This window comes from Streptomyces sp. NPDC051105, from assembly GCF_040682795.1.
Classification (GTDB): Bacteria; Actinomycetota; Actinomycetes; order Streptomycetales; family Streptomycetaceae; genus Streptomyces.
The window spans coordinates 452,576-508,902 of sequence record NZ_JBFBBR010000001.1 but is presented as its reverse complement, the minus strand read 5'-3'; the positions used below and the strand labels follow the sequence as shown (position 1 = coordinate 508,902).

50 protein-coding genes and 2 pseudogenes (2 of these 52 running past the window's edge) are annotated in these 56,327 nt (G+C 71.5%); 26 read left to right on the top strand and 26 right to left on the bottom strand.

The window, feature by feature from the left end; genetic code table 11:
- From AB0N16_RS02360 to AB0N16_RS02345, 4 genes are all read left to right on the top strand, one after another.
- Positions 1-213, top strand: partial view of a hypothetical protein gene (locus AB0N16_RS02360; protein ID WP_365792157.1) — the 3' end only. Its footprint begins 888 nt before the window's first position; only the last 213 of its 1,101 coding nucleotides appear in the window; its start codon lies beyond the left edge, outside the window; it ends in the stop codon at positions 211-213.
- A 37-nt stretch (positions 214-250) separates the two neighbouring features.
- A complete protein-coding gene (locus AB0N16_RS02355) occupies positions 251-1,816 on the top strand; it encodes a hypothetical protein (RefSeq protein WP_365792155.1) in 1,566 nt (521 codons plus the stop codon).
- Positions 1,817-2,150: 334 nt separating this feature from the next.
- Entirely contained in the window at positions 2,151-3,362 is a 1,212-nt protein-coding gene (locus AB0N16_RS02350; RefSeq protein WP_365792153.1) for a CDP-alcohol phosphatidyltransferase family protein, read from the top strand.
- The gene (locus tag AB0N16_RS02345) at positions 3,359-7,861 is read left to right on the top strand and encodes a glycosyltransferase (RefSeq protein WP_365792151.1); all 4,503 of its coding nucleotides are present in this window, start codon (positions 3,359-3,361) and stop codon (positions 7,859-7,861) included. Before AB0N16_RS02350 ends, AB0N16_RS02345 begins: the two co-directional genes overlap by 4 nt.
- Before the next feature lie 65 nt (positions 7,862-7,926).
- Here AB0N16_RS02345 and AB0N16_RS02340 read toward each other — a convergent pair whose 3' ends face one another.
- Positions 7,927-10,056, bottom strand: a complete 2,130-nt coding sequence (locus AB0N16_RS02340) for a 3-hydroxyacyl-CoA dehydrogenase NAD-binding domain-containing protein (RefSeq protein ID WP_365792149.1) — start codon at positions 10,054-10,056, stop codon at positions 7,927-7,929.
- Positions 10,053-11,270, bottom strand: a complete 1,218-nt coding sequence (locus tag AB0N16_RS02335) for an acetyl-CoA C-acyltransferase (RefSeq protein ID WP_365792147.1) — start codon at positions 11,268-11,270, stop codon at positions 10,053-10,055. Before AB0N16_RS02335 ends, AB0N16_RS02340 begins: the two co-directional genes overlap by 4 nt.
- A 147-nt stretch (positions 11,271-11,417) precedes the next feature.
- Here AB0N16_RS02335 and AB0N16_RS02330 point away from each other — a divergent pair.
- A pseudogene (locus AB0N16_RS02330) lies at positions 11,418-11,624 on the top strand (carbohydrate ABC transporter permease); the annotation flags it as partial.
- 231 nt (positions 11,625-11,855) lie between these two features.
- Here the strand turns inward: AB0N16_RS02330 and AB0N16_RS02325 are convergent.
- Positions 11,856-13,094 (bottom strand): hypothetical protein, encoded by a 1,239-nt coding sequence (locus AB0N16_RS02325; protein ID WP_365792145.1) that lies wholly within the window; start codon positions 13,092-13,094, stop codon positions 11,856-11,858.
- 919 nt (positions 13,095-14,013) lie between these two features.
- On the opposite strand from AB0N16_RS02325, the gene AB0N16_RS02320 reads away from it, so the two are divergent.
- Entirely contained in the window at positions 14,014-14,811 is a 798-nt protein-coding gene (locus AB0N16_RS02320) for a TetR/AcrR family transcriptional regulator (RefSeq protein WP_365792143.1), read from the top strand.
- 399 nt (positions 14,812-15,210) lie between these two features.
- Here AB0N16_RS02320 and AB0N16_RS02315 read toward each other — a convergent pair whose 3' ends face one another.
- From AB0N16_RS02315 to AB0N16_RS02305, 3 genes are all read right to left on the bottom strand, one after another.
- Complete coding sequence (locus AB0N16_RS02315) at positions 15,211-16,491, bottom strand: ribonuclease D (protein WP_365792141.1); 1,281 nt, start codon at positions 16,489-16,491, stop codon at positions 15,211-15,213.
- 311 nt (positions 16,492-16,802) lie between these two features.
- Positions 16,803-17,465 carry a response regulator transcription factor gene (locus AB0N16_RS02310; protein WP_123973178.1) on the bottom strand — a complete coding sequence of 221 codons (663 nt, stop codon included), beginning with the start codon at positions 17,463-17,465 and terminating at the stop codon, positions 16,803-16,805.
- A 371-nt stretch (positions 17,466-17,836) separates the two neighbouring features.
- Positions 17,837-18,514, bottom strand: coding sequence for a DUF3000 domain-containing protein (locus AB0N16_RS02305; RefSeq protein ID WP_365792138.1), 678 nt, complete (start codon positions 18,512-18,514; stop codon positions 17,837-17,839).
- 120 nt (positions 18,515-18,634) lie between these two features.
- On the opposite strand from AB0N16_RS02305, the gene hemE reads away from it, so the two are divergent.
- The gene (gene hemE / locus AB0N16_RS02300) at positions 18,635-19,702 is read left to right on the top strand and encodes a uroporphyrinogen decarboxylase (protein ID WP_365792136.1); all 1,068 of its coding nucleotides are present in this window, start codon (positions 18,635-18,637) and stop codon (positions 19,700-19,702) included.
- Between the two features lie 9 nt (positions 19,703-19,711).
- On the opposite strand, the gene AB0N16_RS02295 is transcribed toward hemE, so the two are convergent.
- Positions 19,712-20,536, bottom strand: coding sequence for a rhomboid family intramembrane serine protease (locus AB0N16_RS02295; RefSeq protein WP_365792134.1), 825 nt, complete (start codon positions 20,534-20,536; stop codon positions 19,712-19,714).
- 131 nt (positions 20,537-20,667) lie between these two features.
- Here AB0N16_RS02295 and AB0N16_RS02290 point away from each other — a divergent pair, with 131 nt between their 5' ends.
- Positions 20,668-20,970: a hypothetical protein gene (locus tag AB0N16_RS02290; protein WP_351729017.1), complete on the top strand. Its 303-nt coding sequence runs from the start codon at positions 20,668-20,670 to the stop codon at positions 20,968-20,970.
- Positions 20,971-21,059: 89 nt separating this feature from the next.
- Here AB0N16_RS02290 and AB0N16_RS02285 read toward each other — a convergent pair whose 3' ends face one another.
- Both AB0N16_RS02285 and AB0N16_RS02280 read right to left on the bottom strand, forming a co-directional pair.
- Positions 21,060-22,448 (bottom strand): FAD-dependent oxidoreductase, encoded by a 1,389-nt coding sequence (locus AB0N16_RS02285; protein WP_365792132.1) that lies wholly within the window; start codon positions 22,446-22,448, stop codon positions 21,060-21,062.
- 37 nt (positions 22,449-22,485) lie between these two features.
- On the bottom strand, positions 22,486-23,364 hold the full coding sequence (locus AB0N16_RS02280; protein WP_365792130.1) for a DUF4349 domain-containing protein: 879 nt from the start codon (positions 23,362-23,364) through the stop codon (positions 22,486-22,488).
- Between the two features lie 156 nt (positions 23,365-23,520).
- Between AB0N16_RS02280 and hemG the strand changes: the two genes are divergently transcribed.
- Together hemG and hemQ are read left to right on the top strand one after the other, a co-directional pair.
- Positions 23,521-25,095, top strand: a complete 1,575-nt coding sequence (gene hemG, locus AB0N16_RS02275) for a protoporphyrinogen oxidase (RefSeq protein WP_365792128.1) — start codon at positions 23,521-23,523, stop codon at positions 25,093-25,095.
- A gap of 5 nt (positions 25,096-25,100) precedes the next feature.
- Complete coding sequence (gene hemQ / locus AB0N16_RS02270; RefSeq protein ID WP_351710369.1) at positions 25,101-25,832, top strand: hydrogen peroxide-dependent heme synthase; 732 nt, start codon at positions 25,101-25,103, stop codon at positions 25,830-25,832.
- 6 nt (positions 25,833-25,838) lie between these two features.
- On the opposite strand, the gene AB0N16_RS02265 is transcribed toward hemQ, so the two are convergent.
- From AB0N16_RS02265 to AB0N16_RS02240, 6 genes are all read right to left on the bottom strand, one after another.
- Complete coding sequence (locus AB0N16_RS02265; RefSeq protein ID WP_365792125.1) at positions 25,839-27,476, bottom strand: alpha/beta hydrolase; 1,638 nt, start codon at positions 27,474-27,476, stop codon at positions 25,839-25,841.
- Between the two features lie 153 nt (positions 27,477-27,629).
- Positions 27,630-28,409, bottom strand: a complete 780-nt coding sequence (locus AB0N16_RS02260) for a TIGR04222 domain-containing membrane protein (protein ID WP_365792123.1) — start codon at positions 28,407-28,409, stop codon at positions 27,630-27,632.
- 96 nt (positions 28,410-28,505) lie between these two features.
- Positions 28,506-29,300 (bottom strand): DUF4142 domain-containing protein, encoded by a 795-nt coding sequence (locus tag AB0N16_RS02255; protein WP_365792121.1) that lies wholly within the window; start codon positions 29,298-29,300, stop codon positions 28,506-28,508.
- 337 nt (positions 29,301-29,637) lie between these two features.
- Positions 29,638-30,921 carry a DUF692 domain-containing protein gene (locus AB0N16_RS02250; protein ID WP_365792119.1) on the bottom strand — a complete coding sequence of 428 codons (1,284 nt, stop codon included), beginning with the start codon at positions 30,919-30,921 and terminating at the stop codon, positions 29,638-29,640.
- 124 nt (positions 30,922-31,045) lie between these two features.
- Entirely contained in the window at positions 31,046-31,837 is a 792-nt protein-coding gene (locus tag AB0N16_RS02245) for a DUF4142 domain-containing protein (RefSeq protein ID WP_365792117.1), read from the bottom strand.
- 185 nt (positions 31,838-32,022) lie between these two features.
- Entirely contained in the window at positions 32,023-32,571 is a 549-nt protein-coding gene (locus tag AB0N16_RS02240; RefSeq protein WP_365792115.1) for a flavoprotein, read from the bottom strand.
- A gap of 90 nt (positions 32,572-32,661) precedes the next feature.
- Between AB0N16_RS02240 and AB0N16_RS02235 the strand changes: the two genes are divergently transcribed.
- The 5 genes from AB0N16_RS02235 (at position 32,662) to AB0N16_RS02215 (ending at position 37,228) form a co-directional block, all read left to right on the top strand.
- Entirely contained in the window at positions 32,662-33,846 is a 1,185-nt protein-coding gene (locus AB0N16_RS02235) for a helix-turn-helix transcriptional regulator (protein WP_365792113.1), read from the top strand.
- A gap of 244 nt (positions 33,847-34,090) precedes the next feature.
- The gene (locus AB0N16_RS02230) at positions 34,091-34,375 is read left to right on the top strand and encodes a hypothetical protein (protein ID WP_365792112.1); all 285 of its coding nucleotides are present in this window, start codon (positions 34,091-34,093) and stop codon (positions 34,373-34,375) included.
- Between the two features lie 411 nt (positions 34,376-34,786).
- Positions 34,787-35,083 carry a putative ATP-grasp-modified RiPP gene (gene tgmA, locus AB0N16_RS02225; protein ID WP_365792110.1) on the top strand — a complete coding sequence of 99 codons (297 nt, stop codon included), beginning with the start codon at positions 34,787-34,789 and terminating at the stop codon, positions 35,081-35,083.
- A 7-nt stretch (positions 35,084-35,090) separates the two neighbouring features.
- Positions 35,091-36,056 (top strand): ATP-grasp ribosomal peptide maturase, encoded by a 966-nt coding sequence (tgmB, locus tag AB0N16_RS02220; protein WP_365792108.1) that lies wholly within the window; start codon positions 35,091-35,093, stop codon positions 36,054-36,056.
- Positions 36,053-37,228 carry a methyltransferase domain-containing protein gene (locus AB0N16_RS02215; RefSeq protein ID WP_365792106.1) on the top strand — a complete coding sequence of 392 codons (1,176 nt, stop codon included), beginning with the start codon at positions 36,053-36,055 and terminating at the stop codon, positions 37,226-37,228. Before tgmB ends, AB0N16_RS02215 begins: the two co-directional genes overlap by 4 nt.
- 189 nt (positions 37,229-37,417) lie before the next feature.
- Here AB0N16_RS02215 and AB0N16_RS02210 read toward each other — a convergent pair whose 3' ends face one another.
- Positions 37,418-38,122: a peptidyl-tRNA hydrolase gene (locus tag AB0N16_RS02210; protein ID WP_365792104.1), complete on the bottom strand. Its 705-nt coding sequence runs from the start codon at positions 38,120-38,122 to the stop codon at positions 37,418-37,420.
- A 133-nt stretch (positions 38,123-38,255) separates the two neighbouring features.
- On the opposite strand from AB0N16_RS02210, the gene AB0N16_RS02205 reads away from it, so the two are divergent.
- Both AB0N16_RS02205 and AB0N16_RS02200 read left to right on the top strand, forming a co-directional pair.
- A complete protein-coding gene (locus AB0N16_RS02205) occupies positions 38,256-39,128 on the top strand; it encodes an ATP-binding cassette domain-containing protein (protein ID WP_365792102.1) in 873 nt (290 codons plus the stop codon).
- Entirely contained in the window at positions 39,125-39,796 is a 672-nt protein-coding gene (locus AB0N16_RS02200) for an ABC transporter (protein WP_365792100.1), read from the top strand. The genes AB0N16_RS02205 and AB0N16_RS02200 overlap by 4 nt, the downstream gene beginning before the upstream one ends.
- Here AB0N16_RS02200 and AB0N16_RS02195 read toward each other — a convergent pair.
- From AB0N16_RS02195 to zapE, 8 genes and pseudogenes are all read right to left on the bottom strand, one after another.
- Positions 39,788-39,970, bottom strand: coding sequence for a hypothetical protein (locus AB0N16_RS02195; RefSeq protein ID WP_365792098.1), 183 nt, complete (start codon positions 39,968-39,970; stop codon positions 39,788-39,790). The two genes, AB0N16_RS02200 and AB0N16_RS02195, sit on opposite strands and share 9 nt — an antisense overlap.
- Positions 39,971-39,988: 18 nt before the next feature.
- Positions 39,989-40,810 (bottom strand): polysaccharide deacetylase family protein, encoded by an 822-nt coding sequence (locus tag AB0N16_RS02190; RefSeq protein ID WP_365792762.1) that lies wholly within the window; start codon positions 40,808-40,810, stop codon positions 39,989-39,991.
- Between the two features lie 115 nt (positions 40,811-40,925).
- Positions 40,926-41,063: pseudogene (locus AB0N16_RS02185) on the bottom strand (polyphosphate kinase 2 family protein); the annotation flags it as partial.
- Between the two features lie 46 nt (positions 41,064-41,109).
- Entirely contained in the window at positions 41,110-42,030 is a 921-nt protein-coding gene (locus tag AB0N16_RS02180; protein WP_365792096.1) for a slipin family protein, read from the bottom strand.
- Between the two features lie 146 nt (positions 42,031-42,176).
- Positions 42,177-43,661: a SulP family inorganic anion transporter gene (locus tag AB0N16_RS02175; RefSeq protein ID WP_365792094.1), complete on the bottom strand. Its 1,485-nt coding sequence runs from the start codon at positions 43,659-43,661 to the stop codon at positions 42,177-42,179.
- 8 nt (positions 43,662-43,669) lie between these two features.
- Positions 43,670-44,248, bottom strand: a complete 579-nt coding sequence (locus tag AB0N16_RS02170) for a carbonic anhydrase (protein WP_365792092.1) — start codon at positions 44,246-44,248, stop codon at positions 43,670-43,672.
- Between the two features lie 87 nt (positions 44,249-44,335).
- Complete coding sequence (locus AB0N16_RS02165; RefSeq protein WP_365792090.1) at positions 44,336-44,731, bottom strand: hypothetical protein; 396 nt, start codon at positions 44,729-44,731, stop codon at positions 44,336-44,338.
- Positions 44,732-44,924: 193 nt separating this feature from the next.
- Positions 44,925-46,031, bottom strand: coding sequence for a cell division protein ZapE (gene zapE, locus AB0N16_RS02160; protein WP_365792088.1), 1,107 nt, complete (start codon positions 46,029-46,031; stop codon positions 44,925-44,927).
- 37 nt (positions 46,032-46,068) lie between these two features.
- Here zapE and AB0N16_RS02155 point away from each other — a divergent pair, with 37 nt between their 5' ends.
- The 5 genes from AB0N16_RS02155 to AB0N16_RS02135 all read left to right on the top strand — a co-directional run bounded on the left by AB0N16_RS02155 (position 46,069) and on the right by AB0N16_RS02135 (position 51,103).
- A complete protein-coding gene (locus AB0N16_RS02155) occupies positions 46,069-46,848 on the top strand; it encodes a pyrimidine reductase family protein (RefSeq protein ID WP_365792087.1) in 780 nt (259 codons plus the stop codon).
- Between the two features lie 172 nt (positions 46,849-47,020).
- The gene (locus AB0N16_RS02150) at positions 47,021-47,476 is read left to right on the top strand and encodes an indole-3-glycerol phosphate synthase (protein WP_351710449.1); all 456 of its coding nucleotides are present in this window, start codon (positions 47,021-47,023) and stop codon (positions 47,474-47,476) included.
- A 210-nt stretch (positions 47,477-47,686) separates the two neighbouring features.
- Positions 47,687-49,075, top strand: coding sequence for a UDP-N-acetylmuramate--L-alanine ligase (gene murC / locus AB0N16_RS02145; protein WP_365792085.1), 1,389 nt, complete (start codon positions 47,687-47,689; stop codon positions 49,073-49,075).
- 13 nt (positions 49,076-49,088) lie between these two features.
- A complete protein-coding gene (msrB, locus tag AB0N16_RS02140; protein WP_365792083.1) occupies positions 49,089-49,496 on the top strand; it encodes a peptide-methionine (R)-S-oxide reductase MsrB in 408 nt (135 codons plus the stop codon).
- Between the two features lie 305 nt (positions 49,497-49,801).
- Positions 49,802-51,103: a PP2C family protein-serine/threonine phosphatase gene (locus tag AB0N16_RS02135; RefSeq protein WP_365792081.1), complete on the top strand. Its 1,302-nt coding sequence runs from the start codon at positions 49,802-49,804 to the stop codon at positions 51,101-51,103.
- Positions 51,104-51,340: 237 nt separating this feature from the next.
- Here AB0N16_RS02135 and AB0N16_RS02130 read toward each other — a convergent pair whose 3' ends face one another.
- The gene (locus AB0N16_RS02130; RefSeq protein ID WP_365792079.1) at positions 51,341-52,777 is read right to left on the bottom strand and encodes a HAMP domain-containing sensor histidine kinase; all 1,437 of its coding nucleotides are present in this window, start codon (positions 52,775-52,777) and stop codon (positions 51,341-51,343) included.
- A complete protein-coding gene (locus tag AB0N16_RS02125) occupies positions 52,774-53,529 on the bottom strand; it encodes a response regulator transcription factor (RefSeq protein ID WP_365792077.1) in 756 nt (251 codons plus the stop codon). The genes AB0N16_RS02130 and AB0N16_RS02125 overlap by 4 nt, the downstream gene beginning before the upstream one ends.
- A 91-nt stretch (positions 53,530-53,620) precedes the next feature.
- Here AB0N16_RS02125 and AB0N16_RS02120 point away from each other — a divergent pair, with 91 nt between their 5' ends.
- The 4 genes in view from AB0N16_RS02120 to AB0N16_RS02105 are tightly spaced (at most 60 nt apart) and all read left to right on the top strand, a layout consistent with a single transcriptional unit that may run on beyond the window.
- Complete coding sequence (locus AB0N16_RS02120; protein ID WP_365792075.1) at positions 53,621-54,958, top strand: ferredoxin reductase family protein; 1,338 nt, start codon at positions 53,621-53,623, stop codon at positions 54,956-54,958.
- A 10-nt stretch (positions 54,959-54,968) separates the two neighbouring features.
- A complete protein-coding gene (locus AB0N16_RS02115) occupies positions 54,969-55,370 on the top strand; it encodes an FMN-binding protein (RefSeq protein WP_365792073.1) in 402 nt (133 codons plus the stop codon).
- Positions 55,371-55,372: 2 nt separating this feature from the next.
- A complete protein-coding gene (locus tag AB0N16_RS02110) occupies positions 55,373-56,113 on the top strand; it encodes an FAD:protein FMN transferase (protein ID WP_365792071.1) in 741 nt (246 codons plus the stop codon).
- Positions 56,114-56,173: 60 nt separating this feature from the next.
- Positions 56,174-56,327, top strand: the start of a protein-coding gene (locus AB0N16_RS02105; RefSeq protein WP_365792069.1) for a hypothetical protein. Its footprint extends 371 nt past the window's final position; only the first 154 of its 525 coding nucleotides appear in the window; it begins with the start codon at positions 56,174-56,176; its stop codon lies off the right edge, out of view.

The following is a 56,327-nucleotide window of genomic DNA, read 5'->3' as shown; positions in this document are numbered from 1 at the left end:
GGCCGGATCGTGCTGGGCGCGTGCGGTGCCGAGGAGGAGCACCACGGCGTCTGGTGGACCGACACCGGCACCGTCTGCCAGGGCGATCCCGTACTGGCCCGCGACGGCCTCGGACGGGTCGTGCTGCTGGCGCTGACCGAGGACGGCGGGCTCGCGCTGGCCCGCCAGGACGATGGCCCGGGGCTGAGCCTGGGCGACTGGAGCCCGCTGTGAGCGCGCGAGGCGACGGACATGAGAAGGACGTGAAGGCATGACGCGCAGGTCCGGCCCGACCGGATCCGCGGGCCGTACACCGGACGGCCGCGGGCACCGGGTCGCCGTCGTCGTACCGGAACCCCGGGACGCGGTGGCCGTGGTCGAACGGGAGGCGCCCGGCCTCGAGATCGCCGTGGTCTGCCTGCGGCCCGGCGGCAAGGACGGCCGGGCGGCCCTCGACCGGGCGCTCGCCGCCGCCGAGAGCCGGGGCTGCCGGGTGCGCGGCGGCCCCCGGGTGCTGGACACCGACCCGCGGCAGGCACTGCCGGCCCTGCGGGAGGAACTGCGCGCACTCGATCCGGAACGGCTGCACACCCTCGACCCCGACCCCGTGCACACCGGCCTGGACGAGGCGAGCGGGATGCCCTCCTACGGGGTGCCGGACGCGCACGCCGAGACCGCGGCCGTGGCGCTCGCCGCGGCCCGGGCCCATCAGGCCGGGACGGGACGGCCGTTGTACGTCGACTGCCTGCGCGCCGAGCAGGGCCCGGGCGGCGACGGCACCCCGCGCCACCCGGCGCCGGTGAACTGGCTCTCGGCCGGCTTCGACGGCCGGCTCACCGCCTTCTGGCCGACGGCCGCAGGGGTGGTGCGCTGGTACGAGGAGCTGCCCGGCGGCCGGTGGCGCGGCCCGGAGCTGCTGGAGGGACCGGGCCTGTTGCCCGGTCTGCTCGTGGTCCGTGATCCGCACGGGCTGCCCCATCTGCTCGGGCTGCGCAGGACCGCGCGCGGTGACGGCGGGGTGGACGTCGAGGTGGTGCACGCCGCCCAGTACCGCACCGGGCGACTGCTCACCCCCTGGCACTCGCTCGGCGGCCCGAACGCCGCCGCCTGGCGCAAGGGACGCGAAGTGGGCTTCCCCGCGGCCGCTTTCGACGCCGCCGGGGATCTCGTGGTCTTCGTCCGCAACTTCGGGCACAGCGTCAGTCACCGCCGCCGGTCGGCCGACGGCACGTGGACGCCGTGGCGGCACCTGAGCGGGCTGCGGGTCGCCGACGACCTGGTCGCGGTGACCGCCGAGCACGGCGGGGTCGAGCTGTTCGCACGGGCCAGGGACACCTCGGCCGTGCTCCGCTGGTGCCCGGGACCGGACGGCACCTGGAGCGAGGACCGCACGCTGCCGTTCGCCGCCCGCCCGGGCAGCCTGGCCCCGGCGGCCGAGCCGGGCGCGGTCCTCTTCCGCGACGCCCGCACCGGCCGCACCTGCTTCTGGCGGCCGGGTGCCCCCGGCCCCTACCCGCTCGACGGCCCGGAGAGCGGCTCCGGCGCGCCGTCCGCGGCCGGGGGCGCCGAACTCGCGGGCTGGGGCTACTCGGTGCTGGTCGGCCGGGGCGCCGACGGGACCTGCTCGCTCGGCGCGCATCCCGCGGGCCGGCCGGACACGGGGGTGTGGTGGCAGGACGCCGGCGCGCCCTCGTACGGCGCTCCGGCCGCGGCCGTCAGCCGTGCCGGGCAGCTCGCCGTGGCGACCCGGATGCCCGGCGGGCGGCTGCTGGTGGCCCGCCGGGACGAGAGCCGGGACGGGCTGGTGCTGGCCGGCTGGCGCCCGGCGGGGGACTGAGCCCGGCCTGTCGAACTGCCAAGCGGATGGCTGGATTCCCATCCTGTCCGAGGGCAGGCGGATGGCTTGATTCCGGCCGGAAAACCCTTGCCGGGGCAGCGATCCCTCCCGTCCGTAAGGCCTGAGTCAAGCCTGCCCCAAGAGCGCCCCACGGTTCTCCGATGTGAAGATCGCAAATAGTTGTACGGGTTGCCTGTGATCAACGTCGCGGTCAATCCCAGGTCAATGCGCGTCGACACGTAAGTGAAGGATTGTTAAAGTTCGGGTCGCTTATGTGATTGGCCTGTGAAATCAACAGGCCGATGTGTCCTGTTTGAGGGGTGACTGGGGGGTTATGGCCAGGCTTTCGCTGCGGGCTGTCCAAAAACTGACCTGCAAGAAACGAGACGCCTGGTGGACGGTCTTCCTCGTCGACCCCGTCGCCACCCGACTGCTGCTCGTCGTCGCCCGCTTCCGGTTCATCACCCCGAACCGGGTCACCTGGGCGGCGCTGTTCATCGGCCTGGCCGCGGGCGGTTTCTTCCTGGAGGGCGACCGGAAGTCCCTGATCATCGGGGCGCTGCTCTACCACCTGAGCTTCATCCTCGACTGCATCGACGGCAAGCTGGCCCGCCTCAAGGGCAACGGCACCGTCTTCGGCGGCTGGCTCGACTACGTCTTCGACCGCATCCGGGTGCTGTTCTGCGCCCTCGCCCTGATGGGCGGCCAGTTCCTGCCGCACGACGACGAGCGCTACCTGGTGGCCGCCCTCGTCGTGGTCTTCCTCGACATGCTCCGCTACGTCGACGCGCTCCAGATCTACAAGATGCGCATGTCGATGCGGACCAGGATCGAGAAGGTCACCCGGACCCGCGCCGAGGCCGAGGCCGAGGCCGAGGCCACGGCTGTGCAGGAACGTTCCGTCAAGGGGCGGGAGACCGCCGACGGCGCGCCGGTCGTCTTCATGGAGGACCTGCTCCGCGACAACCCCCACACCCCCGCCGAGACCCTGCGCGCCGAGGCCGGCACCGGCAACGTCGTCGACCTGCACGAGCAGTTCCGCGGCCAGTTCCCCTGGTACACCCGGATCCGCCGGGCCATGCTGCGCACCCGGATCCGCCCGCACCTCATCAGCGGCATCGAGTTCCAGATGTTCGTCTTCATCGTCGGTCCGCTGATCGGCCGGATCCTGTGGACCACCGCTGTCTCGGCGGCCCTGCTGCTGCTCTTCGAACTCGTCATCATGTACAAGTTCTGGCTCTCCACCCGCGACTACACCAGGGTCATGGAGGAGCTCAGCCCCGCCTCCGGCACCACCGGCACCATCGCCCCGCAGCTGCACCGGGGCCGCCACCGCCGCGCCGCGGCCGACGCCCTGCTCGCCGACGAGCGTTACCAGGCCCCGGCGCCGGAGGACGACCCGTTCTTCCAGCCGTACCCGAAGCCCAACACCGTGCTCGAGGGGCTCTCGCACATCCCCGCACCGCACGGCGACACGATGCCCCTCACCCAGATCGCAGGGGGCGCGGCCCGCCGGATCCCGGCGGGCCGGGAGGACTACCGATGAGACCCGGAGCAGAGACCCCCCACGCCGAGTACGACGGCGGCAACTCCCGGGTCACCGTCGTCATCCCCGCCCACAACGCGGCCACCACGATCGGCAAGGCGCTCCAGTCGGCCCTGAACCAGACCTACGAACCGGTCGAGGTGATCGTCGTCGACGACGCCTCCACCGACGGCACCATCGAGGTCGTCGCCAGCTTCGCGGGCACCGACCCCCGGGTCCGGGTGCTGCGCCGCAAGGAGAACAGCGGCGGGGTCGGCGCCCCGCGCAACTGGGGCATCGCCCAGGCCGAGGGCCGCTGGGTGACGTTCCTCGACGCGGACGACGAACTCCCGCCGCGCGCCTGCGAACGGCTGGTCGCCAGCGCCCTGGAGTCCGGCAGCGACATCACCGCCGGCCAGGCCGTCCGGGTCAACCGGGCCACCGGCGACACCGAGCCCTGGGCACCCGAGGTCTACGCGATGGGCCGTACCGTCTCCGGCCTGGAGGAGTTCCCGCTCCTGCTCTCCGACCCGATCGCCGCCGCCAAGCTCTACAGCGTGGAGTTCCTGCGCTCGTACGGCGTCTGGTTCCCCGAGGGGGTGTTCTACGAGGACACCTACTTCTCCACCGTCGCCGGCTGCCTCGCCCGGGGCATCACGGTGATCACCGAGCCCGTCTACCGCTGGATGTGGGAGCCGGACGGCGCCTCCATCACCGGCCGCACCGGCGAACTGCGCAGCATCACCGACCGGATCGCGGTGCACCGGGCCACCGACCGGTTCCTGCTGGAGCGCGGGCTGTGGCAGTTGAAGGTGCGCAAGGACGCCAAGTTCCTCACCCACGACCTCAGGCTGTACATGCGCGCCCTCGCCGAGGGCGACGCCGGGTTCCAGCAGCGGTTCGCCGACATCGTCAGCTCCTACCTGTTCTCGCTGAGCGAGGAGGCCTTCGGGCTGTGCGGGCCGGTCGACCGGGTGCGCGCGTACTTCCTGATGTACGAGGAGATCGAGGCCGCCCTCACCACGCTGGACTACACCCAGCGCAAGAGCGTCTTCTCCTCCCACCTCGTCGAGGAGGACGGCCGGGTCTACTGGTCCGCCGACCATCTGCACCTGCCCGACGCCCGCCGCATGCTCGACGTCACCGAACTGGGCCTGGCCGCCGCCCCGGTCACCCAGCTCCCGCTGTTCGCCCAGCTCACCGACTGGCGGGTGACGCGCACCGAACTGTCGTACGCCGGGGAACTGGTCAACCGCTTCGGGCGGATCGCCCCCGGCGACCCGGTCTCCCTCTCCCTGGCGGTCCGCAACCGGCACACCAAGAAGGACGTGGTAGTCCCGGTCCGCGAGGTCTCCGTCGGCGAACGCCTGCTGACCTTCGAGGGCAGCGCCGACCTGGTGAAGCTGCTCGGCGACGACCTCGCCGACAGCACGGTGTGGAACGTCTCGGTGATCGTGGAGTGGAAGCGCAGCCGCTCCCGCTCCGCGCTCAACGTCCGCGACCTCACACTGGAGGGCCTCACCTTCGACCGGGACGGCGAGGAGTACGAGGGCTACCGCACCGTCAGCGGCAACCTCGCCCTGCGCTCCGCCACCGCGGGCCGGCGCACCTTCGAGACCGAGCAGAACGACCCCGACGCCCCCTGGATGTGGTGGCGCGACCGCGTCCACCCGCCGATCCGGCAGCTCACCGGCCCCTTCCAGCTCGCCGTCGTCGTCCCCTGCTACAACGTGGCCAAGTACCTCGACGACTGCCTCGGCTCCCTGGCCGCCCAGCGCGGCTTCGCCGAGACCCAGGTGATCCTGGTCGACGACGGCGCCACCGACGAGACGCCCCGGATGCTGGAACGGTTCGCCGCCCACTACGCCAACGTCACCGTCGTCCACCAGCGCAACGGCGGCCTCGGCAACGCCCGCAACACCGGCCTGGACCGGGTCGTCGCGCCGTACGTCACCTTCCTCGACTCCGACGACATCCTCGGCGAGGACGCCCTCGCCGCGATGCTCGAAGCCGCCCACCGCGACGGCTCCGAGGTCGTCATGGGCGACCTCGTCAACTTCCCCGACCGGCCCTACGGCCCCTGGAAGGACTACTTCGGGCAGGGCGACCGGCTGGTCACCGACTTCGCCGAGATCCCCGACATGATCTTCAGCGGCTCGGCCTGCAACAAGCTCTTCGGCACGGCCCTGCTGCGCCGGCTCGGCCTGCGCTTCGGCGAGGGCGTGCACTTCGAGGACGCCTGGCTGACCCTGCCCGCCATGCTCCGCGCCGGCTCGCTGAGTATCGTGGACCGGCCCGTCTACTGGTACCGGGGCCGCCCCGACGGCTCGTCCATCATGGACTCGCTGTGGAGCAAGCCCGTCAACTACCGCGACCACCTGCGGCTCAACCACTTCCTGCTGCACTACAGCGCCGAGGAACGCCCGGAGATCCGCCGGATGTTCCAGCGCTACGCCACCCGCACCTACAAAGGTTTCCTGTGCAACGCCCGCAACGTGATGGGCCGTTCACAGCTCGCCGAGATGTTCCCGGACATCCACCGGCACTACGCGCAGATCCCCGACGACGTCATCACCGAGTTCGTCACCAGCCCCGCCCAGCAGCTCGACCACTACGCGGCCCGCACCGGGAACTTCCCGCTGTTCGCCGACCCGGAACCGGCGCTCGCCGCCGCCCCGCCGGTCGTGGAGATCGACGACGACGGCTTCTACCGCACCTTCCCCGGCGGCCGGCAGCACAGCGCCGCGGCCCGGGTCAAGGACCCCAACGTGGTGGTGGAGAGCGTCCGCACCCGGGACGACGTGCTGGTCCTGGAGGGCTGCATGGCCTTCCCCGGCCTGGACCTCGACGGCCCGATGGGCAACCGCCTCGAACTCGTCCACCAGGTCCGCGACACCAAGGTCACCGTCCCGCTGACCCAGGTTTACCGCCGCGACCTGAGCAACGCGCGAGGCGGCCGGGACCTGTACGCCGGCTGGTACGCGGAGATCCCCGCCGCCCGGCTCGCCGAGACCGGCTTCGGGGTCGGCGACTTCCGGCTGCGGGTGCACCGCCCGGACGGCACCCGGCACCGCAACGTCGTCATGAAGGCCCGCCTCGCCCTGCACCGCCTCAAGGGCCCGGGCAAGGTCGGCCGGTACCCCTACATGCTGACCATCGGTGCCCAGGACGCCCTGCATCTGCGCCTGGTCGCCCCCGGCCGCACCGCCCGCCTCAAGCACGCGATGTGGCGGGCCGGCCGCGAACTGCGCATCCTGCGCACCCGCAACCCCGGCTGGCGGATGCGCCTCGCCTACTGGCTGACCTATCCCTTCCTCAACGGCAAGGAGATCTGGCTGGTCGGCGAGCGCTCCGACACCGCGCAGGACAACTCGTACCACTTCTTCAAGTGGGCCCGGACCCACCGCAAGCGCCGCAACGTGTACTACGTCATCGACGCGGCCTCGGCCGACCACGCCAAGGTCGCCCCGTACGGGAACGTCCTGAAACTGGGCTCCTTCAAGCACCGCCTGTACCTGCTCCACGCGACCAAGCTCATCGGCTCCTACGACTCCGAGTCCTACCTGGTCCCCGAGGGCTACAAGAAGGCGCTCTTCCTGCACCGCTTCGGCGAACTGGTCAAGTACCAGCGGGTGTTCCTCCAGCACGGCGTCACCTACAACGACGTGACCTCCGGCGCCGACCAGCGCATCGCCAGCTACGACCTGCTGGTCACCGCCGGCCGCCAGGAGCGCGACTTCATGGCCCAGGAGGCCGGCTACGGCGACCGCGCCCAACCGGTCGGCTTCCCGCGCTTCGACGCCCTCCAGCGCGAGCGCCGCGACAAGCCGCGCATCCTGCTGATGCCCACCTGGCGGCAGTGGATCGTCACCGCGTCGTACAAGAAGTCCGCCGGACCGGCGCGGACCAGCTTCACCCAGTCCGAGTACTACCGCTTCTACAAGACGCTGCTCTCCGACTCCCGTCTCGGCCGCGCCCTGGACCACTTCGGCGTGGACCTCGAATTCTTCCCGCACTACGAGATCCGCCCCTACCTGCACACCTTCCAGTTCTCCTCGCCGTCCATCCACGTCGCCGACCCGCACACCCGCAACGTGCAGCAGGCGATGAAGGAGTGTTCGCTGATGGTCACCGACTACTCGTCGGTGTTCTTCGACGTGGCCTACATGGGCATCCCGCTGGTCTACGTCCCCTTCGACGAGGAGGACTTCTACGGCCGGCACTACAAGCGCGGCTACTTCAACCTCGCCGAGCACGGCTTCGGCCCGGTCTGCCGTACCGTCGACCAGGCCGTCGACGAGATCATCGCCGCCATCGCCCGCGACTTCACCGTCCAGCCCGAACACCGGGCCCGGGTCGAGGAGTTCTTCGTGCACCGCGGCGGCGGCAACTGCGAGCGCGTCTTCGACGCCATCGACGCCCTGGGCACCGCCTCCGCGGCCGCACTGGCCCCCGGACACCCGATCGGCGCCCTCCCGGCCCCGCTGCCCACCCTCACCGAGTGGATCGACGCGGCCTGACCCCTTCCCCGGCATGCGAAAGGGGGCCTCCGCGGATCGCGGAGGCCCCCTTCTGCTGCCGGCCGTTACGCCGGGACCGACGCCACGCCCGGCGCCAGGAACTTCTTGCCGTTCACGCGCTCGGAGACACCCTCGCGGTCCAGGTACGGCGTGATGCCGCCCAGGTGGAAGGGCCAGCCGGCGCCCGTGATCAGGCAGAGGTCGATGTCCTGCGCCTCGGCGACGACACCCTCGTCGAGCATCAGCCCGATCTCCTGGGCGACGGCGTCCAGGACGCGGTCGCGGACCTGCTCCTCGGTGAGGACCACATCGCCCTGCTTGAGCAGCGCGGCGACCTCGGGGTCCAGCTCCGGCTTCCCGCTGTCGTACACGTAGAAGCCGCGCTTGCCCGCCTTGACGACGGCCGCGAGGTTCGGGGAGACCGTGAAGCGGTCCGGGAAGGCCCGGTTGAGGGTCTCCGAGACGTGCAGGCCGATCGCCGGACCGACCAGCTCCAGGAGCACCAGCGGGGACATCGGCAGGCCCAGCGGCTCGACCGCCTTCTCCGCGACCTCGACCGGGGTGCCCTCGTCGATGACGTTCTGGATCTCGCCCATGAAGCGGGTGAGGATGCGGTTGACGACGAACGCCGGGGCGTCCTTCACCAGCACCGCGGTCTTCTTCAGCTTCTTGGCGACGGCGAAGGCCGTGGCCAGCGACGCGTCGTCGGTCTGCTCGCCGCGCACGATCTCCAGGAGCGGGAGGATGGCGACCGGGTTGAAGAAGTGGAAGCCCACGACCCGCTCGGGGTTCTTGAGCTTCGACGCCATCTCCGTCACCGACAGCGAGGAGGTGTTGGTGGCGAGGATCGCGTGCGCCGGGGCGACCGCCTCGACCTCCGCGAACACCTGCTGCTTGACGCCGATCTCCTCGAACACCGCCTCGATGATGAAGTCGGCGTCCGCGAAGCCCTCGGCCTTGTCCAGCACACCGGTGACCAGGGCCTTGAGGCGGTTGGCCTTGTCCTGGTTGATCCTGCCCTTGCCGAGCAGCTTCTCGATCTCGGCGTGGACATAGCCCACACCCTTGTCGACGCGCTCCTGGTCGATGTCGGTCAGCACGACCGGCACCTCCAGACGGCGCAGGAAGAGCAGGGCGAGCTGGGAGGCCATCAGACCGGCGCCGACGACACCGACCTTGGTGACCGGGCGCGCCAGGTTCTTGTCCGGGGCGCCGGCGGGCCGCTTGCCGCGCTTCTGCACCAGGTTGAACGCGTAGATGCCGGCGCGCAGTTCGCCGCCCATGATCAGGTCGGCGAGGGCCTGGTCCTCGGCGTCGTAGCCCTGCTGGAGGTCGCCGTTCTTGGCGGCGGCGATGATGTCCAGGGCGCGGTAGGCGGCCGGGGCCGCGCCGTGCACCTTGGAGTCCGCGATGAAGCGGCCCTTGGCGACGGCCTGGTCCCAGGCCTCGCCGCGGTCGATCACCGGACGCTCTACCTCGATGTCGCCCTTCAGCACCTGGGCGGTCCAGATCAGCGACTGCTCCAGGAAGTCGGCGCCCTCGAAGATCGCGTCGGCGATGCCGAGGTCGAAGACCTGCTGGCCCCCCAGCTGCTTGTTCTGGTTGAGGCTGTTCTCGATGATCACCGAGACGGCCTTGTCGGCGCCGATCAGGTTCGGCAGCAGCGCGCAGCCGCCCCAGCCCGGGACCAGGCCGAGGAACACCTCGGGCAGCGAGAACGCCGGGATGGCCTTCGACACCGTGCGGTAGGTGCAGTGCAGACCGACCTCCACGCCACCGCCCATGGCGGCACCGTTGTAGTAGGTGAAGGTCGGCACGGCCAGACCCGCGAGGCGCTTGAAGACCTCGTGGCCGCCCTTGCCGATGGCGAGCGCGTGCTCGTGCTCCTTGAGGAGCTCGACACCCTTCAGGTCCGCGCCGACCGCGAAGATGAACGGCTTGCCGGTGATGCCGACGCCGACGATCGTGCCCTCGGCCGCCTCCTTCTCCACCTGGTCGATGGCGGTGTTGAGGTTCGCCAGCGAGGCCGGGCCGAAGGTGGTCGGCTTGGTGTGGTCCAGGCCGTTGTCCAGGGTGATCAGCGCGAAGCGGCCGGCCCCGGACGGCAGGTCGAAGTGGCGCACGTGCGCCGACGTCACGACCTCGTCGGGGAACAGGTCCGAGGCCTGCTTCAGAAGCTCGGCGGTGGTGCTCACTTGTCCCCCTCGAAGTGCGGGTTCTCCCAGATGACCGTCGCGCCCATGCCGAAGCCGACGCACATGGTGGTCAGGCCGTAGCGGACGTTCGGCTGCTCCTCGAACTGGCGGGCCAGCTGCGTCATCAGACGCACACCCGAGGAGGCGAGCGGGTGACCGAAGGCGATCGCGCCGCCGTACTGGTTGACGCGCTCGTCGTCGTCCGCGATGCCGTAGTGGTCGAGGAAGGCCAGCACCTGCACGGCGAAGGCCTCGTTGATCTCGAACAGACCGATGTCGGAGATGCTCAGCCCGGCCTGGGCGAGCGCCTTCTCGGTGGCCGGGATCGGGCCGTAGCCCATGACCTCGGGCTCGACACCGGCGAAGGAGTACGACACGAGCCGCATCTTGACCGGCAGGTTGTTCTCGCGGGCGAAGTCCTCGCTGGCGATCAGCGAGGCGGTGGCGCCGTCGTTCAGACCGGCCGCGTTACCGGCGGTGACCCGGCCGTGCACCCGGAACGGCGTCTTCAGACCCGACAGGTTCTCCAGGGTGGTCCCCGGCCGCATCGGCTCGTCGGCGGTGACCAGACCCCAGCCGGTCTCGCCGCCCTCGGGGCTGGTCCGGCGCACCGAGATCGGCACCAGGTCGGCCTGGATCTTGCCGTTGGCGTACGCCTTGGCGGCCTTCTCCTGCGACCGCACCGCGTACTCGTCCGTGCGGAGCTTGGTGATCCCCGGGTAGCGGTCGTGCAGGTTCTCGGCGGTCATGCCCATGAACAGCGCGGACTCGTCGACCAGCTTCTCGCTGACGAACCGCGGGTTCGGGTCGACGCCCTCGCCCATCGGGTGGCGGCCCATGTGCTCGACACCGCCTGCGATGGCGATGTCGTACGCACCGAAGGCCACGGAACCGGCGACCGTGGTGACGGCGGTCAGCGCGCCGGCGCACATGCGGTCGATGGAGTAGCCGGGCACGGAGGTCGGCAGGCCCGCGAGAATGCCCGCGGTACGGCCGATGGTCAGGCCCTGGTCACCGATCTGGGTGGTCGCGGCGATGGCGACCTCGTCGATCTTCTTGGTGTCCAGCCCGGGGTTGCGACGCAGCAGCTCCCGGATCGCCTTCACGACGAGGTCGTCGGCACGGGTCTCGTGGTAGATGCCCTTCGGGCCCGCCTTGCCGAACGGGGTACGGACGCCGTCGACGAAGACGACATCCCTGACGGTACGAGGCACGATTGGCTCTCCTCCAGGGTGCGGGATGGCACTGCTGCATGCGCTGAGCGCGCGCTCAGGCCCATGCTACTTATGAGTAACGTGACTGCACACCCCTGACGGTCGGAGCGGCGAAGGTCACATGTGCCGCAGCGCCCCTTCAGGGGCGACGACTTCCACATCCCCTTCCTCTACATGCCGTCCCGGAACCTTGGCGTGATCTCGACGTCCCTGTTCCGCTTCCGCGGCCCCTACGGGGCGCACTGGTAGGTCATCTCGGCGGGAGCGATCCTGGTGATCCTGCCGACGCTGGTCGTCTTCCTGTGCCTGCAACGCTTCATCTACAACGGCTTCATGCGGGGATCGACGCGGTGAGCGCCCCTCAGCGCCGGGGCCGGGGTCGGGGCCGACCCGGTCGTAGTGCGCGAAGCAACTGCCGTGCGCCCAGCTCCAGGATGCGAGCGTTCCGCGTCATCAGGTGGGGGCCGGGTGGGCCTGATCCGCGGCTGGGGCAGCCGGACCGGAGTGGTGTGAGCACGAGGGCTCCTCTCGGGGGGAGGTGTGCGCAAGAGAGCGGCCGTGGGATCACGGGCGGCCCGGAGAGGGTCATCCGTGGTGCTCCAGCGCACGGATGACCCTGTAGTCGCGTTCGATGGCCCGCGGCTCGCTGCTGCTGAGCACGGCCTCGGCGGACACGGGGGCACCGGGCGTGCGGATCTCGCTCGCCGCGACCACGGTGGGCAGCGAGCGCAGGGCGGCTCCCAGCCACGGGGCGATCCCGGCGGCCGGACGCAGGTGCACCCGCACGATGTGCTGTCCGCTCGGAGCAGGCGTGACCCGGGGGGTGACGGCCGGTGGTATCCAGGTGCCCAGCGCGTCGGCGGCGCGGTTGCGGCCGGTGGCCGTCCGCAGCGCTTCGTCGGCCGGCGTCACGACGGGCGCCGCCAGCGCGCACACCACCAGCAGTTCGTCATCGGCGCGGTACGCGAGCCGGGTGGTGACCGGTCCGCACACCACCCCGAGGGCGTCGAGCGCCCGGGTGGTGCGAAACGCGAGGATCTGTGCCAGCGGGCCGCCCGGAGGGAGCAGATCGGTACGGTCCAACCGGCCGTCACCGGTATGGACGTCCGTCCACAGGTCGGTGACGACGTGCTCGGGGCGGCCGTCCGGGCCCGGCCGAGTGGCGGTGTTGACCGTGTACTGGAGCCGGGAGGGCCGCTCGCTCAGCACCAGGTGCGCGCTGCCGGAGTGCTGCACGGCCGCGTGCCGCACAGCCGGCCAGGCGGTGTTGATCTGGCGTTCGTCCCCGCACTCCACCGGGTCGACCGGGGTTCCGGTGGCCGCCGGGGCGAGCAGGTAGCCGGGGCCGGGGTGGTTCCGCGCCCAGGCCACTGCGGCGGCCGGACTCGTCGTGCGGATGCCCCGCAGAGCGGGGATCCCGACGCGTGCCAGGCGGTCTGCCTGCGCCCCGCGGTCGTACCTCAGCGGTGAGCACGCCGGATCGGCACCGGGAAGACCGAGCTGCCAGGCGATTCGCTCGGCCAGCTCGATGCCCCCGGTGCTGCCCGCGACCACGGCCGACACCCCCAGCACCCGCAGCGCCTTGACCGTCTGCCGGACCCCGCGGTGCACGACCGTGCCGCTGTATCCGGCGGGCACCGGCGAGCTCTGGTACGCCGGTGGCCGCAGGCGGCGCTCCGGGACGACGGCCACCGTCCGCCAGCCGTGCCGGGCGAACGCCCGCGGATACGGGACCCCGCCGTCGTACGGGGCGATCACCGCCGCGGTGGGAGCGGCGGGGTCGGTCCGTACGACGGGCGCGGCGGGGGCGGCGGGGATCGTCATCTGTGCGGGCTCCCAAGCAGACGGGTGTGAGGCCGAAGCGGATCAGCGGGTACGGGCGGACATCCCGCCGCCCGGGGTACTCACGCGCACGTGATGAACGAGGTAATCGCGTCGGGCATCCGCGTATTCACCCCACGGATGCCGGGCGCAGGGGCCGGAACCGAATGCGCATCGCGTCTTGGGTAAAGCCGGCCGTACCCCGACACCGACACCGACGGCTCGGCGGACCGCGCCCGAACGCGATCGGAATACATGTGACCCCCCCGTGCGGATCGGCGTGATGCGACGGCGTGTCCGATGGACCGCCCGACCCGTCATACGACGCCACCCGGTCTTGTTGGGACCAATCGGTCTCTTTCCACTGTGACCGTCTCCATCCGCAGGGGCACAGCTCGCCCGCGTCCTCGGAGGGCGGGACGGCTGCGTTGTGGGGATGTGGTCGGCGGCAGAAGGGACTGATCGGTCTGTTCTGTCGGCGCCAAGTCTGGAACGCGGGTGCTGTGACGTCAAGCAACCACAGGTCGCCGTGCCGTCAGGGCTTCGGCTGTGGCGCGACCGAGGGGTGGATCCCCCTGCGCCCGGGCCGTGGGAGCGCTGGGCAAGGCGTCGGTCGCGGGGCGGGAGCCCATGGTCCGCTTAACGAGGCAGGTCACGGTCGAACAGGAGGTGGAGTCCTTACCTTTCGGCGCCACGCATCCGCCCTGACCGACCGGGGTAGTATCGGGAGGCTGATCAACGCATACGCGGTATTTTCCGACTTAGTGCGAAGCCCTGGAATTCCCTGGCCTGAGAATGTGGTGCGGCTTTTCGGGGCTTCGAGAACACTCGCGGGGGCGGGGGTTCTGGAATGCGTGTGCAGTTGTCCTGGACAAGGTCCGTGCAGTCTCAACCGGCGAATGGGACTCGAAGGCGAGATCGAATGAGCAACCTGCGTAGGCCGCGACGGCGGCAGCAACGCGCCATTGACACGAGGCAGCGCATCCTCGACACCGCCGGCGCACTCTTCGTGGCGGACAGTTACGAAGGGACTTCGGTAAGCGACCTGATTACCGCCGCACGGACCAGCAAGGGCGCCTTCTACCGGCATTTCCCCGGCGGAAAGCTCGAAGTGGCGTCGGCCATCATGGAAGACACCCTGAGCATGGACGGGCTGCAGAAGCAGCGAATCATGCTCCAGGAAATGGTCGACATCGGCATGATCCTGGCCCATCGAATCTCCAACGAGAGCGCTCTTCAGGCCGCTTTGATGCTGTCCTTCCAGGGCAATGCGCCGGAAACCTACGGAACGCCCTGGCCGGACTGGATCGTGTACAACACAGAGCAGTTGACCGAAGCCCGGCGGCGCGGAGAGCTGAAACCCTTCGTCGATCTGGAGGAACAGGCATACCAGGTCGCGGGGGACTGGGCCGGAGTGGTGCTGATCTCGAACACCCTCGATCGGCATCTGAGGAACGTCGAAGCGCGGGTCTCACGCATGTACCGCAATCTGGTGACCGCGATCGCGGTTCCGGATCTCCTGCCGGAGATCGACTTCTCGGTGGACCGAGGCAAGAACCTGTACACCGCGTTCCTCGAAGGCGCAGCCGACCCGGACCTGCCGCCGGGCGGAACGGCGGAGGAACTCCCGGATCAGGGCGCGGTACTCGAAAGACTCGAAGAGCTCCCGGAGCACGCCGAAAAAGCGGCCCCGGAGCACGCCGACGGACTCCTGCTCTAGGTCCTGTCGTCACATTCCCGTCGTCGCCCGGAGGGCGGCTCCGCGGCGTCAGGTGCGTGCTCTGGGGGTCCCCCCGGCCGAAGGCTGGGGGAGTGCCGGGCCCTGACCCTCGTACTGGATGTACTCGGGTCTGGGCCCGGTGCGGCGAGTGGGGGCACCTCCCACGCCCTTAAGGCAGTGGGGGAGCGTGCATGGCGTCGCGGGGCAGGCGGCAATTTGACGACAGGGCCTAGCGGGACCACCGCGGACCTCGGCTCTTCAGCGGTGCCGTGACGCACCCTGGCGAGCCGAGTCCGGAGTTCCCGTGCCGGTACCCGGTGAGCCTGAAAGGGGAGCCGAAAGGGGCCGGCCCAGGGACCAGCCCAGGGAACCGGCCCAGGGACCGGCCCCGGGACCGGCCTAGGCGGACAGAGCCGTCACCAACGCCGCCGTCACCTGCTCCACCTGCCACGGCCGCGCGCCGTACGCCGCCAGAGCCGCTCCCACCGTCTCGGCGTCCATGACCTTCGGCGGCTCCCAGCAGAGCCTGCGCACCGAGTCCGGCGCGATCAGGTTCTCCTGCGGCATGTTGAGCTGCTCGGCCAGCGCCGACACCGCGGCCCGCGCCGCAGACAGCCGAGCCGCCGCCTCGGGGTCCTTGTCGGCCCACGCCCGTGGCGGGGGCGGCCCCGTCACCGGCTGCCCCGGCAGCGGCAGCCCGGCGTCCGGCAGCGCCTTGGCCCGGTCCACCGCCGACTGCCACTGCTCCAGCTGCCGCCGCCCCATCCGGTGCCCGAAGCCGTTCAGTCCCGAGAGGGCGTGCACGTTCGCCGGCAGCGCGAGCGCGGCCTCCACGATCGCCGCGTCACTGAGCACCTTGCCGGGCGACACATCCCGCTTCTGCGCGATCCGGTCCCGCGTCTGCCACAGCTCCCGCACCACGCCCAGCTGCCGGCGCCGCCGCACCTTGTGCATTCCCGACGTCCGACGCCAGGGATCCTTTCTCGGCTCGGCCGGCGGCGCGGACGCGATCGCGTCGAACTCCTGCCGCGCCCACTCCAGCTTCCCCTGCCGGTCCAGCTCCTTCTCCAGGGCGTCCCGCAGATCGACAAGCAGCTCGACGTCGAGCGCCGCGTACCGCAGCCACGGCTCGGGCAGCGGCCGGGTCGACCAGTCGACGGCGGAATGGCCCTTCTCGAGGACGAAGCCGAGGACGCTCTCGACCATCGCGCCGAGCCCGACCCGCGGGAAGCCGGCGAGCCGCCCGGCCAGCTCGGTGTCGAAAAGGCTGCTGGGCATCATGCCTATCTCGCGCAGACAGGGCAGATCCTGGGTGGCCGCGTGCAGTACCCACTCGACGCCGGCCAGCGCTTCACCGAGGCCGGAGAGATCGGGGCAGGCGACGGGGTCGATCAGCGCGGTCCCGGCGCCCTCGCGGCGCAGCTGGACGAGGTAGGCGCGCTGCCCGTAGCGGTAGCCGGACGCGCGCTCGGCGTCGACGGCGACGGGACCGGAGCCGGCGGCGAACGCGGCGATCACCCGGGCGAGCGCATCCTCGTCCGCGATCACGGGCGGAATGCCCTCACGCGGCTCCAGCAGGGGAATCGGCGCCCCCGTCACAGAAGATCCGGCGTCGTCCGGAGGAGTGCCCCCGGTGGTGCGCAGTGAACTGTCTGCTGCGGTGTCTTGGGCGTCGGTCACATGTCAAGGGTATCTGTGTGTGGACGGCGCCCGTCGACGGAACGTTCCGGCGACGGGCACCTGAGGGTCGCAAACCAGTCAGGCCGGTGAAAGATCAGGTCCACGAACGGGGGACGACAGGGGGACGACGCGACAGCGGACCAGCGGCCGATCCGGTTCACGTCGGTGAACGCACGACCAGCCGGTGACTGGCGATCGGTGACCGACGCTCAGCGGCCGGGTGATCGGTGAGTGCTCGACCGGTGACTGCCCGAGCGGTGACTGCCCGACCGGTGACTGCCCGAGCGGTGGACCGATCGGTGGACGACCGGTCAGTGGATGATGCCGGTGCGCAGGGCGACGGCGACCATGCCGGCGCGGTCGCCCGTGCCGAGCTTGCGGGCGATTCGGGCGAGGTGGCTCTTGACGGTGAGGGCGGACAGGCCCATCGAGACGCCGATCGCCTTGTTCGACTGGCCCTCCGCGACCAGCCGGAGCACCTCGACCTCACGGCCGGAGAGCTCGCGGTAGCCACCCGGGTGACTCGGGGCACCCGGGGGACGACGGTGCATGCGGGCGGCGGCGGAACCGATGGGGGCGGCGCCCGGCCGGGTGGGGAGACCGATGTTGGTGCGGGTGCCGGTGACGACGTAGCCCTTGACCCCGCCGGCCAGGGCGTTGCGCACGGCGCCGATGTCGTCGGCGGCGGAGAGGGCCAGGCCGTTGGGCCAGCCCGCGGCGCGGGTCTCCGACAGGAGGGTCAGGCCGGAGCCGTCGGGGAGGTGGACGTCGGCGACGCAGATGTCGCGGGGGTTGCCGATGCGGGGACGAGCCTCCGCGATGGACGAGGCTTCGATGACATCGCGCACGCCGAGCGCCCACAGGTGGCGGGTGACGGTGGAGCGGACGCGCGGGTCGGCCACGACCACCATGGCGGTGGGCTTGTTCGGGCGGTAGGCGACCAGGCTTGCGGGCTGCTCGAGGAGAACGGACACCAGGCCTCCTGGGGTGGGGGACGGGGGCCGGCTTGTGGGGAAGAAGCCGGGACGAACCGTGCTTTCAAGGTCACAGTCGTCTTCGGCATCAAACCCGTCCGCCTTTAGAGAAAGATCACGATCTGGTGAGTAACAATACGTGCAATTCGGACACGCGATCGATCATCCGAAGATCGAATCGGTTCGGGCCGTTGCCGTACGGGACAGAAAGTGGCCGTATCGACAAAGAGATGGTCAATGAAGGGTGAGTCGACGGGACCCGGGTGGACGGGCCCTCGGTCAATGTCGGACATGACGGACATGACGGAAGGGACGGAAGAGATGGAGGGGGTGGAGGGGATGGAGGGGGCGGAAGGGACGGAACGCGGTGGCTAGCGCGCCTGCGGGTCGCGGCGCTGCGGCAGCGTGACCACCGAGGCGTCGCCGGGGGCGGCCGGCGGCAGTCCCGCGACCTGCGCCAGCAGGTCGCACCAGGAAGTCAGGTGCGCCGCGGTGTCGGGGACCCCGGTGCGGCCCTCCCGAGGTGTCCAGGAGGCCCGGATCTCGATCTGCGAGGCGGCGGGGCGCTCGGACAGCCCGCCGAAGTAGTGCGAACTCGCCCGGGTGACGGTCCCGCTCGGCTCCCCGTACGACAGGCCGCGCGCCTGGAGGGCACCGGTGAGCCACGACCAGCAGACGTCCGGCAGCAGCGGATCGGCCGCCATCTCCGGCTCCAGCTCCGCGCGCACCAGCGTGACCAGCCGGAACGTCCCACGCCAGGCGTCGTGCCCGGCCGGGTCGTGCAGCAGCACCAGACGGCCGTCGGCGAGGTCCTGCTCCCCGTCGACCACCGCCGCCTCCACGGCGTACGCGAACGGGGCCAGACGCTGCGGTGCGGGCGTCGGCTCCACCTCGACCTGCGGCCGCAGCCGGGCGCCGCGCAGCGCGTCGACCGCGGCCCGGAAGGCCGGTGGCGCCGTACTCCCCGTATGCCCTTCGCCCTCCTCGGTGCCCTTCTCCTCGCCCATCCCGCCAGCGCCGTCCGACAGTCGTCCCTGAGCCGCAGCCATGCGGGGAAGAGTAAGGGGAACGACGCCTTCGCGCAGGGAGAGACACCACCTAAGGCCCCACCCGAGGCCCCGCGGGGGCCGTGGCCACGCTGCGTTCGGGGGCGTGGGAGACTTGCCGTCGTGAGTGCGAACGGGAGCCCCACGGGCCAGCAGCCGACAGCGACGTACGACAGTGCCTTCCTGAAGGCGTGCAGGCGTGAACCCGTGCCGCACACCCCCGTGTGGTTCATGCGGCAGGCCGGCCGTTCGCTGCCGGAGTACCACAAGGTGCGCGAGGGCATCCCGATGCTGGAGTCGTGCACGCGGCCCGAACTGATCGCCGAGATCACACTCCAGCCCGTCCGCCGGCACCACGTGGACGCGGCGATCTACTTCAGCGACATCGTCGTCCCGCTCAAGGCCATCGGCATCGACGTCGACATCAAGCCCGGCGTCGGCCCGGTCATCGCGCACCCGATCCGCACCCGCGCCGACCTCGCCCGGCTCCGCGACCTCACCCCCGAGGACGTCTGGTACGTCACCGAGGCGATCGGCCTGCTCACCGCCGAACTCGGCCCGACCCCGCTGATCGGCTTCGCCGGCGCCCCCTTCACCCTCGCGAGCTACCTCGTCGAGGGCGGCCCCTCGCGCACGTACGAGAACGCCAAGGCGATGATGTACGGCGACCCGGAGCTCTGGGCCGACCTGCTCGACCGCCTCGCGGACATCACGGGCGCGTTCCTCAAGGTGCAGATCGAGGCGGGCGCCTCCGCCGTCCAGCTCTTCGACTCCTGGGCCGGGGCGCTGGCCCCCGCCGACTACCGGCGCTCGGTACTGCCCGCCTCCGCGAAGATCTTCGAGGCCATCGCCGGATACGGCGTCCCGCGCATCCACTTCGGGGTCGGCACCGGCGAACTGCTGAAGCTCATGGGCGAGGCCGGCGCGGACGTCGTCGGCGTCGACTACCGGGTCCCGCTCGACGAGGCCGCCCGCCGCGTCGGCCCCGGCAAGGCGCTCCAGGGCAACCTCGACCCGACCGTCCTGTTCGCAGGCAAGGACGCGGTGGAGACCAAGGCGCGCGAGGTGCTCGACGCGGCTGCCGGTCTCGAAGGCCATGTCTTCAACCTGGGTCACGGTGTGATGCCGTCCACCGACCCGGACGCGCTGACCCGGCTGGCCGACTTCGTCCACACCGAGACGGCCCGCTGACCCCGTCCGCTACCAGGTGTGCCGGGGCCGGGCCCGCCTGCCGAACAGCAGGCCGCGCGGTTCCGGCGGCGGGGGCGTGCCCGGCTTGAGCGGCCAGGCGAGCAGCATGCCCGCGAGGAAGCCGACGACGTGCGCCGCGTACGCCACCGTGCCGGCTTCGGAGACGCCCTCGCCGGACGAGTACACGGCCTGGAGTACGAACCAGAAGCCCAGCACCAGCCAGGCCGGCAGCCGCAGCGGCAGGAAGACCAGGAAGGGGACCAGCACCCAGACCCTGGCCCTCGGGTAGAGGACGAGATAGGCGCCCAGGACGCCGGCGATCGCGCCGGACGCGCCGATCAGCGGGTCCGCCGAGGTGTCGTTGAGGAGCGCGAAGCCGTAGCCGGCCGCGTAGCCGCAGACGACGTAGAAGAGGAAGTACCGGACGTGGCCCATCCGGTCCTCGACGTTGTTGCCGAAGATCAGCAGGAACAGCATGTTGCCCAGCAGGTGCAGCCAGCTGCCGTGCAGGAACATCGCCGTGAAGACCGACAGCACCGGCGACTTGTCGTAGGAGGGCGGCCCGACGACGCAGCCGGCGCCGTTCCGGCCGATGCCCACGGCGCCGGTCGGGACCAGCCCCGGCAACTGATGGTGGATCAGCTCCCTGGGGACCGCCGCGTAGTGGTCCGTGAAGGCCTGGAGATGGCACAGCTGTGCCAGATCGCTGCTGCCGGCCACGGAGCCGGCTATGCCGGGCGTGAACAGGAAGACGAGGACGTTCGCGGCGATGAGCGCGTACGTCACGTACGGCGTGCGCCGCACCGGATTGACGTCATGGACGGGGATGACCACAGCTGACTAGTGCCCAGGGCGGGGGCGCCCGAAGCGCGGAGCGGCTCGGTGAACATCGGCACGCGCGGGTGCGTATGTCCTTGCGACCGATGAGCTTCAGGTGATGTTCCAGGCGATGTGAGGACCAGGCGATGAACGAGCGGGTTGCTTCTCAGGGGTTCCCTCCCATGCAGGCCATGCCCGACGGTGAGGCGGAGATCTCCCTTGTCGTGCGGCTTCCCTGGGAGGACGTGGCACGGCTCGGCCAGGAGGCGGGGCGGCTGGCGGCGCAGATGCAGCGGCCGGTGACGCTGGACGAGGCGGTCAGCAACCGGCTGCGGTCGACCCGGCCGGCGGCGGCGCACGCGCGGCCGGGCGCCGAGCAGCCTGCCGCCGCGGCTGCGCCGGGCGGTGCGGGGGTCACTTCGTTGCCGAGGATCAGCGGGACGGCTTGATCGCCGTCGCGGGGCGCGGTGCGCTGTGGCCGGTCGCGCCCCGCGGCGGAGCCGCAAACGATTACGCCCCGCGCCCCTGACGGGGCGCTTCAGTGGCCCTCGCGTACCTTGGCCGACGCCTTCCTCGCCGCCACCAGTACCGGGTCCCACACCGGTGAGAACGGGGGCGCGTAGCCCAGGTCCAGGGCCGTCATCTGTTCCACCGTCATGTTCGCCGTCAGGGCCACCGCCGCGATGTCGACCCGCTTGCCCGCGCCCTCGCGTCCCACGATCTGCACGCCGAGGAGGCGGCCGGTGCGGCGTTCCGCGAGCATCTTGACCGTCATCGGGCTGGCGCCGGGGTAGTACCCGGCTCGGCTCGTGGACTCGATGGTGACCGCCTCGAACTGAAGGCCCACCCGCCGGGCGTCCTTCTCGCGCAGCCCGGTGCGGGCGATCTCCAGGTCGCAGACCTTGCTCACCGCCGTGCCGACGACCCCCGGGAACGTGGCGTAACCGCCGCCCACGGTGGTGCCGATGACCTGGCCGTGCTTGTTGGCGTGGGTGCCCAGCGGGATGTACTGCTCCTGGCCCGAGACCAGGTTCAGGACCTCCACGCAGTCGCCGCCCGCCCAGATGTCCCGGTGGCCGCGGACCCGCATCGCCAGGTCGGTCAGCAGGCCGCCGTGCTCGCCGACGGGCAGGCCCGCCGCCCGGGCGAGGCTCGTCTCGGGGCGCACGCCGATGCCCAGGATCACCACGTCCGCCGGGTACTCGCCGTCCTCCGTGGCCACCGCGCGGACGCTGCCGTCCTGGCCGGTGAGCAGCTTGGTGACCTCGGCGTCATTGACCATGGTGATGCCGAGGCCCTCCATCGCCTCGTGCACCAGGCGGCCCATGTCCGGGTCGAGCGTCGACATGGGCTCGCTGCCGCGGTTGACGACCGTCACCTCGTAGCCCCGGTTGATCATCGCCTCGGCCATCTCGACGCCGATGTAGCCGGCGCCGACGACCACGGCGCGCCGGCCACGCGTGCGTGCCAGCGTGTCGAGCAGGGCCTGGCCGTCGTCGAGGGTCTGCACACCGTGCACCCCCGGGGCGTCCGCGCCCGGCATGTCGGGGCGGATCGGGCGGGCGCCGGTCCCGATGACGAGTTTGTCGTACGACGTCCAGGACTCGGCGCCGGAATCCACGTCACGCGCGCGTACCCGTTTCCCGGCCACGTCGATCTCCGTGACCTCGGTGCGCATCCGCAGATCGATGTCCCGTGACCGGTGCTCCTCGGGCGTGCGGGCGATCAGATGGTCCCGCGCCGCCACATCGCCGCCGACCCAGTACGGGATGCCGCACGCCGAGTAGGAGCTGAAGTGGCCACGCTCGAAGGCCACGATCTCCAGCTCGTCCGGTCCCCGCAGTCGGCGTGCCTGGGACGCCGCGGACATGCCCGCGGCGTCCCCGCCGATCACCACCAGCCGTTCCCGTCCACCGCTCATGTCCATGCGAACACGCTACGGGGCGAGGGAATTTCAGGCGTGCTCAGGTCTCCCCACCGGGCGTGCGGCGCCGGCGGACGACCCGCCACCACAGGAACGCGACCAGGGCCGCCAGCGCCGCGAACGGCAGGGCCGCGCCCAGCGCCAGGGCGATCCAGCGCAGCATGGTGACGAAGACGTGCCAGCCGCCCGCCAGCGCGTCCACGAACCCGGGAGTGTCGTCCTTCGCGGCCTTCCTCACCGGCGTCTCGGTGAGCGACAGCGTGATGGTGGCCAGGCTGGTGCGGTCCTTCAGGGACGCCTGCTGGGCGAGCAGCGCCTCCAGGTCGGCCTCCCGGCTGCTCAACTCCCCTTCCAGGGTGACCACGTCACTGAGCTTGGTGGCCCGGTCCATCAGTTCGCGGACCCGGGCCACGCTGGCCCGCTGCGACTTGATGCGGCTGTCCACGTCCACCACCTGGTCGGTGACGTCCTGGGCCTTCGCGGTGCGGTCGAGCAGCTTGCCCGCTCCCTGGAGGTCGGTGAGCACCTCGTCGTACTTCTCGGTGGGGACCCGGAGGACCACGCGGGTGCGTTCGCGGCCCTGGGAGCCCCGGGTGGTGGTCTCGTTGCCGACATAGCCGCCGGCGTTCTCGGTCGTGGTGCGGGCCTCGTCGAGGGCCTTGGGCACGTCCTTGACCTGCACGGTCAGGGAGGCGGTGCGGATGATGTGGTTCACCGTGAGCGTGGGGGCCTTGTCGGTGCCCTTGCCGCCGCTCTCCTTGGCGCCTGCCGAGCCCGCCGCATCCTGGGCCGCGCTGCCCAGGTCGGCCTTGGAGTCACTGGAGGACCCGCCGGAGTCGCCATTGGCGCCGCAGCCGGTGAGGACGAGCGCGCAGGCGAGCAGAAGGCCGGCGATAACGGGTCGTACGGGATGTCGCATGGTTTCCCCCCGGGGGACGTGATGACTGACGCTCCTTCGACGCCGGGGCGGGGCCGGACGTTTGACCGCGATGATCCCGATGCGGTCACGGTCCGGACGCGTAGGGGTCACCGGGCCCGGACGGGAGTGTCAGCGGGGTCTGAGAGAGTGGGGGTCATGAGCGCAACGGGTACGGGCACGGAGCAGCACGTCGTGGTCATCGGCGCCGGGATCGCCGGGCTGGCCGCGGCCCACCGGCTGCTGGAGCGCGGCGTGCGCGTGACCGTGCTGGAGGCCTCGGAGAGAGTCGGCGGCAAGTTGCTGCCCGGCGAGATCGCGGACGTGCGGGTCGACCTGGGCGCCGAGTCGATGCTGGCCCGCCGGCCCGAGGCGGTCGCCCTCGCGCGCGAGGTGGGGCTGGACGACCGGCTGCGGCCGCCGGCCACCGCCACGGCCTCGATCTGGACCCGGGGTGCCCTGCGCCCCATGCCCAAGGGCCATGTCATGGGCGTCCCCGGCACCGCCGCCGCGCTGTCCGGCGTGCTCTCCGAGGAGGGCCTCGCGCGTATCGGGCGCGACGCCGACCTGCCCCGCACCCAGGTCGGCGACGACGTGGCGGTGGGGGAGTACGTGGCCGGGCGGCTCGGCCGGGAGGTCGTCGACCGGCTGGTCGAGCCGCTGCTCGGCGGGGTCTACGCGGGCGACGCGTACCGCATCTCGATGCGCTCGGCGGTCCCGCAGCTCTACCAGGCCGCCAGGACGCACGACTCGCTGACCGAGGCCGTCCGCGAGATCCAGGCCAAGGCGGCCGCCAACCAGCAGACGGGCCCAGTGTTCATGGGCATCGAGGGCGGCGTCGGCACCCTGCCACTCGCGGTGGCCGACTCGGTGCGGGCGCGCGGGGGCGAGATCGTCACCGGGGCACCCGTGACCGAACTGCGCAGGGTGGGACCGGGCACGACACGGGACTACGACCACGACGGGTCACCGGCCGGCGGATCCGGCCCCTCGCGGGCGGGCGCCGGGGCGGTGGATCACGGGGACCGCACGCCGGGCCGCGGCGGCCCGCACACCGGGTGGCGGGTCGTCGCCGGTGACCGGGTGCGGTACGCGGACGCCGTGATCGTCGCCGTCCCGGCCCCCGTCGCCGCCCGCCTGCTGCGCGCCGAGGCGCCCGCCGCCGCGGCCGAACTGGCCGCCGTCGAGTACGCCTCGATGGCCCTGATCACCCTCGCCTACCGCCGTGCCGACCTCGCCCTCCCCGCGGGCAGCGGCTTCCTGGTGCCGCCCGTAGACGGCCGCACCATCAAGGCCGCCACCTTCGCCTCCCAGAAGTGGGGCTGGATCGCCTACGAGGACCCGGACGTCGTCGTGGTGCGCACCTCGGTGGGACGGTACGGGGAGACGGAGGTGCTGGGACGCGCGGACGGCGACCTCGTCGACGTCTCCCGGCACGACCTGCGCGCCGCCACCGGCCTGGAGGCGGACCCGGTCGCCACCCGGGTCACCCGCTGGACCGACGGCCTGCCCCAGTACCCCGTCGGCCACCACGCGCGCGTGGCCCGCGTCCGCGAGCACGTCGCCGGGCTCCCGGGCCTGGCGGTCTGCGGTGCGCAGTACGACGGGGTGGGCATCCCCGCCTGCATCGCGAGCGCGTACGCGGCGGTCGACCAGCTCGGCGGTGACCTGGCGGCGGTGCGGGAGCTCACCGCCAACCCGGTGCAGAGCCTGCACGGCGGAGCGGGAGAATAAGGACCATGAGTGACGACGCCCCCACCACCGCCCCCGAGCGGATCCCGAACAAGGGCAAGCTGGCCAAGGACCTCAACGAGGTCATCCGCTACACCCTGTGGTCGGTCTTCAAGCTGAAGGACGTGCTGCCCGAGGACCGCGCGGGCTACGCCGACGAGGTCCAGGAGCTGTTCGACCAGCTCGCCGCCAAGGACGTGACCGTGCGCGGCACCTACGACCTCTCCGGTCTACGCGCCGACGCCGACCTGATGATCTGGTGGCACGCCGAGGACAGCGACCAGCTTCAGGAGGCGTACAACCTCTTCCGCCGCACGAAGCTGGGCCGTGCCCTCGCGCCGGTCTGGTCGAACATGGCGCTGCACCGCCCCGCCGAGTTCAACCGCTCCCACATCCCGGCCTTCCTCGCCGACGAGACGCCGCGCAACTACGTCAGCGTGTACCCGTTCGTGCGTTCGTACGACTGGTACCTGCTGCCCGACGAGGACCGCCGCCGGATGCTCGCCGACCACGGCAAGATGGCCCGCGGCTACCCGGACGTGCGCGCCAACACGGTCGCCTCGTTCTCGCTCGGCGACTACGAGTGGATCCTGGCCTTCGAGGCCGACGAGCTGCACCGCATCGTCGACCTCATGCGTCATCTGCGCGCCTCCGAGGCCCGGATGCACGTCCGCGAGGAGGTCCCCTTCTACACGGGCCGCCGCAAGGACGTCGCGGAGCTCGTCGCGGGCCTCGCCTGACGACGCTCAGCGCCGGCCGGCCTTGCCCTTCAGGGAGTCCCGCAGCTTCTTCTGCGGGCCGTGGCCGGCCGGCTTCGGCTCCGGGTGCCCCGTGCAGGAGGCGCGCCGCTCCGGGAGCCGGCCCTCCAGCAGATAGGCCTCCAGATAGCCGTTGACGCACTTGTTGGGGCCGCCGCCGATCCCGTGGGTACCCGCGTCCCGCTCGGTCACCAGCACCGAGTCGGCCAGCCGCCGTTTCATCTCCAGCGCGCCCGCGTAGGGCGTGGCCGCGTCCCGCTCCGCCTGCAGGATCAGCGTCGGCGGCAGCTCACCGGGACCCGTCCGGACATCGAGGGCCTTCTGCCGGGGCACCGGCCAGTAGGCGCACGGCAGGTTCATGAAGGCGTTGTCCCAGGTCTCGAACGGCGCCACCCGCGCCAGCCGGGTGTTGTCCCGGTCCCAGGTCCTGAAGTCCGTCGGCCAGGCCGCGTCGTTGCACTCGACGGCCGTGTAGACCGCGTTGCCGTTCTCCGCCGCGGCGGCCGTCGCGGGCGTCGGCGCCGCCAGCCGGACCAACGGCTTCGCGTCCCCCTTCAGGAACTTCGACAGCGCCTCCGCGCGGCTCGGCCAGTAGTCGTCGTAGTACCCGGCCGACAGGAACGCGCCCTGCAACTGCCCCGGCCCGACCTTCCCGCCGGCCGCCTTCTTGGCCAGCCGCTTGCTCGCCCGGTCGTAACTCGCCTGCACCTTCGCGGCCGTGTCACCGAGCCCGTACACGTCGTCGTGCCTGGCGATCCACTCCCGGTAGTCCGCCCAGCGGCTCTCGAACGCGGCCGACTGCTCCAGGTTGGAGCGGTACCAGATCTGCGCCGGGTCGGGGTTCACCGCCGAGTCCAGCACCATCCGCCGTACGTGCGAGGGGAACAGGGTGGCGTACAGCGCGCCGAAGTAGGTGCCGTAGGAGGCGCCCATGAAGGTCAGCCGGTTCTCACCGAGCGCGGCGCGCAGCACGTCCAGGTCACGCGCGTTGTTGAGCGAGGTGAAGTACCTCAGCCTGCTCCCGGACCGCTTGAGGCAGCCGCGCGCGTACGCCTTCGCCTCCGCGACCCGCGCCTTCTTGTACGCCGCGGAGGGGTGCGCCGGTGACGGGGACGGCGCCTTGAAGAAGCGCTTGGGTTCCACACAGGACAGCGGCGCCGAACGGTCCACCCCGCGCGGGGCGTAGCCCACCAGGTCGTAGGCGGCGGCGAGGCGCTTCCACTCGGGCAGCACGCCGACCATCGGGAAGGCCATGCCGGAGGCACCGGGACCGCCCGGGTTGTAGACCAGGGCGCCCTGCCGGGGCACCTTGCGCTTGCTGTTGTGCGGGTCCTTGTGGGTGGCCCGCACCCGGCTGACGGTCAGTTTGATCTGCTTGCCGTCCGGGTGCGCGTAGTCCAGCGGGACGCTCAGCGTGCCGCACTGGAAGGAACTCGGGTAGTCCCGTCCGGCGGCGCACTTGCCGAAGTCGATGCCCTCCGCGCGCGCCCGCGCGGCGGCCACTGCGGTACCGCGCAGTTCGGTGGTCGCCGCGTCCGGGACGCGGGGCGTGCTCCCGGCCGGGGCGGCGGCCAGGGTGGTCAGGATCAGGGACCCGGCTGCCGAATACAGGGCGGGGGCTCTCATGGCGTATCCCTTTCGGTGCGGTCGCTGCGTGGCGCGGCAGCAACGGCACCGCAGCGACTGCACGGCAGCAATAAAAGGGATATTTCGACCGGTTGTCGGCGAAGGCAAGCACCATCGGCCGGTGTCGGCGCCAATGCCCCTATACGCCCCCGCTCACTCCCGCGGGAGCTGGTCCCGGTGTGCGAAGGCCGCACGCAGCTCCGGTTCACCGATCGCGCGGATACCGCGGACGGCGACGGAGGCGAGCAGCGACTGGTCGTCGGCCGCCCGGTTCGCCCGCCGGTGCAGTACGCCCAGCAGCCGCTGCCCGGCCGGAGAGGCCCAGCGCGAGTACGGGTGTACCTCGACCCGGGCGATGGCCAGGCAGCTCAACGTCAGGGTGAGGGGCAGCGCGAACCACATGGCGACCAGGTCGCGGGGCATCTCGGTGGGGGCGGGCAGCGCGAGGGCGACCGCCCCCAGGCCGAACACGGCGAGTGCGGCGGCCCGGACCTGACGCACGCCCGACGCGACCGTCGTACGCGCCGCCACGTCCGGTACCGCGAGCCCGGCCCGCACCAGCCCCTCGCCCAGATTCCGCACGGCGTCCGCGCCGGCCGCCGCCGAGCGCACCGGCGCTATCCGCGACTGCCCCTCCGGTCCGATGGCACCTATCACCGAGCGCTCCATCTCGTCCCGTCCCCGCGGGTCCACGACGGTCGCCCAGCCGGTGTGGGCGAGCAGCAGCCGCTGCTGGCGGGCCATGGACACCAGGGTCAGATCGGCGACCCGTGCGGGTCCGCCGGACAGGAACGCGGCCTCGTACAGCGTCAGATCGTGTCCTCGGCCCGTTTCCGTGTCGGTGGCCGCGGAATGTACGGCGGCCAGGCACAGCCGAGTGCAGGCGGTGCCGGCGACGGCCCAGGCCAGGAGCAGGAGAAGGACCCAGAACATGACGCGTTTCTATGCCAGGGGCTTGGGAAACACCATGCCCTGTTCATATTCCGGACCGAGTGTTGTCGGTATGTGACGTTCCGCTTCCCGTGCAGGTCAGGGGCTGCTGGACGGCGGGGGACTGGAGGCGGCGGGCGGCAGCGGGTACGCCGAGGCCGACGGCGGGGCCGGGGCAGGTGACGGTACGACCGGGATCGCGTCGCTCGGCGCGAAGACCGGCGGCGAGGCGGCGGGGGAGGGGGTGACCGCCAACTGCTGCGCGAGGGCGGCGAAGTCGACGTACCCGGTGGCCTCCAGGACCTTGATGTGGTCCAGGACGGTGCTGTTGGCGTCGTCGGCGAGATCGCGGACCAGCGTGTTCTGGGTGCCGGCGCGGACCTGGGCGACGACGGAGAAGACCCGGCCGTGGGCCAGCCGTGCGATGTTCGCGAACTGCCGGTCGAAGTCCTGCCCCTGCGCCTCGGTCAGCGTGGCGAGCCACTGTCGCTGCTGGTCGTTGGGCTGGTTGGGAATCGGCACGCCGAGCTGGGCGGCGACCCGGCGGACGTGCGCGTCGAGGGCGGCGTGACCGTCGACGAGGTGCTGGCCGGCGGCCCGTACGGCCTGGGTGGTGCCCTTCTGCTCCGCCATCTCCCCGGCCGGCAGCTCCCAGAGCCCGGCGAGCCGCACCTTGACGATGAAGTCCCGGTCCTGGGCGGACAGCGGCCCGTAGCGGGTCGACACGGTCTGGGCGCTCAGCACGTTCACCGCGCCGGTCGGGTCCGAGCGGTCGGCGTACGACCAGATCGGGAACACCAGGGCGGCGAGGGTCGCCGCGAGACAGGCGATGATCAGCCCGGTACCGGTGAATATGCCTCGGCCTTGGACGGGGGGTCGGGGACGCGCGCGCATGATGCCTCCTGCACCGCACGGTGGAGCTTCGCCGTACGGGGTTGGCATATTACCGAGGGCGCGGTGTGGGGGGCCGGGGCGATGGGCTGGTGCGGTTTCGGGTCGGATGTCGGGTGCGGATGGGTGGCGCGGCCGCGCCCGCCCGTGCCGCCCCAGCGGCACGACTGCCGGCGGCCACGCAGCTCCGGGCCTGTGCAGGACACGGTTGAACAGCGCCCCGTCAGGGGCGCGGGGAACTGCGCGACCAGCCACACACGGCCCGCAGCGGACATCTGACCGAACTTCCATGCGGCGCCCTGGCCAACGCCGGCAAGCGGCACCCCCGGCCTCGCTCCCCCTAGCCCCGCCGCTGCAACGCCCGTAGGGCAGCCGACCGCCGGGGCGTCGCCCCCGCTCGGTCACGCCACCACCTTTCCAGTCGGCGCCGCGACGTCCTGTCTCCCGCCCTGCCGTCCCGCAGCAGTCGCCCCGCGAAGTCCAGCGCATCCCGCCGGTAACCCCCGGTCATCGGCCGTTCCTGCGCGTACGCCAGAAACGTCGGCCGATACGCGTCCCCCAGAATCTCCGGCAGCTCCGGGGCAACCTTCGCCACCACGTCCGCCCGTTTCGACGCCAGCGCCCGCGCCTGCACCCCCATCCGCACCCGGTCGAACCCCTCCGGCACCGGCGTCCCCGCGACCAGTGAGGACAACACCGCGGTCTGGGCGAGCCCCACGCGCTGCCGGGTGGCGTCGGTCACCTCGGCCCCGGTCGGCCGCGCCGGGGGATCGAACCGGCGGCCGGGGTCCGCGCCCCCCGCCGCCACCGCCCCGCGGATCGCCGCCAGCTCCCGCTCCAGTTCGCCCGGTGCGGGGAAGTTCTCGTCCCGCTCCAGCAGCACTCCCGGCGGCGTGACCCGGGACGCGAGGTCGGTCAGGACGTCCAGGACCGCCGGGGGCACCGGGTGGGCGTGGCTGTCGTGCCAGACGCCGTCCCGCTCGAAGCCGCCCGCGACATGGACGTAGGCGATGGCCTCGACGGGGAGTTCGGCGAGCGCCTTGGCCGGGTCCTCACCGCGGTTGACGTGGTTGGTGTGCAGGTTCGCCACATCGATCAGCAGCCGTACCCCGGTGCGGTCGACGAGGTCGTACAGGAACTGCCCCTCGGTCATCTCCTCGCCCGGCCAGCAGATGAGCGCGGCGATGTTCTCGACGGCGAGCGGCACGGGCAGCGCGGCCTGCGCGATACGGATGTTCTCGCAGAGGACGTCGAGCGCGTCCCGGGTGCGGGGGACAGGGAGGAGGTGTCCCGCCTCCAGGAGCGGCGAGGCCGTCAGCGGGCCGCCCGCGCGGACGAACGCGATGTGCTCGGAGACGAGCGGGGAGCCCAGCGCCTCCGCCCGCTCGGCGAGCGCCCCGAGCCGGTCCTCGTCCGGGCGGTCCGCGCCGCCGAGGCCCAGCGAGACACCGTGCGGTACGACCGTCACCCCGCGCTCGCGCAGCCGCCGCAGCGACTCGGGGAGGTGGCCCGGGCAGGTGTTCTCGGCCACGACCTCGACCCAGTCGATACCGGGCATGCGCTCCACGGCGTCGGCGATCTCCGGCCGCCAGCCGATGCCCGTTCCCAGCCGCTCCGGCGTCATGGTCCGCTCCCCTCTTGTTCCGAATGACGGGGGTATGGCCCCGGAGCGCGTCCGCGAACCGCGTTGCCTGCCGCTTCAGAGCAACATTTGAGGTTCGGGTCCGCGCTCCGGGGAGCTGAACCGGCTAGCCGCCGAGTACGCCCAGCGAGTCCACCGGGTCCGGGCGTGCGGTGTTCACCGTGCCCGGCGCGCCGGGCGAGGGCCGGGACGTGACCCGCACGTCACCGCTGGCCTGCGCGGCCGGAGCGGAGGGCACCACCACCCCCGGCGCCGGCACCGGCGGGCCGGTCGGGCTCGCCGTGGTGGAGTTGGCGATCTCGTTGGCGATCGCCTCGAAGTCGACCTTCCCGGTCTTCTCCAGGATCGTGATGTGGTCCAGCACGGTCTGGTTGGCGTCCGAGGCCAGCTGCCGCACCAGACTGTTGCGGGTGGTGTTCCGTACCGTCCCGATCGCCGGGAAGATCTTGCCGTGCGCGGCGCGCAGCAGATTCACGAACTTGTACTCGTACTCCGCGCCGGTCGCCGCCGACATCTCCTGGAGCCAGCCCTGCTGCTGTTCGTTCGGTACGTTGGGCAGCTCGACGCCCAGCTGCCCCGCGACGATCCGGACCCGCCGGTCCAGGTCGGTGTGGCCGACGATCAGATGGTCCCCGGCCTCCTTGATCTCCGCGCTCGGTGCCCGCTGGATGGCCTGCTGCCCGGCCGGCAGCTCCCACAGCCCGGCCAGCCGGACCCGCACGATCAGATCGCGGTCCGAGGCGGACAGCGGACCCCACTGGGTGGCCACGGTCCCCGCCGCCAGGTTCGCCTGCCCGGTGCCGGAGCGGTCGGCGTACGACCACACGGGATAGGCGAGTGCGCCGAGCGTGGTGGCGAGGGCCGCCAGGATCATGGCCGTACCGTTGAAACGCCGCAAGGGGTCCCTCCCCATGTCGCTGGTTCAGTGACCGGACGTACGGGTGGGACGGAAGCAGTGTTCAAACAAACGGCAAAGTTCGTCAGGGTATTTAAAAAAGCCCAGGTCAGCCCGGTAGATCGCTGCCCTGGCGGGCACCCGCCGCATGCTGGTGGGCGCGGGCGATGGTGGAGTCCACCGAGACGTCAGGCGCTGGCGAGCTCGTCGGCCGTGTCGAGCACCAGGTCCCAGGGGTACTCCTTCGGCTTGCCCTGACCCGGCTGATTAGGCACGAACCCGTCCTTGCCGTACAAGACGCGAACGCCCATGGCGCGTAGCTCGGCGACGCTCCGTTCGAACTGGTTGTGGCGTACGTAGGCGGCGTTGACGCACGGCATGGCGACCGTGGGGATTCTCTTGCCGATGCCCTCGGCAACCACCCCAACGACGAAGTCGTGCGTGAGGCCAAGCGCCCACGAGTTCAAGGTGTTGAAGGTGGCCGGCGCTACGGCGATCACGTCCGCCTCCGGCCATACGTCTCGTTCGCCGGGCATTTTGTACTCGCTGCGCACGGGGTGACCGGTCAGTCGTTCCAGCTCGGCGAGCTGCGGCGCGAGCCAGCGCGCAGCGGTGGGGGTGAGGCCGAGACACACGTCGAAGCTGCGGGCCTGGGCGTCCTCGATCACCTTCGCGATGTCGAAGACGGGCGGGGCAGCAGAGCCGAACAGGTAGATCACACGGTCGTGTTTCGTCATGGCCCTATCCGACCACATGTAACCGCCCCCGCTCCGAAGGGAGTCGGGCGCGATTACAGTTCCAAGTGGGTGCTTAGAACGGAGACCAGTATGTCAACGCTGGACGGCAACCACACGGGCGCGCGCATCAAGGAACAGCGCAGACTCGCCAGGCTCACCCAGAGACAACTCGCCGATCGGCTGCCCTTCTCGTATGCCCTGCTGAACTCTGTGGAATGCGGTTTACGCCCGGCCACCGCGGACTTCGTCGCCGCTTGTGCCAAGGCCCTGAACATCGACGTCACCGTGCTCACTGGACAGCCGTACATGACCGAATTGCAGCGGGACAGGCTTGCCGTACTCGTACGACCGATCCGTGAGGCCCTCGACCTGTACGACCTCGGCCCCAATCCTGATCTCACCGCGCGGCCGGCACCACAGCTGATCACGGCAGCCGACGAACTCTGCGCAGAAGTGCGAGCGACGCACTTGCGTAACGCGGCCCGCGCCCTGCCCGGGCTGATCGCCGAGCTCACCCACGCCGCCTGGTCGACGCCGACGACCGAGCTGTGGCAGGCGCTCGCCTCGACCTACCGGACAGCCCATGACATCAGCGTGAAGCTCGGCTACTACGACCTCTCGGCCGTCGCCCTGGACCGGATGGACTGGGCGGCTCAGCGAGCCTCGGACCCCTGCCTGGCTGCCGTACGCCAGTACATGCGCGCGTTGGTCTATTTCCGTGAGGGCGAGTACCGGATCGGGCAGCGGCTCGTCGCTGCAGGGCATAGCGTCGTCGGCCAGGCGGAGGAGACTCGGGAGTCTCTGGCCGTCGCCGGCCAGTTGCACCTCGGTGCATCGGTCATCTCTGCCCGGGCTGACGACCAAGCGGCAGTGGGCCGGCACATCGATGAGGCACGTCAGATCGCCAAGCGCATCGGCGACGCGTCCGATGTGCACTGGCTCAGTTTCGGGCCGGCCAACGTGGCCCTGCACAGGATGTCGGCGGCCGTCGAGATGCATCAGTACGACGATGCGCTGAAGCAAGCGCGCAAGATGAAGCTTCCGACGCAGCTGGCCACCTCACGCCGGGCGCACTTCCTGATCGACCGGGCGCGGGCAGAGATGGAGACCGGTTCCACGGAGAAGGCGCTGGAGCACCTCGTCGATGCCCGCAGGATGGCTCCCGAGCAGACCCGATACCATCCGGGCGCCAGGGAGACGATCACCGGGTTGGTGCATCTGTCCCGTCGGACGCCGGACACCCTGAACCACATGGCCGCGTGGATCGGCCTGTAGGCCATATCTACAACGCCTACAAATCCGTAGGCATTGAGTCCCTCTCACAGCGTCACGCTGTTCTTACACCTGGTCAACGACGAGGCGGAGGCAGCGCGATGACGCTTGGAATGCACGCTCCGAACAGCATCAGCATCAGCATCAGCATCCGGCGACTCGCGCTCCGCGTCCGTCGCAAGAAGCGCCTCGGCGACCGCGCGAACGGTCCCGAGGCCGGCCAACGCTGAAGAGGAGCGTCGACACCATGAACGCTACAGCCCGCCCGCCGACCTCTGGAGAGCCTGCTGCCGCCGAGAGCGCCTACGAGCTGCGGCTCGGCGAGACGGTCGAGGACACGGAGCACAGGCGCATCGGCAAAGTGATGGGCCTCGTCGGGGGCTACGTGCAGCTCCGCCCCATCGAGGGCGGCAGGGAGTGGGACGCCGACCCGAAGAAGCTGCGCCTGGTGCCGGTCGGCGAAGCACTCGGTCCTGCGGTCGCCATCGCCAACGCCCGGTCGCGGGGCGGGCTGTGGTGGGGCGAGCTGTAGTGCCGACCACCGCCGACACCGAGACCCTCTCCGCAGAATGCGCAGTGGCGCAGCGGTCTGACAGCAGGCACCTGCATGCGGAGTGCCGGCAGACCAAAGACATCCCGCTGCCGCACTCTGTGGGCATCCTGCTCATCCACCGGTGCCGATGCTCCTGCCATTCGGCCGCCCGAGCGACCCCGTAAGGCCACATGGCCCTTCCGCTCCGCGCCCTGGTGCTGTCGCGGACACCGATCTGACGCACCCCCACGGCGGCCGCTCCGGGTCAGGCCGCACCCCGAAGACTCGTCTCACCGGGCATCCGTCGCGCCTGGTGAGACGAGAAGGCCCGCCCCGTCGAAGTCGCCGGAAGCTTCTCGACGGGGCGGGTACGCCTTGCATTCCCACAGCAATCGAACGAGGGATCACATCGTGACCGTTCTCGATGTGCGGGAAGTCTTCCCGCACGCGCCCGAAGGCGGGCGCATTCCGTACAGCGCAGATCCACCCACGGGGCCGGACAGCCGCCCGTGGGTCCTGCGGTTCGCCCGCGTCCCGGACGCGGCCCAGGCCGACGTGCTCCCGGCCACCGTCTACGACGAGGAGCAGCAGGTCTCCATCGGCGTGTACGACGGCGACCCGCTGTACTTGGGGAAGACGCACAGCCCCACGGTCCCGGACGGCAACATGAAGAAGCCGCCGCCGCTCGACGAGGGCACGAAGGACTGATGCCGTGATGCCCGCCGTTCTCGTGATCGCAGCACGCGACGACTGGCCCACGGACCGGGTCGTCAAGGCGCTCACCGACGGCGGCGCGGAGGTGTTCCGCATGGACACCGCCGAGTTCCCCCTGGACCTCACTCTTGCCGGGCGCATCGACGCCCGGCAAGGGTGGTCCGGGGGGCTCACCAACCCGCGTCGCGCCGTCGACCTCGCCGACATCACCGCCGTCTACTACCGCACCCCGAACGCCTTCTCGCTGCCCCTCACCATGTCCGGACCTGAACGCCGGTTCGCCAGCGCCCAGGCACGGTCCGGCCTCGGCGGGATCATCACCGCGCTCGACTGCCGCTGGGTCAGCCACCCGGCCGCCATGTCCCGTGCCGAGTACAAGCCCCTCCAGCTCGCCACCGCGCGCGCCTGCGGGCTCACCATCCCGCCCACCCTCATCACCAACAGCCCCGACGCCGTCCGTACCTTCGTCGGCGACGTCGGCGGCCGCGTCATCTGCAAGCCCGTCGCAAGCCCCGTCCTCATCGAGGACGACCAGCTGAAGACGGTCTACACCCGCAAGGTCGCCGAAGACGACCTGGCCGACCTGCGCGGCATCGAGACCACCGCCCACCTGTTCCAAGCCTGGGTCGACAAGGCCCACGAGGTGCGGCTCACGATCGTCGGGCACCGCCTGTTCGCAGCGGAGGTCCACGCGGGGAGCGACACGGCGTACATCGACTGGCGCAGCGACTACGCGTCCCTCACCTACCGGGTCGCCGAGGTGCCCGATAGCGTCGCCGTCGGGGCGCGCAGCTACATGGACCGCCTCGAACTGCGCTTCGCTGCCATGGACTTCATCATCGGCCCCGACGGCACTTGGACGTTCCTGGAGGCGAATCCCTGCGGGCAGTGGGACTGGATCGAGCACCACACCGGCCTGCCCGTCGCCCAGGCCATCGCCGACGAACTCCGAGGAGTCGCTCTGTGAGCATCTTTCCCCAAGACGCCAGCCGGCCGTACGCGGTCGCGCTCGCCGAGCTGCTCGTCAGGACTGGCGCGGTCCGCACCCAGACGTGGGAGCAGGCGTTCGCGTCGGTTCCCCGCCACGTCCTCGTGCCGAGCTGGTACGAGCAAGAGACCCACGCGCGGGGCATCGCGGTCTGGCGCCGGCGCGGCGCCGCCGACGAGAGCGGTCTCGCGGACGTCTACCGGGACGTGACCCTCGTGACCGGCCTGGACCCGGCGACAGCCCAGCAGGTCGACGAGGACGCCTGGACCGGTGTCGCCACGTCGTCGAGCACGATCCCCAGCCTCATGGCAGGCATGCTCGAAGACCTCGACATCCAGGACGGCCACCGGGTGATGGAGATCGGCACCGGCACCGGCTACAACGCCGCGCTGCTGAGTGCTCGTCTGGGTGAGGAGTTCGTCCACTCCATGGATATCGACCAGCAGCTCGTCGACCTCGCCCAGAAGCGTCTCGACAGCATCGGGTACCAGCCCCAACTGCTGTCCGGAGACGGAACGCAGGGCTGGCCGGACGGAGGGCCCTTCGACCGGATCATGGCCACCTGCTCCGTGTCGTCCGTCCCCGCCGCGTGGGTCGAGCAGCTGCGGCCCGGCGGGGTGCTGCTGACCGATGTGGCGCTCGGGATCGAAGGCGGTCTCGTGCGGCTCTCACCCGGCAGTGACGGCGAGGCCCGCGGCTTCTTCACCACGAACACCGGCCGCTTCATGGCTGCCCGAAGCCGCGCACGCACGTACCAGGCGCAGGACCGGCCGGAGCGCGCCCCGGCTGCCCGGTCCCGGCCGAGCACCCTCACGGCGAACGCCATCCAGGCCCACTACCCGCTGCGTCTCGCGCTGGCGTTCCAGATGCCTGGCACCGAGCTCGTGTACTACGTCGACGACACGGAGGGGATGTCTATCCAGCTCCAGCGGGACGACGGCTCCTGGGCCCGCGTGCCGATTGCCGGTACCAGCGGGCTGGTGACGTTCGGCGGCGACGAGGGGTTGTGGAAGCAGGCCGAGGAGGCCTGGGCCTGGTGGAATCACGCGGACCGGCCCGCGCAGGACCGGTTCGGGTACGTGCGGGAGCCTGACGGCAGTGCGTACGTCTGGTACCTGCCTGACGGATCGCGCTGGTCCCTCACCGGCTGATCCCTGCGTTACCGGCCCTGTTCGTCTGCGTCTCCCGGTGCGGACGGGCGAGGCCTCACATCGTCCAGGCCCCGGATGGGCTCGGACACCGAGACGCCCAGAATCGCGCAGATCCGCAGCAGGTCACCGAAGTGCGGGTCGACCTGGCTGGGCAGTGGGCTGTCGGAGATTCCTACGGAGAGCAGTCGGTCACGGTCGTCGTAGGCGCGCCCGAGGATGATCCGCGACCACCGTGCAACTGCCGGGCGCGATCTCGGTGAAGCCGGCGTCCCGCACCAACGGCAGCCCGCTGTCCGTGAGTTCACGCCACTCGGCCGGATCGGCGGTCCGCACGGCGAGCGGGAACCCGGCCTCGCGCCAGGCCTCCCGATCCTCCTCCGACAGCGCCCACCAGGCCAGTTGGGCGCCGTGCCCGGCCTGTGCCATCGCCTTGCCCGCGGACATCTCCAACTCCGGGTTCAGCCACAGCACGGCCTCCGCCCGGTCGGCGCCGGCGGGCGGCTCGGGATCGTCCAGCTCGGTCCCGGACACCTGCAACTTCGCCAGCTCCCTGGGCCACCCGTCCAGGGGAACCGGCGGAAACACCCGTACCTCGGCGGACTTCCCCGTGAGGGTGATCCCGGGCAGCTCCCCGGCCCGCCGCCACTCGGCCCCGCGGGCCCGCCGCACGACCTTGCGGATCCGCGCGTCCTCCCAGTCCCGCATCGCCTGAGCCCATTCCCCGTCCCCGAGCGAGCGTGGATCACTGAGCATGGTCAGCACGGCCCGGGCGGCAGTTTCGAGAGCGTCGGTGCGGGCCGGAGGGGCGGACTTCTCGATCCGCACGACAAGGGGCAGTACGAACTGGGGTGCTTCGTCCCGACTGTTCGCCGAGACCTGGAAAGGAGCGCTCACCGCACCAACCTTAAGGGGCGCGGGGCTGTGTCAATTCGCGGCTCCGCCGCGCGGGCACGACCAGCCACACACGCACCCGCACCCGGCCGCGACGGCACGCCACCCACCTCCTGTCCCGCACGACAATGTCCCCATGCGACGCGATCTTGAACTGGCCCGCGTGGGCCGCCGCTACGGCATACGCGGCCCCTGGGTCTTACGAGGCATCGACCTCACTCTCACGCCCGGCACCCTCACCCGCGTGGAAGGAGCGAACGGCACGGGCAAGTCCACCCTGCTCCGCCTCATCGCCGGCATAGACACCCCCACCGAGGGCCGTATCACCGGCCGCCCCCGCACCGCGTACGTGCCCGAGCGCTTCCCCTCGGCCCTTCCCTTCACCCCCTCCGGCTACCTCACCCATCTCGGCACCGTCCACGGCCTCTCCCGCAGGTCGGCCGCCGCCCGCGCGGCGGACTGGCTGGAGCGGTTCGGCGCCACGGCCTACGCGGCCACGCCCATGGCCCAGCTCTCCAAGGGCACCAGTCAGAAGGTCGCGGTCGCCCAGGCCCTGCTCGCCGACCCCCGGCTGCTCGTCCTCGACGAGGCCTGGACCGGCCTGGACGCCGAGGCCCGCGCGGAGCTGGAGCGGGCCGTCGCCGAGCGGACCGCGGCCGGGGGCGCCGTCGTGTTCGTCGACCACGATCCACGGCGCCTCGCGGGCGCGCCCGACGCGACCTACCAGGTCGTCGACGGCACCCTCAAGCCCTCGGCCGCGCAGGTGACTTCACCTGTCGGCCCGCACACCGTCGTCACCGTCCGGGGTCCCGCCGGCGGCCGCCTCCCCGCCGACGTGACCCGCACGGCGGCCTTCGCCGAGGAACCGGCCCCCGGCACCTACCGTCTTACGGTTCCCGCGTCCCACTCGGACGTGGTGCTGCGCGCCCTCCTCACGGCCCGCCCGCCCTGGCACGTGGTCGCCGTCAGCCCCTCGGACGTCCCTCCGGACGAGAAAGCCCGCCCATGACCGCACTCCTGCGCTACCAGACCGCACTTCTCCTGCGCTCCCAGCGCTGGCTGCCCCCGGTGATCCTGTACGCCGTGTTCCTGGGGGTGGGCGTGCAGAGCGGTCAGCCGGTGCTGGACTCGCTCGGCTACTCGGCCGCCGCGCTGCTGCCGGTGGCCGCCTGGCTGGTACGGATCTGTGTCACCGGCGAACCGCCGGCCGCCCGCGCCTGTGTCACGGCGGCGCGGGGCCCGGCCAGGACCCATCTGGCCGCCCTGCTCACCAGCCTCGCCGCCGCCGCGCTGCTCGGTACGGCGGCGACTCTGATCGTGACCGTGATCAGCCGGCACGCCACCAACGACCACCGGCTCGCCGTACCGCCCCTGCGGGCCGGGGCCGCCGGTCTGCTCGCCACCCTCGCCTGCGCGCTGCTCGGCAGTGCCGTCGGCGCGCTCACCAACCGGCCACTGCTGCGCTCGCCGGGCCGGGCGGTGCCCACGATGCTGCTGGCCGCGCTGCTCGCGGTGGTGGTCGCGGGTTCCCCGGCGCACGCGGCGGTCAGCGGTCTGGTCTCCGGCTCGGAGTCCGGCCGGGTACCGGTGTCGCCCCTGCCCCTGACCGCGGCGGCCCTGCTCACCGCCGCGGCCTTCACCGTGGCCTGCGTCCTCAACGGCCGCCGCTCAACCTGAGCAGGCGCTCCGCTGCGCCTCCTGCCACTCGCACCGGGGGCACATGGTGATGCCCTTGTACGACTCCGGGTACTCGGTCGGCTCCCGGCACAGCACACACTCGGCGTACGGCGGACCGTCCGCCGCCGGCGGCTTCGTGGCCTCGGAAATGGTGCAGTAGCCCTCGTCGCTCATGTCTCCAGCGTAGGACGGTCAGCGATGACCGGGCGTCTCGCCGATCAGCTCGGACACCTTCACGAACCGGAAGCCCCGCTTGCGCAGCTCGGGTACGACGCTGCGGACCACCCGCTCGGTGGTCGGGGCGGCGCTGCGCGTGCAGTGCATGACGACCACGGAGCCGGGCTTCACCCCGTCCAGTACCTGCTTGGTCACGGCGTCGGCGTCGGTCGCGAACGCGTCGCCGCTGACCACGTCCCACTGCACCGCGGTGACCCCGAGCGAGCCGACCGCGCGCAGTGCCTGCTGGTCGTAGCAGCCGCCGGGGAAACGGAAGTACGGCATCGGATGCGGCACTCCCGCCCTGAGAAGTGCGGCGTAGGCGCGCTCCACGTCCGACTTCATGTTCGCGGCGGCGACGGTCGGCAGGCCGTAGCAGTCGCCGGTGAACGCGTAGTGGCTGTAGGAGTGGTTGGCGACCTCGAACTGCGGGTCGCGGCCGAGGGAGCGGGCCTGGTCCGGGTACTCGTCGGCCCAGCGGCCGGTCATGAAGACCGTGGCCGGCACCTTCAGCCGGCGCAGGGTCGCGATCAGCGCGGGGTTGTCGAAGTGCTCGCCGGCGGCCGCGCGGGGCCCCTGGTCGGCGGTCATGTCGGCGTCGAAGGTCAGGGCGACGGTCTTGCCCAGGGTGCGCGGACCGCTGGAGAAGACGGGGGCCAGGCCGCCCGGGCCCGCGGGGAGCGTGGGCGGCTTGGCGGCGGGGGCGGGCCTGGCGGGGGCGGGGTGGCCGGTGCGGGGGGCCTGGGCGGTGCCGCAGGCGGCGAGCGCGGCGCCCAGGGCGACGCAGGCGGCGGTCATACCGGTGAGACGGCGTACTGATCGGATCACCCTATGAACGTAGGTCGGATTGTCCGGTCTTTATGGGTGGCGCGGCGCCGGGGCCACCGAGGTCACCCGGGCGGCGGCTGTCCCGTCACGGTGTTCTCGGCAGCCGCTCCCGGGACTCCGCCACGTCGAAGTCCGCCTTCGGGTACCGCGGGTCGAGCTGCTCCAGGTGCTCCAGGAGGAGGCGGCCGATGGCCCAGTTGCGGTACCACTTGTGGCCGGCCGGGTGGGCGCTGAGGTCGGGGCGCTCGGCCGCCGGGAGTCCGAGCAGGTCACACAGAGCGGGGTCGCTGTCGTCCGTTCGCTTCGGGTGCTTCCTCGGCACGGGCACGCCTTTCGCCGGGGTCCGGGTGCCCGGGGTCGGAGGGTTCGGCGAGTTCGGCGAGCCCGGCGAGACCGGCGGGAACGTGCGGCGCACTGCCGTTCGGCGCGGGCTGCTGGGCCCGCTCCAGGAAGCGCAGCAGCTCCACCGGGAAGGGCAGGACCAGGGTGGAGTTCTTCTCGGCCGCGACCGCCACGATCGTCTGGAGCAGCCGCAGTTGCAAGGCTGTCGGGGTGTTCTCCATCTGCTGGGCCGCCTCGGCCAGCTTCTTCGAGGCCTGGAGCTCGGCGTCGGCGTTGATGATCCGGGCCCGGCGCTCCCGGTCGGCCTCGGCCTGGCGGGCCATCGAGCGCTTCATCGTGTCCGGCAGCGACACGTCCTTGATCTCGACCCGGTCCACCTGCACACCCCAGCCCACGGCCGGACTGTCGATCATCAGCTCCAGGCCCTGGTTGAGCTGCTCGCGGTTGGAGAGCAGGTCGTCCAGGTCGCTCTTGCCGATGATCGACCGCAGCGAGGTCTGGGCCATCTGCGAGACGGCGAACTTGTAGTCCTCGACCTTGATCAGCGCGCTCACCGCGTCGACCACCCGGAAGTAGACGACCGCGTCCACGCGCACGGTGACGTTGTCACGGGTGATGCCCTCCTGGGCGGGGACCGGCAGCGTGACGATCTGCATGTTGACCTTGTGCAGCCGGTCCGCGAACGGGATCACCATGTTGAAGCCGGGCTGTCGTACGGCACCGGTGACCCGGCCGAGCCGGAACAGCACACCCTGTTCGTACTGCTTGACGACCCGCGCCCCCGCGGCCAGGTACAGCGCGCCGACGCACAGCGCCACCACCACCGCGACCAGCAGCTCCTGAACCATCACGACCCCCAGCCAGAGAGGTCCGGTATGTCTGATGATGCAACGATATGCCCGGCGGGTCGTTCGGGGCCATGGGCCGCCGCGGAGCAGGTCCGGGCCGGGATGCCGAGGGGCGTCGGCATCCCGGCCCGGGAGCGGCCGTCGGTTCAGGCGGCCGTGACTCGGGTGGTCACGGCCGAGGCGGCCGTCACCCTCACCGGTTCCGTGTCGGCGTCGCTGTGCCGCTCGGCCCAGCTCTCCAGCGCGGTCCGGCAGGCGTGGTCGAGATGGTGCAGCCCGGACAGGTCCACCCGGATCGGGCGGTCCTGGGGCAGCGCCTCCAGACTGTCGAGGATCTTGGGCAGCCGCAGGAAGGTCGCGTTGCCCGACAGGTGCGCGTCGATCGGGCCCGCGCCCTTGTCGATCACCTCCAGCTTGATGTGCGAGGCCTCCCACGCGGTCTTGACGATGGACAGGGCCAGTCCGATCAGTACGCCCTCGAACATGCTGACCGCGACGATCGACACCGCGGTGACGACCAGGATCAGCGCCTCGCCCCGGTGCTCGCGCCAGAGGACGGCCAGTGCCCGCACGGGGATCAGCTTGGCGCCCGAGTAGACCAGGACTCCGGCCAGCGCCGGGATCGGTATGTAGCCGAGCACGCCCGGCAGCAGCGCCGCGAACAGCAGCAGCCAGACGCCGTGCAGCACCCGGGACGCCTTCGTCCGGGCGCCCGCCTGCACATTGGCCGCGCTGCGCACGATCACCGCGGTCATCGGCAGCGCGCCGAGCACTCCGCAGAGCGCGTTGCCCGCGCCCTGGGCGATCAGCTCCTGGTTGTACTTGGTGCGCGGACCGTTGTGCAGGCGGTCCACGGCCGCCGCGCTGAACAGCGACTCGGCGGACGCGATCAGCGTGAACGCGACGATCGTGCCGATCACGCCGAAGCCCGCCAGTTCGCCGAAGGCGCTCAGCGGCGGCGGCTGGACGGAGCCCAGCAGCCCGTGCACCTCGACGGTGGCGACCGGGAGGCTCAGGAGGAACGCGGCCAGGGTGGCGAGGCCGACGGCGGCCAGCGGTCCGGGGACCGTCCGCACCTTCGCCGGGAGGTACTTCCACAGCACCAGGACCGCGACGGTGCCCGCGCCGAGCGCGAGCGAGGCCAGCGCCTCCCCGTCCCCGAGGGCGTCCAGGAACGCCCTGGGCAGACCGGCTATCTTGCCGGGCCCGGAATCGGGAGCCTTGGCGGCGAGCGCCGGATACAGCTGGCCGGCGATCAGGACCAGACCGATTCCGGCCAGCATGCCCTCGACCACCGAGACCGAGATGGCCCGGAAGTAGCGGCCCAGCCTCAGCACACCCATGGCGATCTGGAGCACACCGGTGACGAGCACGATCACGCCGAGCACCGGCAGCCCGAACTCCTGCACCGCCTCGAAGACGAGCACGGTCAGCCCGGCGGCCGGCCCCGACACCTGAAGGCTGCTGCCCCGCAGCATCCCGGTGACGAGACCGCCCACGATGCCGGTGACCAGGCCGAGTTCGGCCGGCACACCGGAGGCGACGGCCACGCCCACGCACAGCGGGAGCGCGACCAGGAAGACGACGAGAGAGGCGGTGAAGTCCTGCCTCATGTAAGGGAACTTGGTCATCGCGACGCTCACAGGGTCTCGAACGCGTCAGTGCCGGCGCGGTGTTCGCGCACGGCACCGGTGTGGACCTCGTAGTACCAGCCACGCAGGGTCAGTTCGCCCCGCGCCAGCTTCTTGTCGATGAACGGGTAGGAGCGCAGCCGCAGCAGCTGGGCGAGCACATGGCTCTGCACGCCCTCGGCGACGGCCGGGTCCTCCACCGCCCCGGTCGGGCGCGGCTCGGCACGGGCCAGCCAGTCCCGTACGGCGGGTACGGCGGTCAGGTCGTCGCCGCGCACCAGCGCGCCGACGGCGCCGCAGTGCGAGTGCCCGCAGACGACGATGTCGCGGACGCCCAGCACCTCCACGGCGTACTCGATGGTGGCCGCCTCGCTGGTGGGGTGCTCCGAGGCGTACGGGGGGACGATGTTGCCCGCGGTGCGCAGCTCGAACAGCTCGCCCGGGCGGGCGCCGGTGATCAGGGCCGGGACGACCCGCGAGTCGGAGCAGGTGATGAACAGCACCTGCGGGGACTGGCCTTCGGCGAGTTTGGCGAACTCCTCAGGGCGCTGTCCGAACGTACGGGCGTTGTCGATGAGGGGCTGCATGGCGTGTGGACTCCTCCTGGCGCGCCGGAGCGGCGCGTCGGGCTTGCACGACGGTTGTGGGGGGGGTGACGGGACGGAACCCGTCGCTCAGCAGCGGAAGACCTGAAGCGCGGCCGGCGAGTGGGCTCTGGACGCTCTTGACGTGCGTTGATGCCGGGCCGCGGGGGCCACGGAGGCCGGTATCGCCTCGGTGTGCCGGGCGGTGGTCGGACGGTTGTCGGCCCAGCCGGCGGTGGCGGTGCGATGGCGGTCGGCGCTCTGCGGCGATCTGGGGGGCTCCCCGCAGAGGCCGTGGTCACGAAAGGTGTGCGAGATGTCGCGCACGAACTTCGTCGAGGGCTGCGGACCGGGTTGGGCCTTGGCCTCTACATGACTGGCTGTGTGCGCGGCTGCGAAGGTTGCCGCGGGCGCGAAGAACTGGACGGCGAGCAGGGCGGTGGCCAGGAGCGAGAGCACGGTCCGGGCCGTCGTACCTCGGAACATGAGCCCCCCTCGCAGCAGTTCGCGCCTCTTGTGTGCCCCAAGCACAGGTCAATGGTTGGTCAAGAAACACGTTAACCCTGCAAAGCCGTTTGCAGGGTTAACTCGGTGTTGCGAACCGAAGAGAGCGTGAAAAATGCCGGTGGAGTGGCTCGATCGAGCTCTTGACCCGGCGATCTTGATCGAATAGAGGGGGCTATGCGGCGGCGACGAGCCCCTTGGCGTCCCTGGCCAGGGCGGTGAGCCGGGATATCGCGCGGAAGTACTTCTTGCGGTAGCCGCCGTTCAGCATCTCCTCGCTGAACAGCCTGTCGAACGGCAGTCCGGAGGCCAGAACCGGGATCTCACGGTCGTAGAGCCGGTCCGCGAGGACCACCAGCCGCAGTGCGGTCGACTGGTCCGGCACCGGCCGCACATCGGTGAGGCAGACCGCCGTCACGCCGTCGGTCAGCGCGCCGTACCGGCTGGGGTGCACCTTGGCCAGGTGGTCCAGCAGGTGCGGGAAGTCGTCGAGTGAGGCGCCCGGGGTGGCGTACGCCGCCTTGGCCACCTGCTCCTCGGAGAACGGCGCCGGTGCCTCGGGCAGGCCGCGGTGACGGTAGTCCTCGCCGTCGATGCGCAGGGCGCGGAAGTGGGCCGACAGGCCCTGGATCTCGCGCAGGAAGTCGACCGCCGCGAACCGGCCCTCGCCGAGCTTGCCCGGCAGCGTGTTGGAGGTGGCGGCGAGCGCGACACCGGCGTCGACGAGCCGGCCCAGCAGCGTCGACACCAGGACCGTGTCGCCGGGGTCGTCCAGCTCGAACTCGTCGATGCACAGCAGACGGTGGCCGGAGAGGGTCGCCACGGTCTGCTGGAAGCCGAGGGCGCCGACCAGGTTGGTCAGCTCCACGAAGGTGCCGAACGCCTTCAGTGCGGGCTCGGCCGGGGTGGCGTGCCAGAGGGAGGCGAGCAGGTGGGTCTTGCCGACGCCGTACCCGCCGTCGAGGTAGACCCCGCGGGGCCCGGCCGGGGTCTTCGGTGCCCTGGCCTTCCCAAAGCCGAGGAAACCGCGCCTGCCGCCGGTCGCCGCGTGGGCGCCGCCGAGACCGGCCGCGAAGCCTTCGAGGACCCGTACGGCCTCGGTCTGGCTCGGCTGGTTCGGGTCCGGGAGGTAGGTGGCGAAGCGGACCGAGTCGAAGCGGGGTGGCGGCACCATCTCGGCGACCAGCCGGTCCGCGGGGACATGCGGCGAGCGGGCGCACAGGGACAGCGGGGCCGCGTCGGCTATGGGGCTGACCTCGGAAGCGGCGGGAGAAGACGACACGGTCATCCATGGTAGTTGCCGTGCCACACTGCACGACATGCGACGCCTGTTCCCTGTGACCGAAGAGACAACGGCCCCGGCCTCCGGCGGACCGGCCGAGGGGGAGTGGAGTCTCGCCGAGCTTGCGCTCGCCTATGGCTATCCCGCGGGGCGAGAGGTCTGGCTGCGGGCCAACATGGTGTCCACGCTCGACGGCGCCGCCCAGCACGACGGACGGTCGCAGCCCATCTCCAGCGATGCCGACATGCGGGTCTTCGGCACCCTGCGGGCGCTCGCGGACGTCGTGGTCGTGGGCGCGGAAACGGTACGGCAGGAGGGGTACCGGCCGGCCCGCGCGCGGGCGGAGTTCGCCGGGGCCCGAGCGGCGGCGGGGCAGGGCGCGGCCCCCGCGGTGGCCGTCGTCACCGCGAGCCTGGACCTCGACTTCTCACTCCCGCTGTTCACCTCGCCCCTCGTCCCCACCCTGGTCCTCACCGGCGCGGCGGCGGACCCCGACCGCGTCGCCGCCGCCGAGCGGGCCGGCGCCCGGGTGGTGGTCGCCGGTGACGGCGCCGGCGTCGACCCCGCCCGCGCGGTGAGCGCCCTCGCCGATCTCGGTCACACCCGGCTGCTCACCGAGGGCGGGCCCCGGCTGCTCGGGCAGTTCATCGCCGCCGATGTCCTCGACGAGCTGTGCCTCACGATGTCCCCGATGCTGACGGCAGGGGGGGCACAGCGCATTTCCTGGGGACCCGGTGTCACCGTACCCAGGCGTTTCGAACTAGTGTCCCTGCTGGAGGAGGCCGGATTCCTGTTCAGTCGCTATCAGCGGTCCTGAATTCGGTGGAATCTACCGTTCCGCTTAGCTTCCGGCGGGCACACTGAATCCGGCAGTACCCGTACGTTCACGGGGCAGGATGGTTTCCGCAGGGCTGCTAGGCCCCAGGGAGGACAGAGGGTCCGAGTGGCCCTCTCAGGAGAAGAGGCGCCTGGTGTTCACAAGCGTTCTGATGATCGAGAAGGCCCTGACGTCTGCCGACGTGGAGTTCGTCACCACCTTGCACGGGGACGAGCAGGTTTCCTTCCATGTGTTGCTCCAGCCGCGCGGCGACCAGGCGGACCGCCTGCTGCGGGCCATCGACGACATCGCGCTCGGCGAACTGGACGAAGCCGCGCGCGAGCGGGAGACGCCCGAGGGGGACGAGGCGAAGGGGCCGGCCGAACAGGCGCTGGACGTGTCCCTGGCGGCCCTGCGGGCGGCGGGGAGCACGGCGGAGGGGCGGATGGTCGAGGACCACCCGCTGGACGCGCTGAAGACGGTGGTGGAAGAGGTGGGCGCGGACGAGGTGATCGTGCTGACCGATCCGCACTATGTGGAGGAGTTCTTCCACCGGGACTGGGCGTCCCGGGCGCGGCACAAGGTGGGGGTGCCGGTGCTGAAGCTGTTCTCGCACAGCAAGGCGTAGGCGCCGTGGGGCGCGGTGCGCCGTGAGGGTGCGGTGCGTCGAAGGGTGCGGGTGCGTTGCGGCTGATGGCGCCCACGCGGCGGAGCCGCGTATCAAACTCAGCCCCGCGCCCTGAAGGGGCGCTGATGCTCGTGCCCGTTGCACGGCACCCGGTGCCCGAGCGCATAGGCTAGGGCCGCTTTCGCACGTCACCGTCTCTGGGAGAAACACATGGCACCCGGCCTTCCTTCCGCCATGGAGCGACCGCACTTCATCGGTATCGGCGGCGCCGGGATGTCGGGGATCGCCAAGATCCTCGCGCAGCGCGGTGCCGAGGTGGCCGGGAGCGATGCCAAGGAGTCGGCCACCGTCGAGGCCCTGCGGGCGTTCGGCGCCACCGTGCACATCGGGCACGCGGCGGAGTACCTGGCCGACGACGCCAGCTGTGTCGTCGTGTCGTCGGCGATCCGCAGGGACAACCCCGAGCTGGCGCGCGCGGCCGAGCTGGGCATCCCCGTGGTGCACCGCTCGGACGCCCTCGCCGCCCTGATGGACGGCGCGCGGCCGATCGCCGTCGCGGGCACCCACGGCAAGACCACGACCACCTCGATGCTGGCCGTCTCGCTGACCGCGCTGGGCCGCGAGCCGTCGTACGCCATCGGCGGCGACCTGGACGCCCCCGGCTCCAACGCCCTGCACGGCGAGGGCGAGATCTTCGTCGCCGAGGCGGACGAATCGGACCGCAGCTTCCACAAGTACGCGCCCGAGGTCGCCATCGTCCTCAACGTGGAGCTCGACCACCACGCCAACTACGCCTCGATGGAAGAGATCTACGAGTCCTTCGAGACCTTCGCCGGCCGGATCGTGCCCGGCGGCACGCTGGTGGTCAACGCCGACCACGAGGGCGCGCGCGAGCTGACCCGGCGGCTGGCCGGGAAGGTGCGGACGGTGACCTACGGCGACGCCGCCGACGCCGACGTCCGGGTGCTGTCCGTCGTACCGCAGGGGCTGAAGAGCGAGGTCACCGTCGCGCTGGACGGGACCGAGCTGACCTTCACGGTCTCCGTGCCCGGCCGGCACTACGCGCACAACGCCGTCGCCGCGCTCGCCGCAGGCGTGGCCCTCGGGGTCCCGGCCGCCGAGCTGGCGCCCGCGCTGGCCGCGTACACGGGCGTCAAGCGGCGCCTCCAGCTGAAGGGCGAGGCGGCCGGCGTCCAGGTGATCGACTCCTACGCCCACCACCCCACCGAGATGACCGCCGACCTGGAGGCCATGCGCGCCGCCGCCGGGGACGCCCGGATCCTGGTCGTCTTCCAGCCGCACCTGTTCTCCCGCACCCAGGAGCTGGGCAAGGAGATGGGCGACGCGCTGGCCCTCGCGGACGCGTCCGTGGTCCTGGACATCTACCCGGCCCGCGAGGACCCGATCCCCGGCGTCACCAGCGAGCTGATCATCGAGGCCGCGCGGGCCGCGGGCGCCGACGTCACCGCCGTGCACGACAAGGACGAGGTCCCCGCCGTGGTCGCGGGAATGACGAAGCCCGGTGATCTGGTTCTCACCATGGGCGCGGGAGATGTGACCGACCTGGGCCCGAGGATCCTGGAACGCCTGGCGAAGTGAGGGGCTGAGAGTCATGTCGTACGACGTCGACAAGCCGGACGAGCAGTGGCGGGCGGAGCTGACGCCGGCCGAGTACGCCGTGCTGCGTCAGGCGGCGACCGAGCCGGCCTTCGTCGGTGAGTACACCGACACCAAGACCAAGGGCGTGTACTCCTGTCGCGCCTGCGGTGCGGAGCTGTTCACCTCCACCACGAAGTTCGAGTCCCACTGCGGGTGGCCGTCCTTCTACGACCCGAAGGACACCGACGCGGTCGAGCTGGTCGAGGACCGCACGCACGGGATGGTGCGCACCGAGGTGCGGTGTGCGCGGTGCGGCTCACACCTCGGCCACGTCTTCGAGGGCGAGGGGTACGCGACCCCCACCGACCAGCGGTACTGCATCAACTCGATCTCGCTGCGGCTGACCGCCGACGAGAGCTAGTGCTGCGACCGGAAAGGTTCACCGGCTCGCCTTTCCGGTCCACAGCACTAGACCGCCCACCGGTGTGCCGGACCGCTGGGCCCGTCCGAGGCCCGGCAGGCCCGCACACCGGATCCGTCCATGATCCGGGGACCCGTGCGCCGCGTCCGTCCGTGGCCCGCTCGCACACCGAATCCGATCTCCCCTGGGTGAGCGCGCACCGCCGACGGCGCGGCGGCCGGAGCTGCCGCAGCCCCGCCGCACCACCTCCGGAGGCCGTGCGGCGCCGATGGCTGGTGCCCCCTGCTGTTTGAGACTCTGTGAGGGTGTCGGGTGTCGCGCGATGGTTCCAGTCCCGCAGGGGACCCGCGTCCGCCGACGGCCAGGGGGCAGCGAACGGGCCCATCGCGGGCACCGACCCCTCGGCGCCCTTCAGGCTGCTGCGGGCGGCCGCGGCCGGCATCGGCACCACCCTCGACGAGTCCACGACCTGCACGGAACTGACCCGGGCGGCGGTGCGGCTGACCGGCGGCGGCGCGGCCGTGATGCGGCGGGTCGGCGAGACCGTCTCCGGCTACGAGGCGATCACCGGCGACGCCGACATGTTGCCCGACGCCCGCTGGGCCACCGCGGTGGCCCGGGACGCGGGCTCCCCGGCGGCCGACCACTGGAGGGACCCCTGGCTGTCCCGCCCGGCCGGCAGCCGTACCCGTCCGGCCGTGTGCGTGCCCCTGACCAGCGGCTCCGACCAGTACGGCGTACTGGTCTGCGCCCGTGAGGGGATGGCCTTCGTCCGGGCGGAGGCCGAACTGCTCGCCCTCCTCGCCGAACGCGCCGCCTCCCACATCCGGCACGCCCGCGAGTACGAGCACGTCAACCGCACCGCCGGCGACCTGCAACGCGCCCTGCTGGCCGAGCCCGGCCGGCCGCATCCCAACCTGGACGTGTCGATCCGCTACCTCCCGGCCGGCGGCCGGGTGCTGGTCGGCGGCGACTGGTGCGAGACGGTACGGCTGCACTTCGGCCGGACGCTGCTCGTCGTCGGCGACGTGATGGGCCACGGCCTGGAGGCGGCCGTCGACATGAACGCCTACCGGTCGTCGCTGCGCTACATCGCCTCCTCCGAGCTGCCCCCGCACCGGGTGCTGCGTCAGATGGACGCCATCGCCTCCAACGAGGCGGACCGCAGACCCGCCACCTGCCTGCTGGTGCGGGTCGACCCGGGCCGCCGTCAGGTCACCCTGGCCAGCGCGGGCCACCTTCCGCCGGCCATGATCACCGGGGACGGCCGGACCTCTCTGCTGCCGGTCCCCGTGGGCCCGCCTTTGGGCACCGGCTTCGGGGGCTACGAATCGGCCACCCACCAGTTCGACCCCGACCATGCCCTCGTCCTCTTCACGGACGGACTGGTGGAACACCGTGGCGAGGACATCGACCGCTCCCTGAACCGCCTCGCGGACCTGCGCTTCAGTCCGGCCGTCGGCGTGGACGGCCTGCTGGAGTCCATCCTCACCCGCCTCGACGCCCGCAACGCCGAGGACGACGTCGCCGTCCTGGCGGCCCGCCCGCACCCTCGGCGGGGCGGCTTCACCTACGTCCCGGAGGAGGAGGCGACGCCGGGCCTGTGACGGTGCGCCCGGAGCCGGTGCCGGCCCCCCGACCGGGTCGCGGTAAGTACCGCCCGGAATCCGGTTGTTGACGCCGGACGGGAAAACACCGAGCCGCTGCGGGGCTTCGGTGCCGGCCGGCCGCGTGCCTCCGCTGCCGCGTTCCGGGGCGCTGTCGGAAGGGAACCCCGACTCGGTGCGCGGCCACGGCGCAGGCTGCCCGCCCGCGTCCGCGGCCCCGCTCCGGGCCGCCGTGGGCTACCCCGGCAGCGTCAGTGTGAACACGGTTGTGCCGTCCGGGCCGTCGCTCAGTCCGATGGTGCCGCCGTGTGCCGTCACCAGGGCCCGGGCCACCGACAGGCCGAGGCCGCTGCCGCCGCGGTCGCGGCTGCGGGCCTTGTCGACGCGGTAGAAGCGGTCGAAGACGCGGGCCCGGTCGGCGGGCGGAATGCCGGGACCCCGGTCGGTGACGCTCACCGACGCCGAGCCGGGGGCCGTCGTGACCGTCACCGACACCGGGGTGCCGGTGGGCGTGTGGATGGCGGCGTTGGTGAGGAGGTTGTCCAGCACCTGGCGGATGCGGACCGGGTCCAGGCGGAGCGGGACCGGGTCCGGACCGACGGTCACCGTCAGCGGATGGTCGGCGTGCGCCGCACGGAACGCGTCCGCGGCCTCCCGCACCAGCTCCGCCAGGTCGGCGTCCTCCAGCCGCAGCGGTGTCTCCACCTCGGCCGCGTCCAGACGGGCCAGGAGCAGCAGGTCGTCGAGGAGGATGCCCATCCGGGCCGCCTCGGCGCGCAGCCGGGCCAGGTGCTTGTCGCGTTCCTCGGGGGCGTTGGCCGCCGCGTACTGGAAGAGGTCGGCGTAGCCGCGCACCGACATCAGCGGGGTGCGCAGTTCGTGCGAGGCGTCCGCGACGAACCGGCGCAGCCGCTGCTCGGCCTCCGCGCGGACGGCGAGGGAGTGGTCGATGTGTTCGAGCATCGTGTTGAACGCGGTGCGCAGCTCCTCGACCTCGGGGCCGCCGCCCCGTTTGGCCGCGCGCAGCGGCAGCCGGGCCGCCGACTCCGTCAGATTGTGCGAGGCGATGCCATGGGCGGTGTGCGCCATGTCGCTCAGCGGCTCCAGGCCGTGCCGCAGCAGCCGGCGGCCGAACACCACAAGGGCCAGCAGCGCGAGACCGAACGCAACCACCTGGACGGTGACCAGCTGCCGGACCGTGTCGTCCATGCTGTCCATCGGCGCGCCGCTGACCAGCACCACCCCCGGCTCCACCTCGCAGCCACGCAGCCGGTACTCGCCCTCCCCGGTCAGGTCCTTGGTCCGCAGCACCTCGGTGCCCGCGGCGAGCTGCGCCTTCGCCACCGAGGTGAGCGGGGCGATGTCCGCGGGCAGGTCGCCGGTCTCCTCCGGCTTGCGCAGCACCGGGGTGCCGTTCGAGACGTCGTACACCGCGTAGTACCAGTGGTAGTACTTCTTGCCCTGGAGGGTGCCGTGCTGCGCGATGCTCTTGGACTGGGCCACCTGGGCCAGCCCCAGCTGGTCGTCCAGCTGGGCCGACAGGTAGTCCCGCATGTACATGGTCAGGGCCGAGCCGACGATCGCGAACACCACCAGGGCCAGCGCCCCCAGCCCCAGGGCCAGCCGGGTACCCAGGCGCATGTTCCGGTACGAGCGCCACAGCCGCCGGATCACTCGGCCGCCTGCTGCCGGACGACGTACCCGAAACCGCGCACGGTGTGGATCAGCGGTTCCCCGCCGGCCTCGTCCAGCTTGCGGCGCAGCCGGCTGACCACCAGCTCCACCACGTTCGAGCGGCCGCCGAAGCCGTACTCCCAGACATGGTCGAGGATCTGCGCCTTGGTGAGCACGGTCGGCGACTTGCGCATCAGATAACGCAGCACCTCGAACTCGGTCGGGGTCAGCGGGAACAGCCGCTCGCCGCGCCGGACCTCACGGGTGTCCTCGTCCATCGTCAGGTCGGCGACCTGGAGGACCGAGCGCTGGAAGCCGGGCCCCGCACTGCGCCGCAGCACCGTGCGCAGCCGGGCCATCAGCTCCTCCACCGCGAACGGCTTGACCAGGTAGTCGTCCCCGCCCCGGGTCAGCCCCGCGACCCGGTCGGCGACCCCGTCGCGGGCTGTGAGGAACACCACCGGCACCATCGTCCCGGAGCGCCGCAGCCGGTCCAGGACACCGAAGCCGTCCACGTCCGGAAGCATCAGGTCGAGCACGACGATGTCCGGCCGGAACTCGGCGGCCCGGGCCAGCGCGTCCTCACCGGAGTACGCGGTGACCGCCTCCCAGCCCTCGTACCGTGCGACCGTCGCGACCAGGTCGGCGATCGGCGGGTCGTCGTCCACGACGAGGAGTCGTACTTTTTCCACCCGCTCATACTGCGCCACACGGCGGTGGGCGCCAGACCCGTGCTCACACAGAGAACACATCGATAACCAGTTGAAAGCAGCCCGACAGGAAAACGACAGCAGTCACGGGTGAAGCTCGAGTCCCAGGACCCGATCAAGGAGCTGCCGACCCGTGACGACCGTCCAATCGCCCCCTGCGCCCCCCACGGCGATACGCCCCAGGGTGGTGGCCCGCACGAGCCTGTACGCCGTGCTCGCCGTGAACGCGGCCGTGGTCGCCTACTTCTTCGCCCAGTCCGGCTTCGCCTCCAACGCCCTGATCGTCATCGGCCGCTTCCTCGGCCTGTACGGTGCCCTCGTCATGGCCTTCCAGCTGGTGCTGGTGGCCCGGCTGCCCTGGCTGGACCGCCGGATCGGCATGGACCGGCTGACCTCCTGGCACCGCTGGACCGGCTTCACCCTGCTGTGGACGCTGCTCGGGCACGCCGTCTTCATCACCTTCGGTTACGCCGACGGCGCCGGCGTCGGCCCGGTCAGTGAGATCGTCGACCTCGCCGAGACGACCGAAGGCGTGCTCCGCGCCGTCGTCGCCCTCGGCATCATCCTCGTGGTCGGCGCCGTCTCGGCCCGCTACGCCCGCCGCCGGCTCGCCTACGAGACCTGGCACTTCGTCCACCTGTACACGTATGTGGCCATGGTGCTCGCCTTCACCCACCAGGTCGCGGTCGGTACGACCTTCACGGCGTCGTCCGCCGCGACCGCGTACTGGTACGCGGTGTGGGGCGTCGCGCTCGGCTCGGTGGCCCTGGGCCGACTGGTCCTGCCCCTGTGGCGCAACTACCGCCACCAGTTCCGGGTCTCCGCCGTCGTCCCCGAGTCGGACAACGTGGTCTCGGTCCACATCACCGGCCGTGACCTCGACAAACTGGGCGCGCGGGCCGGCCAGTTCTTCCTGTGGCGGTTCCTGACGAAGGACCGCTGGTGGCAGGCGAACCCCTTCTCCCTCTCCGCCGCCCCCGACGGCCGCACCCTGCGCCTGACCGCCAAGGCCGCCGGTGACGGCAGCGCCGCCCTGCGCCACATGAAGGTCGGCACCCGGGTCTTCGCCGAGGGCCCCTACGGCGCCTTCACCACCCTGCACCGCCGGCGGACCGAGTCCCTGCTGATCGCGGGCGGTGTCGGCGTGACCCCCATCCGCGCCCTCCTGGAGGACCTCGACGGCCACGCGGTCGTCATCTACCGCGTCGCCACCGACCGGGACGCCGTCCTCTACGACGAGCTGCGCGACCTCGCCGTCGCCAAGGGTGCCGAACTCCACCTGGTCACCGGCCCGCCGGTGCCCGACCAACTCGCCGCGCGCGAGCTGATCCAGCTGGTGCCGGACATCGCCGACCGGGACGTCTTCCTGTGCGGGCCGCCCCCGATGATGAACGCGGTGCTGCGCAGCCTGGGAGACCTGGACGTGCCCAAGCCGCAGATCCACTTCGAGCGTTTCAGCCTGGCGGGATGAGAGAGACACCGTGAAGCGAGCCATACCTGTCGTCGCCCTGAGCATCGCGGGCCTGATCCCCGTCTGGCGCTACGAGCCGTCCGTCGGCGGTACGACGACCACCACCGCCGAGCAGCCCGTCACGACCCCGTCCACCTCCGCGACCGGCGCTTCGGGCACGGTTGTCAAGGGCACCACCGTCACCACCGAGAAGGGTCCCGTCCAGGTCCAGGTGACCTTCGACGGCGACAAGATCACCGCGGTGAGCATGCTCCAGCAGCCCAACCACCCGCAGACCACGGCGGCCGTCCCGGTGCTGATCTCGGAGACGCTGAAGGCGCAGAGCGCGGACGTCGACACCGTGTCGGGCGCGACGATCACCAGTGACGGCTACCGGGAGTCCCTCCAGGCCGCGATCGACGCGAAGGGCTGACCGTGCGCCGAGTCGAACACGTCATGGGCTTCCCGGTCTCCCTGCGGATCGACGACCAGGACGCCCCGGAGAGCGCGGCGGACGCCGTCTTCGCCTGGCTGCGCGAAGTCGACGAGCGGTTCAGCCCGTTCAAGCCGGACAGCGAGGTCTCCCGGCTCGACCGGGGTGAACTCTCCGAGACCGAGGTGAGCCCGGACCTCGCCGAGGTGCTCGCGCTGTGCGAGGAGTACCGGCTGGCGACGGGCGGCGCGTTCGACGCACGGCTGCCGGGGCGGGGCCTCGACCCGTGCGCGGTGGTCAAGGGCTGGTCGGTGCAGCGGGCGGCGGATCTGCTGTCGGCGGCCGGGGCGCGCCGGTTCGTGCTGAACGCCGGCGGTGACGTGGTCGCCTCCGGCGGGCCCTGGCGGGTGGGGGTACGGCACCCCGAGCACGCCGGCCAGTTGTGCACGGTCCTCGCACTCGCCGACGGGGCGGTCGCCACGTCCGCCCGCTACGAGCGCGGCGACCACATCATCGACGGGCGTACCGGCCGTCCGGCCACCGGCCTGCTCAGCGTCACCGTCGTCGCCCCGACCCTGACGGAGGCCGACTCCGTGGCGACCGCCGCCTTCGCGATGGGGGCCGAGGGCGCCGCGTGGGCGGCGGGGCGGCCGGGCTGCGAGGTGTTCGTGGTGGACACCGAGCACGCTGTGCTGCGATCTGCGGGGTTGCCCGTCGCGGATACGGGGCGGTCGGCCGCGTAGCCGTCGCCGGTCCCCGACCGACCGGCCTCGCGCGATCTGGTCGGCAAGGTCCTTGACGCGGTGGCCGTCGGCCTCGACCGGATCCGCGCCCGCGTCCTCGATCTGTCCGCCGATCTGATGCGCTCGCTCGACCGCGATCTCGCCCTCGAACTCGCTCGCACCCTCGACAAGGACATCGCGGCCGACCTGGTGCGCGTCTTCGACAGTGTTCTCG

What these genes read in the sequence shown, in the direction of transcription:
- AB0N16_RS02355 (WP_365792155.1), top strand. Translation starts at nt 251, where the DNA reads ATGACGCGCAGGTCCGGCCCGACCGGATCCGCGGGCCGTACACCGGAC.
- AB0N16_RS02350 (WP_365792153.1), top strand. Translation starts at nt 2,151, where the DNA reads ATGGCCAGGCTTTCGCTGCGGGCTGTCCAAAAACTGACCTGCAAGAAA.
- AB0N16_RS02345 (WP_365792151.1), top strand. Translation starts at nt 3,359, where the DNA reads ATGAGACCCGGAGCAGAGACCCCCCACGCCGAGTACGACGGCGGCAAC.
- AB0N16_RS02325 (WP_365792145.1), bottom strand. Translation starts at nt 13,094, where the DNA reads ATGACGATCCCCGCCGCCCCCGCCGCGCCCGTCGTACGGACCGACCCC.
- AB0N16_RS02320 (WP_365792143.1), top strand. Translation starts at nt 14,014, where the DNA reads ATGAGCAACCTGCGTAGGCCGCGACGGCGGCAGCAACGCGCCATTGAC.
- AB0N16_RS02305 (WP_365792138.1), bottom strand. Translation starts at nt 18,514, where the DNA reads ATGGCTGCGGCTCAGGGACGACTGTCGGACGGCGCTGGCGGGATGGGC.
- AB0N16_RS02290 (WP_351729017.1), top strand. Translation starts at nt 20,668, where the DNA reads ATGAACGAGCGGGTTGCTTCTCAGGGGTTCCCTCCCATGCAGGCCATG.
- AB0N16_RS02285 (WP_365792132.1), bottom strand. Translation starts at nt 22,448, where the DNA reads ATGGACATGAGCGGTGGACGGGAACGGCTGGTGGTGATCGGCGGGGAC.
- AB0N16_RS02280 (WP_365792130.1), bottom strand. Translation starts at nt 23,364, where the DNA reads ATGCGACATCCCGTACGACCCGTTATCGCCGGCCTTCTGCTCGCCTGC.
- hemG (WP_365792128.1), top strand. Translation starts at nt 23,521, where the DNA reads ATGAGCGCAACGGGTACGGGCACGGAGCAGCACGTCGTGGTCATCGGC.
- hemQ (WP_351710369.1), top strand. Translation starts at nt 25,101, where the DNA reads ATGAGTGACGACGCCCCCACCACCGCCCCCGAGCGGATCCCGAACAAG.
- AB0N16_RS02265 (WP_365792125.1), bottom strand. Translation starts at nt 27,476, where the DNA reads ATGAGAGCCCCCGCCCTGTATTCGGCAGCCGGGTCCCTGATCCTGACC.
- AB0N16_RS02260 (WP_365792123.1), bottom strand. Translation starts at nt 28,409, where the DNA reads ATGTTCTGGGTCCTTCTCCTGCTCCTGGCCTGGGCCGTCGCCGGCACC.
- AB0N16_RS02255 (WP_365792121.1), bottom strand. Translation starts at nt 29,300, where the DNA reads ATGCGCGCGCGTCCCCGACCCCCCGTCCAAGGCCGAGGCATATTCACC.
- AB0N16_RS02250 (WP_365792119.1), bottom strand. Translation starts at nt 30,921, where the DNA reads ATGACGCCGGAGCGGCTGGGAACGGGCATCGGCTGGCGGCCGGAGATC.
- AB0N16_RS02240 (WP_365792115.1), bottom strand. Translation starts at nt 32,571, where the DNA reads ATGACGAAACACGACCGTGTGATCTACCTGTTCGGCTCTGCTGCCCCG.
- AB0N16_RS02235 (WP_365792113.1), top strand. Translation starts at nt 32,662, where the DNA reads ATGTCAACGCTGGACGGCAACCACACGGGCGCGCGCATCAAGGAACAG.
- AB0N16_RS02230 (WP_365792112.1), top strand. Translation starts at nt 34,091, where the DNA reads ATGAACGCTACAGCCCGCCCGCCGACCTCTGGAGAGCCTGCTGCCGCC.
- tgmB (WP_365792108.1), top strand. Translation starts at nt 35,091, where the DNA reads ATGCCCGCCGTTCTCGTGATCGCAGCACGCGACGACTGGCCCACGGAC.
- AB0N16_RS02205 (WP_365792102.1), top strand. Translation starts at nt 38,256, where the DNA reads ATGCGACGCGATCTTGAACTGGCCCGCGTGGGCCGCCGCTACGGCATA.
- AB0N16_RS02200 (WP_365792100.1), top strand. Translation starts at nt 39,125, where the DNA reads ATGACCGCACTCCTGCGCTACCAGACCGCACTTCTCCTGCGCTCCCAG.
- AB0N16_RS02195 (WP_365792098.1), bottom strand. Translation starts at nt 39,970, where the DNA reads ATGAGCGACGAGGGCTACTGCACCATTTCCGAGGCCACGAAGCCGCCG.
- AB0N16_RS02190 (WP_365792762.1), bottom strand. Translation starts at nt 40,810, where the DNA reads ATGACCGCCGCCTGCGTCGCCCTGGGCGCCGCGCTCGCCGCCTGCGGC.
- AB0N16_RS02180 (WP_365792096.1), bottom strand. Translation starts at nt 42,030, where the DNA reads ATGGTTCAGGAGCTGCTGGTCGCGGTGGTGGTGGCGCTGTGCGTCGGC.
- AB0N16_RS02175 (WP_365792094.1), bottom strand. Translation starts at nt 43,661, where the DNA reads ATGACCAAGTTCCCTTACATGAGGCAGGACTTCACCGCCTCTCTCGTC.
- AB0N16_RS02170 (WP_365792092.1), bottom strand. Translation starts at nt 44,248, where the DNA reads ATGCAGCCCCTCATCGACAACGCCCGTACGTTCGGACAGCGCCCTGAG.
- AB0N16_RS02165 (WP_365792090.1), bottom strand. Translation starts at nt 44,731, where the DNA reads ATGTTCCGAGGTACGACGGCCCGGACCGTGCTCTCGCTCCTGGCCACC.
- AB0N16_RS02155 (WP_365792087.1), top strand. Translation starts at nt 46,069, where the DNA reads ATGCGACGCCTGTTCCCTGTGACCGAAGAGACAACGGCCCCGGCCTCC.
- AB0N16_RS02150 (WP_351710449.1), top strand. Translation starts at nt 47,021, where the DNA reads ATGATCGAGAAGGCCCTGACGTCTGCCGACGTGGAGTTCGTCACCACC.
- murC (WP_365792085.1), top strand. Translation starts at nt 47,687, where the DNA reads ATGGCACCCGGCCTTCCTTCCGCCATGGAGCGACCGCACTTCATCGGT.
- msrB (WP_365792083.1), top strand. Translation starts at nt 49,089, where the DNA reads ATGTCGTACGACGTCGACAAGCCGGACGAGCAGTGGCGGGCGGAGCTG.
- AB0N16_RS02125 (WP_365792077.1), bottom strand. Translation starts at nt 53,529, where the DNA reads ATGTGTTCTCTGTGTGAGCACGGGTCTGGCGCCCACCGCCGTGTGGCG.